Below are 42,448 nucleotides of genomic sequence, written 5' to 3'. Positions count from 1 at the left end.
GAGGGGGACAGGGGGTGAGGTAAAGAAATACAAGAAAATAATGTACAATTGACTTTATTGCCGTATCATCCTACATGGTACCCTGATAGATATGAAGAATATAAGCTCCGGTTGTGCCTGTCTCGGTGCCCTCCACATCGCCCTTGGCGTTGTAGTAGGTCACGTTGTAATCCCATTCCAGCCGGACATCAGCCCGATAATAATAGCCGGACTTGTCCGCCGGAGCGATCCTGATATTAAGATTCGGGGTGCTCTGTGTGGATGATACCAGAGTTTCTCCTCCACGCTGGGAAGATATTTTGAACCGGACACCGGAAAGCTTGGTCACCGATTCTGAGGCGCTTTTATAATCACCCTGATAGAGACCGGTTGTCCAGGTTTCGCCCCGAAACAGGGAATAGGTCGCGGTGAGAGTGAGCGTCACCTCTTCGTTCAAATTCACGGATGACTGGATATCGATCTTCGCATTTCCCCCGGAATAATCCGTAATTATTGTCGGCACTGCGATCATGCCGTCGGGGCCGGTCAGGGTGCCGGTCGCGGACACCGTGAGAGGATTCTGCGCCCGGATACCCGGAGTGAGCACATAATTCGCCTTCGGAAGTTTGAGATCGACAGTCTTCTTTTTGGCCTCGATAACATACTCTTTGAGATCAATTTGAACATTAGTAGGTTTCGTCCATTCCACAGAGAGAGGAAAATCAACAGAATCTTTGTCGGCGTTGTAAAATAACCTTATAATATTTTCACCCGGGAAAATACGGGGCAGATAAAACTTACCGTCCGCTCCTGTGCGAGTGCTCATGAATGTGCGGTATTCGGTCCCGGCGGACTGGGAGATGCATTGAAGGTGCGCCCCAGCCACTGGCTTGTTCTGGCTATCGACCACCACCCCCGTCCCGTTGTAGGACCATCCCATCGGTTCGAAGAGCGCGGGGAGTTTGAACCGGTCATCGCCTCCCCTCCCGTCGAGATAATCCTGGATGAACGAGCGCAACTCGTTTACATCACGCGGGCCTCTTGCAAGGATGCCGAGAATATCGCTGACGGATGCTCCGACCAGCGGCGCCTTTACCTTTGGAGTAGTCTTATCAAAGGATATTATTTCACCTTCGGTTTTCATGAGAGCGCCGAGAAGTGCTGCGCCATAACCTTCCTGGCTCGGATAGTCGTAACTGTCAGGAGCCCGGCTTTGGAAAAACGTTCGAAAATTCACTCTTTTCAGATCGGTGCCGTTCAGCTCTCCGGTTATCATATAGGTTGAGAAATAGGCATATTCCTCGAGGAGAACCTTACGGCCCTCACTATATTCTGCAAGACCGTGATTAGCGTAAGCATTCCAGTCCGTTATTCTGTTAAGGATTTCGGCGAAACGGGGATATCCGGTAAGCACATGGGTCATATAGTGCCCCACTTCATGCGCGATTGTCGCCAGGTCGGCTTTTTTCTCTCCGGGATAAGGGTTGAACTCAAACACAGCATTTGACCATATCATGCTGTTGTTGCCCGTATAGGCGTTTCCATCATCTTTAAATGCAAAGGTGTACTGAAGAGACCCGTTAACCCGATTCCGGGCGCTTGTATAGAGCGATGAAGGGAGATTATCCAGCCATTGATCCACAACCTGTTTTGTCGTTGTTCGAATCGCTTCAATATTCGCAGCTACATCCGTTCCCCCGGAAATTGTCGAGATAGCATAATACTCTTTCTGTTGTGTTTGAGAAAGACCAGCGATTTTTAATGCAGACAGTTTAACAGGTGAAAGAACGTTAAAAACCACATATCCGCTTGAATCTGCTATAGCCGGAATACCCCACCAGCCTATAAGGCCGCAACCGTCGATGGCAGCCTTGCCGATTGAGCCGTATGAGAAAAGAACCACCTGTTCTCCGGTTTTATGGGGCACGGCGAGTTGAATGGATTCCGAACCGGTGTAATCCACAGAAAATTTCTTTGCCTGAATCGAAAGGGAAGGACCGGAGGTTACCGAAGCGATAGAAAGAGTTCCGCTCGCCCCTTCGGGAAATTGGAATGTCGCGCCGGTAATGGAGTCTTTCAGTGCGGTTCCCGCCGGTCCGGAAACGGTGTAAACAGCGGGATTACCGGTTGTAAATTCCTTCTGGTTCGTATCTGGTGAAAGAGGGTTTTTACTGCTCTTCGAGCATCCGGCCATCACCAGAAACGAGAGAACCAGGAGCAGCACAGGATAGGTAATCCGTGAAAGATTCATGGCAGACCTCCGTGAGTAAGAGTTCAAGATACGTATACAACTAATAATTGAGCAATTTTTACCGTCAGAGAACAATGCGAGAAGGGATTTTTTCTTGAATATTCAATCGGTCGGACGTCCTCCCTGTCAACCCTCACAAAGTATATATAGAAAATCCCAAAAAAGAAAATACAAAAATTCTTATTATCTTTTTCAATATTGATTATTATCGGATGTAATACCCGAATCCCCTTGACATCAATTCCAGAATTTTGATTAATTCTCTTAGGCCGGTTCACGATCAACCCTTCAGGTGTAGTATAATACATTCGAGAGGCCGGAATCGAATCGGGGAAAAAACTCAGTTAAGATAGAGGAGAGAAACGAATGGCGTGTCTCATGGTGGTTCAGGGAAGCGGCAGGAAAAAAGGATTTACCTCCTCGCTCATGGAGAATGTGGTCCAGAACCTGGAAGGGGTGAAAGGACTCGATGTCGAGGTCTACCACCTGCACGACTATACCTACGGCCCCTGCAAAAGCTGTTTCCACTGCATCCGGAATGTGGGTTCGGGCTGCGTCCTCGATGACGACTGGGGCAGGAAGCGAAAGGGCGAGCTTTTCCAGGGGTTTATCCGCGCGAACGGCCTCCTGGTGGTCGATCCCGTCCACGGCTGGGGGATGTCCGCACAGGCGCGGCTGTTCCTCGAGCGCATCTACCCTACCTTCTGGGAGGGAATTCCCTACGGCCTCCCGTTCGCCTCCATTTCCTGCGCCTCAAACCAGGGCTTCCAGACCCGCGCAACCGCAGAGCTCTGCAAACTCGCCGCCGGGAGCGGATTCCGCTACATCGGAGGTCTGCCGGTGCATGTGGCCTATATCCGTGAGGCCCGCCCAAAAGCGGTCGAGCTGGGCTTCCGCATCGCCGAGGCCGCCCTCGAGGACGAGCGCAACGGCCGTCACAAGCTGACCGACGAAGAGATTTTCCTCATGTATATGGGAACCCCCTGGGACATCGTGGACGGCTACCTGGAAAATATCACCGACGGCACGTTTGCCTACGAAACGTCCGTTCCCGCCCGGGCGCTCCGTAGCGGCGACTTCACCGACCCGGAAGCGCGCGGCCTTCTCGAAAAGACCTGCACTCACCTGAAAGCCGCGCTCGATCATTACGCCGCACACGACCGCCGCACCTCAGCAATAGAGCTATCGCTGGTGGCCAAATTCTGGACTAACGCCACATACAAGCAATTCCTTGAAAAAGATGTAGTCAAGGCGCATATCCCGAAGGCGTACCGGCCGCTGGAGGAATCCTGTCAAAAGATAGATGCCGAAACAAGTTCGGCATGACCAGAAACCGTGTCACCCTGAACTTGTTGCCGCTTCGCGGGAACGATAAAACCGTTTCAGGGTCTGAGGAGTGTGTAAACCGACTTTTTCACCTGACTGCCATCGTTCAATACTTAAAAATTTCACAAAGGACGCTCCCATGAAACGTATTTTTCTCCCGCTCACAATGCTCATTCTATGGATGTTCTGGCCCTCCCCCTCCCTCGCCGAGCAGAAAGGCAAGCCCATTTACTGGAGCCTGGTTCCCTCGACATACAAGGACACACCCAAGTGTCACAGCGGCGCGGGAACGGTGAAGCTGTCGCCCATTTACGGCACCCCTGATTTCGCAACCAACCTACGTGCGATCTCACGCGGCGAGATTCCCCCGCAGTGCAGCATCGGCGAGCATGTCCACCGCGGCATTGAGGAGATATTCATCATTCTGAACGCCAACGCACAGTTCACTGTGAACGGCCACACCGCCGAGCTTCCGCCAAGGGCTATGGTGGTCTGCCAGAAAGGCTCTTCACATGGCATCTACAATCCCAACAGCGATGTATCGCTTGACTGGCTCTATTTTGCGGTGAGCATGGTGAAGAACAAGTGGGATTCCATCGATTTCGTGGATGATCTCTCGCAGAAGACACTAGAGTCACCGCCGCCGTTCCAGTGGACGCTTCTCGACCGCCGCTTGCTCAAATCTGCCACGAACGCCCACGGCGGCAAGGGAACCATTCTCTTCCGGCGCTGTTTCGACAAAAATTCCTTCGCGACCAACTGGGAGTTCATTGACCACTGCATCCTGCCTCCGGGAACCTCTATCGGCTACCACCAGCACAACATGATCGAAGAGGTCTACTACCTGGTTTCGGGAAGCGGGAAGGTTACAGTGAACAATGTCACCTGGGAGGTGAAAGCGGGGGACGCCATTCCCTGCACCATCTATGACTCGCATGGCCTCTATAACAACTCGAACGGGGAGATCGAGCTTGTCGTAGTCTCGGCCGCACTTGAAAAGGGCAAGCGGAACGAAAAAGACCTTGGCGATGATCTGAGCACCAGATAACCCGAATTCTTCCGTTTTCCCTTGCCTTCCACTCAATTATTATAGATATTCGAAAGAATAAGAGGATAACTTTAATTCGGTTATGGCGTTAAGTCGGCAATATAAGTAAATAAGAGAAATTGAGTGCTCCTGTGTCTTTAAAATCCCCCCTGCCTACGGCATCCCCCCTTATTAAGGGGGGAATTTAGGGAGAGGGTTCTGTCAAATCCTAATAAATCTTTACATATTACTAGGAACAATTTTCTTTTTCCCCCCTTAATAAGGGGGGTAGGGGGGATTAACCTTTCGGATGATCACTTTAGCTTACTTAACGACATAACCGTAAACTTTAATGCAAGGAGATGCAATGGAGGGTTCATCAAACACAATGGGTAAAAAAATATATACGGTTTTCCTTGTTGCGACTGTTGCCTGCCTTGTCGGGATCATCGCCATGATCGCCATGGGAAGGCTGGCTGAGGCAGGTCCTCTCTTTGTCGGGTTGTTCGCTTTTTTTGCCATGTATTCACGGGGAAATGACGCGCTGAAAGGGTTTGCTTTCACCATCTGGATTTTCGCCGCAGTTTCGGTTTCCATGTTCTACCCCTACCTTTTCCAGCAATGGGGCAGTTACAAGCTTACCAGGCTGATTGAACCATTGATGATGATCATCATGTTTGGCATGGGAACCGCAATGAGCGTGAGGGATTTCACCCAGGTGCTCCTCATGCCCAAGGGGGTTCTGGTTGGCATGACCCTGCAGTTCACCGTGATGCCGCTTGTTGGATTCACCCTTGCCAAAACCTTCGGATTCCCGCCGGAAATAGCGGCAGGAGTGATCCTCATCGGATGCGTCCCCTCCGGACTCGCTTCCAATGTGATGAACTATATCGCCGGATCGAACCTTGCGCTTTCGGTCACCATCACCGCATGCGCAACCCTGGCCGCCCCCATCATGACCCCGTTGTGGATGAAATTTCTGGCCGGGCAGTTTGTGCCGATCGACTTCCTCCTGATGATGTGGGGTGTTTTCAAGATAACCATCATCCCTGTCTCTGCCGGTCTGATTTTCAACAAATTTATGCACGGCAAGGTAAACTGGCTCGACCGCTCCCTTCCGATCCTTTCCATGGGCGGCATTGTTTTCATTATCGTTGTTATCACTTCCGCCGGAAGGGACAATCTGCTCGCAGTGGGGCTGATGCTCCTCGGCGCCGAGATGATCCATAATACGATGGGATATCTGGGCGGTTACTGGGGAAGCCGTCTCTGCGGGCTGGATGAAAAATCCTGCCGGACAGTAGCTATAGAAGTCGGCCTGCAGAACGGCGGCATGGCCTCCGCCTTAGCCATCAACGTGCTGAAAAGCCCTGCGGCGGCCCTGGCGCCTGCTATTTTCGGCCCCTGGATGAACATCTCCGGCTCCATCCTGGCCAACTGGTGGCATGCCCATCCAGCAAAGGACAGGGTAATTCCTTCCGCAGAAGCGGAAAAAGAAGCGATGGTTGAAGAGAAAATCATACCCAAAGATACGTGATAACTCACTCGCACACATAACTTTAAAAATGCCGGCCTGCCATAGACCGGCATTTATTTCCTATTTCTGCATAGTCCGGCAAATATTTCCCGATATCAGGTAAAGACGGCACCGAAAAGCTTTGCTCCCAGTGTCTGGTGGTTCACTATCCCGCGCTCAGGGAATTGACCAGAGTGATATAGAAGACTTGTGAATATGTTGGTTTTGTTATCATGTAGACCCTGAAACGAGTTCAGGGTGACCGCGTCATGCCGAACTTGTTTCGGCATCTATCATATAGACTAGACAGGATTTTTCACAAGTCTTATAGAATCAGTCATTGAAAGAGAAGTTTTATTTTTCCCCAGGTGTTGATTTTGACAGGCGGCTGCAGCTTGAGAAGATCGTACCTGCTTCCCACAATGGTGGAAGGATGGGAGATACCCGCAGATATTCCCGAAGTAGTATTGCTCATGGTGATACCTTCGTTCGAAAATCGTGTTCCGAGATCAAAAGCCAGCACAAGATCCTCTCCCCTTTTCAAATCGCCGTCACATAACCTGAGCAGAGCATCGACTCCGGAGGATGGTATGGTCATGACCAGTGGAGAATTGGAGAGAAACCGGAAACTGCTATCCTTACGGCCATCCACATAGACATCTATTGTGATGTTGATGAATACCGGAACATCCGGCCTGGCCTTTTCAAAAGCGTCTCCCTGATTATTAAGGATGATGTGAATTTCTATAGGCCGTGATCCAGGTGTCTGCTGAATAAGGAATCGTGTTCTTTCCAAAGCATAGATCAGTTTTTGTGCGCCCGATGCATACGAAGGAAGAGAAATCGACGGTATGGAGAACTCTTCTCCCTCCCGTGTCGCCTTTGGGGGATTCAGGGGCTCGGTCTGGTACTGTTCGAGATATATTTTCCAGGTGATATCGGCGGCAAAAGCCTCCGATACAGAAACAAGGATGAGAAAAAGGGAGAAAAACAGCGGCAAATTAGTATACATGTCTCTTCTTGGCCATCTCTTCCTTGATTGCTGTAGCTACTCTCTTAACCCCTTCGGTAATGGTATCTTCATCCGGCCGTGAGAAACACAGGCGGAAATGCCCGTGATTCTGGTGATCGAGGTAAAAGAACTTGCCGGTGAAATAGATGACCTTGTTTTTAACCGCGGTCAGGAGAAGCTGGTCGTTATCGATAGAGTCCGGCGTGGTGACCCAGACATAGAATCCACCGTGGGCAGGAGTCCAGGTGCATCCTTCGGGCATATACGTTTCCAGGGCGCGAAGCATGGCGTCACGGCGGCTCCGGTATCCCTTCCTGATTTTCTCGATATGGCCGTCCAGCCAGTTGTCAACGTGCAGTTCGGCGATGATTTCCTGATTAAGGGCGGGGGCGCCGACCTCGAGCATGGGACGGCAGGTATTCCATGTTGCAGTCATCTCTTCTGGCACCACCGCCCAGCCGACCCGGAATCCCGGAGAAACCAGCTTTGAGAAGCTTCCCAGGTAAATCACCGAATCGGTCGTATCATACGCTTTTACCGCTGTCTGGTCCAGGTCGTCGTAGAGGAGCTCGCTGTATGCATCATCCTCAGCGATAAAGCAGTTGTATTCTTCCGCTATCAGGGGGAGTTCTTTTCTTCGCTCCTGGGAGAGCATGATACCTGCCGGATTGTGGTAATTGGACATGAGATAGATCATCTTAGGATAGATACCCTGCTTCGAGAGACGGGCGAGTGTGTCCCGCAGAATATCCGTCCTGATACCGTCCGCATCGATGGGTATCTCGACCAGATCGAATCCGGCGTTCTTGATCGAATCCAAAGTGCCCATAAAAGTCGGCGCCTCGATGATCATGGTATCTCCAGGGTCCATGATTATCCGGGTGGCCATGTCCATCGCCGCCTGGGATCCGGCGGTCATCACTACCCGCTCCGGGCTGAGTCCCTTCACACCGCGTTTGGCCATGCGGTACACTACCGCCTCACGGCTGCGGAGAGTCCCTTGCAGGAACGGATAGGGAAAGATGGTTTCCGGCTCACGGGTTATCAGCGATTCGATGATTTCCGCTACTTTTTCAGTAGGATAGGAGCCGGGGTAAGGAACTCCCGGCGCCAGGGTCAGCATCCCGGGCTGTCTGGCCATCCAGAGTATCTCTGAAATATCGGATGAACGAAGCCCGGCAGCCCAAGAAGAATAGCGAAAATGCGGCACTTTTTATCCTTTCGTAATCTATAATGCGTTCAAATTCCTTTTATCTATCACTCACTTCTCCATCTCTGCTTATAGAAAAAAGAAGCTTTTCTCCTGCTCCTGCAATCCTTATGGGAAATCGAATAGTTGAATCAAATCAATTTATTCAATATTGCTCCATGAGTCAACCAAAAATACATTATGTCCGCGATCTCCCCAATTACGATGGAAATAGGGGAGAAACGCGGGAACAGTGGAGACATTAAAACCTGAACATAACTCGTGTCTACAATTATTTCTTATTCCTGGGGCACTACCTTTTGAGAACACCAAAAAATCGCGTCTAATATTTACAATAACTTACAACAATTATCAAACAATTATTTCAAATAACTGTTAAGATGATCCGGTAAAAAATATTAAAAAGCTCTCTAAACTGACGAAAACCTCACCCGGCCTTCGGCCACTCTCTCCTAATTAGGAGAGGGCAAAAACATAGCCAGCAATGAGTTACCCCCTCTCCTGACTAGGAGAGGGGGACTGGGGGTGAGGTTTAAAACACCAGAAAATAATGTAAAAATTACTTTTTGCCGGATCATCTGTTAAATAAAACTATAAGTTATTTATTTTAATTGCGGGAATATTCAGGGTTTATGTATAATTCAGATTAGAAAAAAAAACATATAATCCTGTCAAAAAAAAATAACAGCAGGAAAGGTCTCCTGTGAACACAGTCGAATTACAGAATGTAACCAAAACATTCGGCAAAACAATCGCGGTTGACGATATTTCTCTTTCGGTTCCTCAGGGCAGCATTTATGGTTTTATCGGACCAAATGGGTCAGGCAAAACAACGACACTGCGAATGATCATGAACATCTTTTATCCTGACAGCGGAAAGATACTCCTGTTCGGTGAGAAGTCCAGGGGCGCCTGCACTGATCGAATAGGCTACCTCCCCGAAGAGCGGGGCCTCTACAAGAACATGAAGGTGCGCGAGATACTCCAGTTTTACGGGAAACTCAAGTGCGGTAAAGATGTAACCGGAGAAGTCGACCGGTGGCTTACGAAACTCGATCTGTCCGATTGCGCCGCTAAAAAAGTGGGGGCGCTCAGCAAGGGAATGAGCCAGAAAGTACAGTTCCTGGCGACAGTGGTCACCGAACCGGAATTGATCATACTCGATGAACCGTTCAGCGGTCTCGATCCGGTCAACACGGAGAGTCTTAAGAATGCTCTGCTTGAACTTCGGGAAAAGGGCGCAACGGTGATATTCAGCACCCATGATATGAACATGGCCGAAAATATGTGCGATTTCATTTTCATGATTTTCCGGGGGGGAAAAGTGCTTGACGGCACCCTGTCATCCATTCAGGATACCTATGGCACCGATACGATCCGTATCAAGACCGGCAGCGGTCTCCCGGCATTGCAGGAACTGGACGGCGTTGAAAGCATAAACGATTTCGGAAGAATGCAGGAGCTTCGTATGTCGCCGAACTGCGATCCCCGGAACGTTCTGAAGACTATCCTTGCTAGGACATCCATATTGAGCTTTGAAATAGCAAAACCATCGCTCCATGACATTTTTATAAGGATTGCCGGGCCCGAGGCGAGGGAGGTGAAACATGCGTAAGATAATGACTCTAGCCTGGCGGGAATACAAGGCCGCAGTCAGGACAAAAGGGTTCATAATCGGCCTCGTTCTGATGCCGATCTTTATGAGCGGCGGTTTTATAGCCATGAAGCTGTCAGAAAGTCATATCGACACTTCCGATAAAAAAATTGCAGTCATCGACTGGTCGGGGAAGATTGCCGATTCCATTGTGCTGGCTGCAAAAACAAGAAACGAAACCGAATTGTACGATACTAAAAAAGGCAAAAAAGTCAGGCCGGCATACCTTTTCGAGGTCATTGACCCGAACAGGGAAAACCCTGCGAAGCAGCGGTTGGAGCTTTCGAACCTTATTCGCGCGAAAAAGCTGTACGCTTTCGTGGAAATCGGCGCCGATGTCGTTCATCCTGCAGGCAATCCCGAGAGATCGCGCATTGCCTATCACTCCAAGAACGCGGTATTGGACGATCTCCGGAGATGGCTGTCGTGGCCGGTCAACAACCAGCTTCGAAGCCTGCGGCTTGCCGATGCGGGTATTGATGAATCAAAAATCAGGGACCTGTTTTTATGGGTAAATATCGATGGCCTGGGTCTGGCCTCGCTGAACGAGGGAACCGGCAAGTTCAAAGACGCCGAACGCAGCAATGAAGGAGTTGCGATAGGCATTCCCATGATCATGATCATGCTGATGTTCTTTATGATCATGCTTGGGGCAAATCCGCTCCTGACCTCAGTAATGGAGGAAAAAACCCAGCGCATCGCCGAGGTGCTTCTCGGCTCGATACAGCCTTTCGAATTCATGATGGGAAAAATCATCGGCGGTGTGGGTGTGTCGCTGACCGCTTCTATGGTATATGTCATCGGTGGAATCACGGCCGGAAAGTATATGGGGCTTAGCGCTTATATTCCCTATCATTTGCTCCCGTGGTTTTTTGCTTTCATGATCCTGGCCGTATTCTTGTTCGGATCGATGCTTGCCGCTCTGGGGTCGGCCTGCAACGATTTAAAAGACGTGCAATCCCTGGCTCTGCCGGCAATGCTGCCGATGATGATACCCATGTTTATCATGACGCCGGTGCTCAGGGAGCCGTTGAGCGCCTTTTCGACCTGGCTTTCACTGTTTCCTCCTTTTACACCGATGCTGATGATGCTCAGATTGAGCACCCCGGCCGGCGTCCCTGTCTGGCAGCCGATTGTCGGAATTGCGGGAGTTCTGCTCTTTACTCTATTCTCAGTATGGGCCGGAGGCAGAATCTTCCGGATCGGCATCCTGATGCAGGGCAAGCCTCCCAAACTCTTGGACATCCTCCGCTGGGCAATACGAGGGTAAGAGGTGCAAAAAAGGTAAAGAACCATTTACTCGGGGATGAATATTATGTATATTATATGTGGCAATGACAATTATCAATCTCCCATTAATGATGATCCGGCAAAAAGTATTAAAAAGCTCTCTGAATTGACGAAAACCTCACCCGGCCTTCAGCCACCCTCTCCTAATTAGGAGAGGGTAAGGACATAGCTAGCAATGAGTTACCCCCTCTCCTGACTAGGAGAGGGGGGCAGGGGGTGAGGTTTAAAAACACCAGAAAATAATGTAAAAAATACTTTTTGCCGGATCATCATAAATATCCCGGAAAAAAATAATGAATAGAGTACTTGCGGTAATTCTCGGCGGCGGAAGGGGAATCCGCCTTCAACCTCTTACCAAGCTCAGGGCAAAACCTGCGGTTCCCATTGCAGGGAAATTCCGGCTCATAGATATTCCTATCTCGAACTGCATCAATTCAGGTATAAAACATATCTATGTCCTGACCCAGTTCAACCATGTTTCCCTGCACCGGCATATCTATCAGACTTACAAATTCGATTCCTTTTCCACAGGTTTCGTCGAAGTTCTCGCCGCCCAGCAGACTCTTTCAAGCGACCAGTGGTACCAGGGAACCGCCGACGCTGTCCGTCAGCAGCTTCCCCATCTCCGCGCCCAGAATATGGACCATGTCTTAATTCTTGCCGGAGACCACCTGTACCAGATGGACTACTCACAATTCGTCGACTTCCACCGTGAAACGGGCGCGGATCTCACTGTAGCGGTTAAACCGGTTTTGCGGGAACAGACCGGTGAATTCGGAATCCTGAAAACCGATTACAACAACCGCATTATCGATTTTCAAGAAAAGCCAAATGAAAACGAGGTGGAAAGCCTCATTTCGGATACCGGCGAACCAGAAAAACCTTTCCTGGCTTCCATGGGAATTTATGTCTTCAACCGCGGTCTTCTCGTCCGCCTCCTTACAGGAGAAAAGAAAGATGATTTCGGAAGGCACATCATTCCCTACGCCATCAAGCACCTCAACGTAAAAGCTTACAAGTTTCACGGTTACTGGGAAGACATAGGAACCATCAAAACCTTTTTCCGCGCCAATCTTGCCCTTACCGATCCGTTTCCCGCTTTCGACCTCTACCGGCGTGAGAAGCCCATCTATACACGGCCCCGCTATCTTCCGGCGAGCAAGGTGGACGGCTGTACTATACAACAATCGATCATCTGCGAGGGCTGTATTCTCGATAAATGTGAGATCGAACGATCCATCATCGGGATACGTTCCAAGCTCTCGCCCGGTTCCAGGCTGAAAAACGTGGTGATGATGGGAGCAGATGCCTTTGAAACCCTCGAGGAAATCGACCTTGACCGTATGGCGGGCTCTCCCATGGTGGGAACCGGAAACGATACGGTCATAGAAAACGCAATCATCGACAAGAATGCCCGCATCGGCGACCGGGTCAGGCTGGTCAATGAAAACCATGTCATGGAAGGGGTCTATGATACTTTCGAGGTGCATGACGGAATCATCGTAGTTTACAAGAATGCCATTATACCCTCCGGAACGATGTTCTAAACTACCCTGCCTACTCTTCAAATCGGTGAATAATTAACTATATAATGATGGTATTGTTATAGTTACTTCAAATCAAATTATGCTTGACTTGGAGTACCTGCCTTAAGTATATTTTAAAACTTTATACTCCCATTATTACAGTGGTTTATGTGGAATTATACCGGTGTGCATGTATGCCTTCATGGAGAAATCTTCCGAAAATGCGGTTATGATTTTTAGAATCGAGGATATTGATAAGGCGGTGAAAGCCCTCAAAGCAGGCAATGTGACCATCCTTGACCATGGAAGGATAACAAGGATCTGAAATGTTTCTTTTCACCCTATTACGGAGGGATTTACAGGGAGTAAAAAAAACCAGGTGGACACGATGTATCGAAAGGTTGGTTCCGGAATAAATTTCTTTACATGAATGAAGAACTCAATGGGGAGATGCCAGTGTTAAAGAAACTCGTAACTGCCGTTGCTTTTACAGCCGTAGTATTCAGTTCCGCGCCAATCACGGCTTCAGCCGATCCGGTGCAGGTTCACGGTTTTTTGCAGGCCCGCACTATTGTTGCAAACACCAATTATTCTGAACGTATTCACCGGTTCGGATTTCAGTTTTCCCAAAAACTTGATGATGAGTTTGACTGGCTGGTTGAAACATATTTTCATCCCTCTGAAACAGATGCCCCTTCGCGGCTCTATATGGAGAGCGCCTTTTTAAACTGGCATATGTCCAGCAAAATGCCCTGGGACTTCACTCTTAGAATCGGTAAGGGCCGGAATTATACCTACGGCATTACTCCTTCTTACAGCAGCAGGAGAACATCGGATTATGCCCTTTACAGCGAGGCTTTTACTAAGCTCAGAGTATTGGGGTTCCAGACCTTCTCGAATTTCGTCGACAATAAAGTTCAACTGGCTGTTGCACTGATCAATCCATACAGAACAAGCGACGGAACCGCGGCTAATCCTCTTTCCAGGCCAGTTCCGGATTTCCCTCTCGGTCTTTCCATTCCCATTCCCATTTGCGACCGTGACAATGATATCGGGGCTATCGTACAGCGTGTTGCATTGTCAGGAAGGCTTGGATACAAGGATAAAGTACCGGTATTGGGTATGTTAAATGTTGGGGCTTCTCTTTATGCATCTCAAAATGGACATGACAAGACTCCCGCTGGTGTAAAAATGAAGAATGCGGTTAATCGCTATGGTCTGGATGCCGAATTCAAAACGGACGCTGGTTTTATGGGTCAGGCACAGTTCACTCTGGCACAGACTCCTGTAGATTTGGATTCATTAGGAGTAGAGGGTAAAACCGATAAAATAAACGAGACCGCACTCAACCATAATGGAGGTGAAGTTCTCGTTGGTTATGAACAACCGAAATACGGCCTTTATGCCCGCTACAGCATGTTGACTTATGATAACAAGTTCCTGGATCTCAATCAGATCATGCTTTCGGCGGTTTACAAGATTCGCCCAACTATCCATCTCCGCCTTGAAGGTCTCATTAACGGCGAGAAAGAGGATGCAGCCAAGAAATGGAATAAAGTTAAAAATGACGTCTTCTTTTTTGAAACACTGTTTGCCTTGTAAGCCTTTATGATGTAAATTATAAGGGATGCGGTTATTACCGCATCCCTTATGGCAAGTCAGGAAACACCTTTACGGTTTTTGATTTGAAGATGGACCACCTGAATGGTATCTCCAAAGAACGGTAATACTGGCGCACAGGCTTTGTCCGAGACCGTGACTCCTCCCTCCGAAGGGTCTCTCTGGCGTCCCGGATGGTTTGTGACGATGCGGTTTATCGCGACGACCGGCGCGGCGATGGTGCTCCTTTTCACCCGGTTCGTTTTGGATATCAAAACCATCAATTATTCCTGGCTGTGGTTTATCACCGTCATCCTCTTCCTGACCAATGTATTCTACTTTCTCTACTACCGCTCGGGCAGCCTTAATCTGACCCTGGACATTTCTTTACTGAAACGACGATTCCTGCGGTTCACCCTGATACAGATCAATGCCGATCTGGTGATATTAACCCTTCTCATCCATTTCAGCGGGGGGGCGGCCAACCCCTTTTTCATTTTTTATTTCTTCCACATTATCATCGGTTCCATCCTGCTTTCAAAAAAGTACACCTATTTTGAAGCGTTCTTTGCCGCGGTGCTATTTATCGGAATAGCTGTTCTTGAAGCAGCAGGTGTGATCCATCATTACAAACTCTTTCCCTTCTCATTTTACTCCGATCCCCTGTTTCTGGCCGGGCTGCTTTCTGTTTTTACATTTTCGCTGTTCATGAGCGTATATCTCACAGCCACTGCCATGGATCGGTTGCGCATCCACCAGGTATGGCTGGAAAACTCACTTCGGGAACGCGACCGCCTGGTGATGGAGAAATCCCATTTCCTCGAAGTGGTAGCTCACGATATCCGGAGCCCGCTGGCGGCCATCGAATCCACAGCTATCTCGGCGCTGGATGCCTATGGCCATGAAATGAATCAGGGCATGAAAGAAACCATCGAGCGCATACCAAAACGCACCCGGGAACTAAGCCGGTTTATTCAGAATCTCCTCAGTTTCTCCCAGCTTCGCAATTTGAATGAGATTAAAACCCATTTCAAACATATCAATTTCCTTCCCATCGTGACCTCAACAGTGGAAATGTATATGGACGAGGCGCTGGAAAAGAAGATCAGGATGACAGTGCAGGCGGAACCGAAAATCCCTCTTATAATCGGCAGCGGCGAATACCTCGAACGCATGGTAGGCAACCTTATCTCCAATGCCATACGCTACACACCGGAGAACGGTTCGGTAACGGTCAAGGTGAACCATGACGAAAAGGATGTGATTCTCACGGTCGCCGATACCGGCATCGGAGTACCGGAAAAGGAAATCCCCAGACTATTCACCGAATTCTTCCGCGCCAGCAACGCCCGCAAGTTCACCGCCTCCGGCACCGGCCTCGGCCTTCCCATCACCCGCTTCATTGTCGAAAATCATGGCGGCACCATCAGTGCGAACAGCATCGAAGGTGAAGGCAGTGTGTTTACCGTCCGCATCCCCGCAGCACCGGCGAAACATGAATCATAAAAAGAATTTCTCTTGCTTTTTCGAAACTATTTGTTTATTCTATTAATGTTAGGGCTTTATAACATTGTTGTGCATGACTAACCGGATTTATTGCTGCGGTGAATAAAAATATGGATTCAAAAAATAGATGCCGAAACGAGTTCGGCATGACACGTGTCATCCTGAACTCGTTGCCGCATCTATATCTCATATAAAAACAGGTAAAATATGGCTCTCTCTTCAAGCATGGAAGATTATCTCGAAGCCATTTTCGAGATCGAGAAAACAACTGCAGCGGTACGGGTCCGTGATGTGGCCAAAAGACTCGGGGTGACCATGCCCAGCGTCAACGGCGCGCTCAAGAACCTTGAATCATTGGGTCTTATTCGCCATGCCAGATACGAATACATCGAGCTTACCCCGGAGGGAAGCCTTCAGGCCGCCAGAATCGCCTCCCGTCACCGGGTTATCCAGCTCTTTTTACGAGAAATCATCGGCGTTGACGAGAAAACCGCCGAAGAGGAAGCCTGCCGTATCGAGCATGTCCTCAGTCTTGGCACCACAGCAAAATTAACGGAATATATGGAGCAGAGTTTGAAACGTCCGCTCCCGCATTCCACTCACAAAAAAACAGTGAATGACCTTACCCCGGGAGCACACGGTATTATTTCTGAAATAAAGGCTTCCGACTCCATGCGTCAGCGTCTCATGGACCTGGGTTTGATCGAGGGTACCCGGGTGGAAATGATTCGTTCCGCCCCTTTAGGCGATCCCATACAGATCAATGTGCGGGGCGCCTCCCTGGCGATCAGGAGGAGTGAAGCCAGAACCCTGATAATCGAGGAAGATATTAATGCCTGCGGCGCCACCCATCATTATCGCCATGGCCGGAAATCCGAACAGCGGTAAAACGAGCCTTTTCAATTTCATGACCGGCTCACGGCAGCATGTCGGCAATTATCCGGGTGTTACCGTGGAGAAAAAAGAAGGCTTTGCGCAGGTTGATGATGTTCCGGTCACTTTCATCGACCTTCCGGGAACATACAGCCTGACTCCCCATTCCCCGGACGAACTGGTGGCCAGAAATGAGATAATCTCCGGCGAAGTGTCGGCCATTATCATTGTCGTGAACACCACCAATCTGGAGAGAAATCTCTATCTGGCCGCGCAGATTATAGAGACGGGCAAACCCTGCGTAATTGCCCTGAACATGTTCGATGAGTTTGAGCGTACGGGGAGCGTTCTGAATATTGAGCAGCTCTCCCGCCTTCTCGGCGTTCCCTGCGTTAAAACGGTGGGCAAACATGGAAAGGGAGTATTCGATCTCATGTCCGCCGCGCTCAAGGCTGCCCGCGCTGAAATTCCCGCAATCGGCAAACCGCCGCTCTACAGCCATGAAATGGAGCATGCCATCGAGAGAGTGGCCAGGCTGGTGTGGGGAAAAACTACCCTGAATGAGCGATGGGTAGCGATCAACCTTCTCATGTTCGGACCGCCGACGGCTGCAGATTCTTTTTCAATCGATCTCACTGAAGATGATTACAGCACGATCGAGATAGTCCGCCGCCGCCTGGAAGAACTTGAGGGAATCGGAATCGGGAGCCTGGTAACCGCCGGACGGTACGGGTATGCCTCCGGGGCAGTGGCGGAGTGCCTCAAAACCCGTGAGCACAGATATCAATCCCGCTCGGAAAGAATTGATTCGTTGATGACCAACCGGCTGCTCGGATTTCCTTTGTTCCTCATAATCCTGTGGTGCATGTTTCAGGTGACATTCCGCCTGGGGAGCTATCCTACCTTGTGGATCGGACAGGCCTTCGCTTCACTAGGAGCGTTGTTGAATGTCATACTCCCGGAAGGTTTCCTGCGTTCGCTCGCGGTGGACGGAATCATCGCCGGTGTGGGAGGGGTGCTCATATTCATCCCCAACATCATGATTCTTTTCTTCTTCATTTCAATCCTGGAAGACTCCGGTTACATGGCCCGCGCGGCATTCATCATGGACCGTGTCATGCATATTTTCGGCCTGCACGGTAAATCTTTCATCCCCATGATCGTTGGCTTCGGCTGCACTGTCCCGGCCATCATGGCCACCAGAATCCTGGAGAACAAAAGAGACCGAACCATTACCATGCTCATCCTGCCGTTTATGAGCTGCGGAGCGCGTCTCCCGGTGTATATTCTCCTGGCCGGGGCTTTTTTCAGTCCGAAAAATGCAGGAAATGTTATTTTTTCACTTTATATTGTAGGAATTATTCTCTCCCTGAGCATCGCCCGTATCGCCACCCTGCGTGGATCGTCCACCCCGTTTGTCATGGAGCTTCCCCCCTACCGTGTCCCCACCCTGCGGAGCGTTGTGATCCATATCTGGGAGCGGGCTTACCTCTACCTGCGCAAGGCGGGAACCCTCATCATGTTACTCTCCGTACTGGTCTGGCTCTTGATGTCTTATCCCCGTCAAGATTCCACTCTGCCCGGCAATGCGCCCGGCCCGGCAAACACGGCTCTGGAAAACACGTATGCGGGCAAGCTGGGGCAGTTCATCGAGCCTGCACTCCGGCCACTGGGACTCGACTGGCGCATCGGCGTCGCGCTTACTGCCGGGTTTGCCGCCAAAGAGGTGATCGTATCCACCCTCGGCACCGTGTATTCCATCGGCGGGAAAAATAAGGGCAATGCCGAGGTGACTATTCAAAACGCCCTCCGGAGCGATCCGATGTTCACCCCGGTCAAGGCGTACGGGCTGATGCTGTTCATTCTCATTTACGTACCCTGTATTGCGACACTGAGCATCCTGAAACGTGAGACCGGCGGCTGGCAATGGCCTGCCTTCATGGCTTTTTACACTACTGCCCTGGCATGGCTGATCAGTTTCATGTTTATTCGGGGTGCGGAGCTTTTTCTCTAAGGCTGCCTATGCGTTTTTCGCTCTTCATCCTCGGTGCGCTGGGAATGACCATCCAGGCGGCGTTTCTCCGTGAAGTCCTCGCCACATTCCGGGGAGGCGAGCTGACCATCGGGGCGGCTCTCCTTTTCTGGCTTATCTGGACGGCATTCGGGAGCGGCATCCTGGGACGCCTTGCCGCACGGCTTTCCCGTCCGGAGTGGTGGTTCCATTCTCTCCTGCCCCTGTACGGTGTACTCGGATACCTGGGAGTGGCTCTCACCGGGAATGTGCCGTTCCTTTTCAAGCTGACGCCGGGCGAGCTGGTGCCCTATGACCTTCAATGCTTCGCTGTAGCGGCTATGCTGGCCCCGTTTAACATCCTGGGCGGAATCCTGTTTGTTTTCGGCGCAAAATCGCTCGAACGGGGAAAATCTCCGACAGCCGGGACTGCGTTTACCTGGGAGGCGTTCGGGGCTGCATTCGCGGGATTCATCTTCAGCATTTTTCTGGTCAGCATTTTCACCAACCATGCAATTACTCTGGCCTGCCCCATTCTTGCAGCTTTATTTTCCCTTTCCCGTGGTTCGCGATTCCTAAAAGGTAATGCCCTCATCCTGCCGGTAGTATCCCTTATTCTTCTCATACCGGCGATCTGGCTCTCCTCTATAGCTTCAGGCTACAATTACAAGGGCCAGCGGCTCATCGCTCAGAAAGAAACAAGGTATAGTCGCATCCGGGTGACCAAAAGCCGGGAGCAGACCACTTTTTATTCCGACGCTGCAACGCTGTTCAGCGCACCCGACCCGGAAACCAGCGAGTACATCGCCCATGTACCCATGCTCGCCGCACCTGAACGTCGCCGTGTCCTGATCCTGGGAGGCGGCCTCGGCGGAGTGATCGATGAGGTTCTGAAGTATCGAACGGTGGAAAAGGCAACCTGCATCGAGCTGGACCCCGGCCTCTTCGTACTGGCGGCTGCGCACCTCCGTGAGCGCTGGGTAGGCGATCCCCGGGTGGAAACGATGTCCGCTGACGGTAGAGCGTTCCTGGCGCGGACGAAAGAAATGTATGATGTCATTATCATGTCGATGCCGGCGCCGCTGTCCGGAACTGCAAACCGTTACTACACCGAGGAATTTTTCCGTCTCGCGGCGTCCCATCTTTCCTCGAAGGGGATTTTCGGATTTTCTCTCACCGGCGCAGAGGATTTTATTCCGGCGGACCTGGCCCGTTTTCTCGCTTCCATTCGCGCCACCCTGGCCCAGGCATTTCCTTCCGTGACCGTGCTACCGGGATTGGAATGCCGCTTTCTCGCTTCCAACACTCCGGGGCTGGTCGATACTCTCACCTGGGAACAGTTGGACGCTAACCGGGCAAGTCTCGGAATCCAAACCGACTATGTTCGAGATTATTTCCTGCGTTACACCATGTCGCCGGAGCGGGTACGATTCCTCCGGGACGCGCTCGACCTGGCTCTGTCGCTGTCGATAAACTCCGACACCAGGCCATCCTGTTATTTCAACCGGACTATCCTGCAGGGGAACCTTGACGCTTCACGCGTAACCCACTTTTTGGCCCGAATCGCCAAACCTTTCTATCTCTCCTTGTTTCTGGTTGTGATCGCCCTGCTTATCGGCGCCAGTTATATCATTCCCGGCCGGACAGCAACCCGGCGGAGCATCGCTGTCGCTGTGCTTGCTTCCGGTTTCACCGGAATATCTCTCCAGGTGCTGGCCATTCTGGCTTACCAGTCGAAATTCGGCTTTCTTTACGGGAGAATTGCCCTGCTCACCGGCTCGTACATGGCGGGAATGGCTCTCGGCGGACTGAGAGGGACCTCGACAGCGCTCAGCGGGAGGGCTTCGGTGTACCATCTGGCGGTGCTGCAGCTTGGGAATGCCGCTCTATCTCTCTTATGGGCTATTCTTTTATCTCTGGATACCCGCGAGACAATGTTCCTTGAAACAGGCTTCTATGGGTTTACCGCTCTTGCCGGATTTCTTGGGGGATTGCTTTTCCCACTTGCCGATGCATTGTACAGAATGACGGGAATTTCACGGGATTCCGGTCCGGGAATCGTGTATGGACTGGACCTGACCGGAGCAGCGGTGGGAGCGCTGGTCACTATTTCTCTCATAATCCCCGTTCTGGGAATGTATCCGATGCTGGTTTACCTGACCGCATTGAACGCCCTGACCGGAGCGGCGATGTTGATTAAAAGAAAGTGACAAAGTGACAAAGTGACAAAGTAAAAAATAGATACTGAAACAAGTTCAGGATGACACGTGTCATGCCGAACTTGTTTCGGCATCTATTTTGAAAAAGAAACCCAATAAATTTATCGTCATTTGTAATTACTCTGTCACTTTGTCACTTTGTCACTCTCTTAATGAAAAACCTCCGCGCTGAATACCTCGATCAGGGTATTCTTATCCTTCCAGGCGTCTGTGGGAAGAGAGGCTTTCCGGCAGGTCTGCTCGAGAAACGTGGTGCGATCCCAGCCGTAATCGGTGGCTACCTGGGGAAGGAGAAGCCCCCGGCTGTTGCCGCGGGTGATGATAAGGCCGTCACGGCCGATTACGATGTCGTTAATATTCAAAAGCTTGTGAATCGGGGTGAGAACGCTGATCTCGAATGTAATATCGGAAAGCTCCGAGGGCTGAACCCGGTTGAAACGTGAGTCTTCCAGCGCGGCGGCTCTGGTCATATCGGCAACTGTCAGGATCAGCGCCTGAGTACTCACAATGTTTCCGATGCAGCCGCGCAGATTGCCCTGTTTGTTCAGGGTGACAAAAGCGCCCCATTTTTCACCGAGCTTGCCGCTGAAATCGGTAAAGGTCGGCACCCTGCCTCCGTTTACCACCGTCTGGAGCGTCTTCTTCACAACATTGCGCAATGTGTCCTTCTCTTTCTCGGTGAGGCCGAGATCGACTCCCACTTTCGTTTCGGCAGCAGTGGACACTTTCACCTCCCCGGTTTTTGCCGGAACCGTTAAAGCCGCTGCGAGATAACCCACCACGCTGTGCATATCGCCGGCCTCATCTCCTGAGTTGGCCATACGAAGGACAGTGGCTTTGGTCGCCCCGAGCTGACGGGAAGCCATCATGACCGCAGTTATGGGGGCCCTTCCGCACACCCCGCTCTGATTTATCTCACGGCTGTCTATAAGCCCTTCAGGATCATAGGCTTCCACATATTTTTTTACCCGGCTGTCCAACTGACGGGCGGTAGCGGATTCGAAAAAGTGGGACATATCGGAAGAAGCGACAAGGAGAATTTTCTTTCCCCTGTCAGCTTTGACCGCCGAGGAAATGGCTTTGCCGAGAATCTCGCAGGACACCCGGCTGTCATCCCCCATGACAATTGGCACAAGGGAGAATTTTCCCACCGCCGCCTGAAGAAAGGGGAGCTGAATTTCCACCGCATGCTCCGGCTGGCCGCCATAAGAACCCAGGTGCCCCAGATCGGAGGCTTTGATTGCGCCTTTCGAATCGAATCCGGCAATGGCAGCGGCCAGGTCCCTGTCAACCGGAATTCTTCCCAGCGGCGTCTCATAAGAACCGTGGGTGAGAACCGAGCTGAAACCGAGACCGGGAGTGGCATGATTGGGAGCAACCACTATGATGGTATCAAAGGTTTTGCCCATTATTTGTTTGTAGGCGTAAGCGGCGACAGGGCCTGAATACTGGTATCCGGCGTGGGGGGATATGAGACCGACAATTTCACCCGAAGCCTGTGTCGTTTTGGCTTGTTTCAGATACTGAGCGATTGTGGTTCTAAGCCCGCCCGGGTCCGCCGGGTACCAGGTACCGGCAAACGCCGAACGGCGTGCATCCGACTGATAGGTATCCATCTTTTTCGGCTCCTGTTTTATTTGGGTATACCCGATACTCCCATACAACATGGCGAGCGGGAACAGCAACCCCATGAATGAAAAGAATCGAACCATAGTCGCCCCTTTCTATGCCCATACTCCGGGTATCGATGTTCCGCACCAGCCGCAGGCGCCTTTTTTCATCTTTATCTGCCGTATGCTGTACCCGGTTCGCTCGATAATTACCTTTCCGCAATTCGGACAGTTCGTGGATTCAGCCGGATGACCGGGTACATTCCCGATATAAACAAAGTGCATGCCCCTCCCCCGGAGGATATCGCGTGCTTTTTCCAGGATCGAAACCGGTGTGACCGGAAGATTGGTCAGTTTATACATCGGATGAAACCGGGTGAAATGCACGGGAACATCGGGACCTACTTCGCCCATGAGCCAGTCCCCCATGGCCTTGAAATCGCTTTCGCTGTCGTTCAGCGTAGGAATGGTGAGATGGACGAGCTCCATCCATACCCCAAGTTTTTTGAGCAGCTTGATGGTGTTCAGTACCGGCTCACGGTTACCCCCGGTCACTTCGCGGTAAAATGATTGCGAGAATGCCTTGAAATCGACTTTATATGCGGAGATCACCTCGCTGAGACGCTCCACCGGCGCCGGGTTGATGAAGCCGTTTGAAATCACCACGCTGCGTATGCCGCTTTTACGTGCCGCGGCGGAGCAGTCATAGACATATTCGGTGAAAACGGTCGGCTCGTTATAGGTAAAAGCAATGGATTGAGCACCGGCGGCCATGGTGTTGGATGCCGCTCGCTCCGGAGGCATGAATTCCGTGGGTAATTCCCCGGATTTGGCCTGGGATATCTCAAAGTTCTGGCAGAATTTGCAGGTCATGTTGCATCCCACGGTCGCAATGGAATAGGCCATCGATCCGGGCAGGAAGTGGAAGAACGGCTTTTTCTCGATTGGGTCAGTCTGCCGGGCTGCCACATTGCCGTAAACAAGGGAATAGAGCTTCCCGCCGTGGTTCTCACGGGTGCTGCAGAAGCCGCGCCCCCCTTCTTTTATGACACACTGCCGTGGGCAAACACGGCACTGCACCGTTCCATTCTTGAGCTTGTCATAAAAACGGGCTTCCTTCGGACCGGAAGGATAATCCGCCAGTATACCTTCACGGCCATACGCGGCGTCCCTGCCCAGACAGAGCGCAGCACAGGCGCACACACCGCCTGTCATGAACTGACGGCGCGAAACCCCGCTCCTATTTTCCTTAACAACCTTGATACGAGAATCCATTATAACTCCAATACATGCAGGAATTGCGAAAAAAATTTATGCCGTCAATAATCTCCCATCATCGTATACACAGTGAATTACAAGTAAAGTTCCCGGTTTTCTAAACATGGCGGCACATTGTTTTGCGCTTTTTTTTATAGATGCCGAAACAAGTTCGGCATGACGCGGTGTAATCTTCATCCTGAACTCGTTTGAGGATCTAATTACTTTTCCTTGCACAATTATCTATGACGTCGTTTATATAATAAAGCGCCTGGAGAATCATCTGTCAAGGAGAGTTCACCGCTTCATCTGGTCGGCGCCGCGGATGGCGGCTTTGCCAGGAATTGGAGTTCGGGGGGCAGCATATGCAGACGATTGTTCTTTCGCAGAAGCATGAACAGGGCCTTTATAGCTTTGAGATCCTGATGATTGGCGTTATACGCCGCCAGATAGAGCTGCTGCGCACTATCGATGTTATTCATGCTTTCCAGGTTCGATCCTTCATACATCAATTTCCTGCTCTCATGAAATTTACGGGCCAGGTCCCAATTTACGTTCCCGGTCAAAAGCGGTTCCACCGGCTCCATCAGATTCAGGAACTGACGGCGCATTTCAATAGGCCCGGTGACATCCTCGTTCCAGTGGGAAATGGGAGCATTGAACTCCAGGGTGGGTTTGTCATCTGTGATGAGGGGATAGTTTTTGCTGACTTGGAGCAGTTTTTCCCGTGAGCAGATATAATTCCCGGCCAGCGCATAGACAGATAAATCCTCGATTCTGTCCAGGTCCTTTTGCGCTCCTTCAGGAAATGGGCGGGAAGGATCGAGATGCATTTCGCTATCGGAGCCAAGCAGAATCCCGTCGCTTGTATTGAGGAAAAAAAGGACATGGGTAAATGATTCGGCAAAAGTCCTTATCATGCTCCAGGTATCCATGACCCCGCTGTTATAGATTGGCAGCCATTGGGCAACCACGCCTCCGGGGAGCAGGGTTCGCCTGCATGCGTCATAGAACTCGCGGGAATAGAGATTCACAGTGCCGCGTGTATAAGGCTGAAGCGGCTCTACGGTAATAATGTCATATTTTTCACGGGTCCCGGCCAGATAGAACCGCCCGTCATCGATGATCACTCTGGTGCGTGAGTCTTCCAGCACCCCATAGTTTTCAGCGTTAAATCTCCCCTTGCAGGCCCTGATGATCTCGGGATCGATCTCCACGCAGTCAATCTTTTCGATGGGATAGAGAAGACAGGCGCCGAATGTCTGGCCGGTTCCGAAAGCGATCCCGGCCACCTTTTTAGGGTAGAGACGCGGCTCGCTCGGTTTGTTCCAGAAGAGAATGGGATAATGGCCGAGAAGATTATGAGTACCTTCCCGTGAAGTGCTCGAAACCCAGAGATTATCGATCCAGATTTTCCGCAGGTAATTATCCTTGTCGGATATCCAGACGGTAGAGGAGGAACCCTGTTTCAGGTATTCCATGGTTTCGCCCGGGAGCAGAATACGTTCCAGAATGGACCTCGGTATATCGATCGATGCCGCAATGATAAACAAAAGGAGGTACAAAATCCCGGCGGAGAGATGCAGCGCGCTTGTTCTGTACTCTTTTCCGAGCCGGCGGCGGTCTTTTTTATCTTTTCCGAGAAAATAGAATGCCGGAACCATTACCGTGAGAGAAGAAAGAATCAAGGCCCATTTCATGCCGATGAGCGGAATGAGAATAAAAACCGCTGCAAGAGAACCGGCCAGAGAGCCAGCCGTGTTGAAGGCATAGATCACCCCGACCCGTCGTGAAAGACCCTGCACTTCACGGGCATACAGACCCACCCCGATGGGCAGAGAGAGTCCCATGAGAAAAACCGGCGCAAAACCCAGGAAAAAGACCAGGATGGCGGTGAGAACGGAGAGCCTTATCCAGGTGGCATAGAATGCATGGGCGCCAAACCCGATGGAAGTGGTCAGGGGAAAGAGAATAAAACCGAGGAGAATGGTCAGTCCCATTGCGGCCAGAATCAGGCCGAATGTTCTTTCATTACGGGCTCTCGGGGGAATCAGGGAAGGGAGCAGAAGCCCTCCCAGGCCCAGACCGAATAGTATCGAGACAATGACAATGGTATAGAGATAAATAGTGTTGTTGATGGTCAGGAGAAGCATCCGCATCCATATCATCTCCAGCGCCAGGCTCACGAAACCGGTGACGGTCAGGGCGATAATGAACCGTGTGCCCTTTTCGACCGCCGCAGGTTGTTTAGTGGGCTGCTTCCGGGCAGGCAGAGGCTCCGGCGAAGTATCCGGTGTGGATTCAAACTGACGGCTGACCGCCAGGGCGATTATTCCCAGGCTCAGGTTCACAAGAACTGCAAGCAGATTCGACCAGGTCATGCCAAGGAACCGGATCAGAACAAACCCGACCAGAAATGCACCGGTCATGGCTCCCAGGGTATTGAAAGCATAGAGAAAACTGGTGTTGCCGATAATGTTCTTCTTATCGCTGGTAACCGCCCGAACGAGTACCGGCAAAGTTCCGCCCATGATCATGGTGGGAACGATCAGGATCATACCGGACAGAACGAGCCGAACAAGGACGCCGCCCGCCGAATTGGCGTTGGTGCCGAAAGGCAGGGCATAAATCAGCCGTGACAAGTACGGGATACAGAAAAACACAATCAGGCTGAGAATACCGAGGGTTATCTCCAAAAAGCCATAGAGGCGCACCCGGTTTCCGACCCTTTCGGCATACCGCCCGATAAACCTGCTCCCCAGGGCAAGGCCGCCCATGAAAGCCGCCACCACCACGGACATGGAAACCACCGTGCCTCCGAAAACCAGGCCGAAAAGACGAATCCAGATGATCTGATAGGCGAGAGCGGATGCGCCCGAAAGGAAAAAAACGGCAAGAAGTATCGGCATGAAAATCCTTTCTGAATATCTGCACGATAAAAAACGAATTGCCTCCAAAGGTAATACGTCACGCCGGTTTTATCAACACGAAAAATAACAGTGTTGGCTGATCGTTAGATCCTGAAACGAGTTCAGGATGACACGTGTCATGCCGAACTTGTTTCGGCATCTATATATACGATCACGAACCTTATCTAAATGGCAGTCCCGGATTCGACTTTTTCAACTGACTTTTTGGTTGTATTTCCGGGAGAGTGTTGCTACATTGGAACTTCATCATCAGGCAGGAATACCACCAGGCCAAAGGAGTAGTGAATGAAATTCAGGAGTCATGTTAAAAAGCTTTTAAATTCCTTATTGAAACCTTTTGGTCATGAAATAGGTTCCCTATTGTACAGTTGGAAGAAATCTTTCCGCAAACTGCAAACCTTCACGCAATCGAAGCTGCCCGAAGAGGCGGAACAGTATCTAAATCCTGCTAATCCAAGATTGAAAGAGCTGCAGGAGAGATATGCTCTATGCAGCAAAAATATAACTGCTCCCTCAATATGGACCGATGTGCATGTCAGTCCCCATGATATTACCTATTTCCGGGGTGATAATGCCTATGTCTGGCAGTTGAGAGGACAAAACATGACCATTGCAGGTTACGTTTTGACGGCCTACTATGTTAAATCAATCGATACTCTTTCTCTTTTAGATACATTGCCGGAAGATGACTATTTTGGAAATATCACTTTTCGTATTGACAATACGATAATGTCCCGTGATTTATTGGATTCCATTATCGAGATATATTTTCTGGAAAAGCACCTGAATATATCATCCCTGCAAAGCCTCAGAATTCTCGATATCGGCGCGGGGTACGGCAGGCTGGCGCATCGCATGATACAGGCACTGTCGAACATCGATACCTACCTTTGTACGGATGCCGTTGCTCCTTCCACATTTATTTCCGAATATTATCTTCGCTTCCGTGATTTGGGGGAAAAAGCAAAAGTTATTCCTCTCGATGAGATCGAGAGCACTTTGGAAACTCAGCACATTGATATCGCCGTTAATATTCATAGTTTTTCTGAATGCAGAATTGCAGCCATAGAATGGTGGTTGTCGCTTTTGCAGAAGAACAGGATTAGATACCTGATGATTGCGCCGAACTCTTACAATGAAGGCGGCGCTCTTTTGCAGAACGAAGATGGTTTTGATTTTCAAAAGATTATTGAAAAACATGGCTATACATTGGCAGCCAAAGAGCCGAAATATCGAGATCCGCTCGTACAGAAATATGCGATAAATCCCACGTATCATTATCTTTTCGTGTTAAATTAAAAGACGATCCGGCAAAAAGTAATTTTTACATTGTTTTCTGGTGTTTTTAAACCTCACCCCCTATCCCCCTCTCCTAGTCAGGAGAGGGGGTAACTCATTACTGGCTATGTTGTTACCCTCTCCTGGATAGGAGAGGGTGGCCGAAGGCCGGGTGAGGTTTTCGTCAATTCAGAGAGCTTTTTAATACTTTTTACCGGATCATCTTTTAAGTCCGGGGGGATAGGACGATATAGGAAGAGTAAATACGCCCGCCATGTTTCCGGGTATAGAGCCGCTTCAGAAAAGGCAGGGCCAGCGGAGTATTGGCGATGGCTTGTTTGAGAATATTCCGCGCGGCGCTGCGACCGGGGGATTTCCAGGTTTCGGGCGAAAACAGCTCCTCTGCAATGGAGATACGGTCGTGCCTGAGTTTGGTGAAGCCATAAGCGCGGCATAGAAAATCCATAGTGCCCAAGCCGAGAAAATGCACATGCACGGGGATCGACCAGTCGAACATGTCACTCTTCACGGTTTCCTTGGCCAATTCTCCCGTTTTTATGATAATTTTGCCGTTTTCCGATACCAGCGAACGGATAGAGTGAAACAGACGGTCGAACCAGGGAATATGCGAAAAAACGTTAATAAGCGTGATCACGTCAAATTTTTTTTCACTGGAGAAGTTTTCTATCGGATTCTGATGTATTTCACAACCGGATTTTTTTCTTGCTACAGCCGCACGGTCGGCATTCAATTCGATTCCGGTACGGTAGAGATCCGGATATTTGCCAAGAAGTTCCAAAAGCCGGCCGGTTCCGCAGCCGATATCGAGGAGAGACCGTGCATCCCTTATGTCCTGCTCGATAATCGGGAAATATCGGTTGTAGAAATTGATTTCGGTGCGATAATGCCTCCGTGAATCGGGGGTTTCGATTTCATCGAAAGAATTGTCGATGACTGAGCCACGAAATTGTTCGCTTTCGGAGGGATAGGGATGGATAAAAAAAAGGCCGCAGACCCGGCAGGAAAACACCCGATACCCTCTTTCCGAAAAGCGGGCATCAGAATCTATTGATTTGCAAAGCGGACAAGACGGGGATGGCAAGGTATTATTCCAATTCAGTGTATTGATTTCGCTCCGCAAAGGTTACGGAGCGAGTAGATAAAGAAGCGACGAGGATCCACCGAAGATTTCGAATTCATATCTTCGAATTGAAGCGATAACAGAACTAATTGAGATAAAACTGACCGGGTTATTTCCCCCGAATGATGTTCCACGCCTTTTTCAGAGCATTCACAATCCCGACTTCCTTTACTTTCCTCAGTGAATTCCAGGAGAAGGTCAATTTTATCCAATTCAGATAATTATATCGGTCTATGTTTTTCGCCATATTGCGGATCAGAATACTGTAAGTCTCTTTCGGTGTAATATCGCTGAAATTATTAACCAGAGACTGGTGGTTATGAAGTGACACATCATAGTTCTTATCAATTAATCCCTTTCCCCTACAGAGTTCGTAGACCTCGGTATTCAAGTAAGGCATAAAGATGCTGAAGATAATGAAATCTGGTCTCATCCTTTTCAAGGCATTCAGAGTATCATTCAGCGTTTCTTTCGTTTCTCCCACATAACCGGCCATGATGAACGTACTGAATTGGATATGGTGACTGCGGATGATATCAGCAGCCGAAATGGCCTGTTCAATGGTGATACCTTTTTTCATGGCCTTCAAAATTTGATTGTTACCCGACTCGACTCCAAGGAATATCTCATTGCAGCCAGCCTTTTTCATGAGAGAAATATTTTCATTATTAACGAGGTTTACATGTATTTCACACCTCCAATTAATACCAGGACAGTGTTCGCCGAGTGCAGTGCAAAGGCTGCGAATATACTGAGAAGTTACGCCGAAAGTATCATCTTCGAAAACAACACGCCGCAGCCCCATTTTCATGAGACTTTGCACCTGCCGGACAACGTTTCCCGGGGAGCGGAATCTCGGTTTTCGTGTCCATATCCATCGTGAGCCGCAGAATGAGCAGTTGTGGGGACAGCCTCGCACTGCGAAAATGTTCTGGAAGCACCCCAAAGGGTAATCCCTGAAATCCTTCAGAATTTCCGGTGCGTATTCGTGTGGAAAGCAGAGTGAATCAATGTCTTCAATGAGCTCGCGGGGGTGATTCTCCACTGCTTGTCCGTCTTTTCGGTAGACTATGCCTTTTATTGCGCCGATATCTCGATCGTTATCGAAGGCGTCAAGCAGTTCGATAATAGTACGCTCTCCTTCCCCTTTGACCGCAATATCTATATCGGGGCAGTTCAATGTATCCTTTCCGACAATACTTGGATGGGGACCACCCACGATGATAATCGTGCGCCGATCAACCTCCTTGGCGATTTTCGCTATCATCGTCACTGATCTGAAATTCTGCGATTTAGAGGTGATACCCACCACCGAAGGGCGATGCTTTTCCAGATATGTTTGAATATCACTCCAGATTTCCACCGTTGCATCCGTGAGACTTTCCAGGTAGTGCTTATGGCCAATCCCACCGAAATAGCTGAGATGCACACGCTCGCTCTTTTTACTGAAATCGGTGTTCCATGCTGTCACATCCCATGAAGTGTCCCTCTTGATTGTTCCTCCGATATACCCAAGAGAGAGTGGGTATCGATCCAGCGAATAGGTGCTCTTGAACAGTCGGTAAAACGGAGGCTGTATCAGTAGAATTTTTTTCTTCATTTGGACTACGCCATGCCGAATGTGTTTCGGGATTTATTTACAACGATGAGTTCGTATATTTTATTACCGGAGCAATAATTCAACAAGCATTATGTTTTTTTTCATCCGGGAGTTGTTTGGGGCGATTCAAAAGAAACTTGTCGTAATGAAATTTTATTGTCAAGCAGAGGTATGGTATATATCATTCCAATAACCATCCAGAAGATATTATTGAGCAGATCTGTGGCAAAGGTAAAATTGATTATATACCCTATAAAGAGAGCCAAAAATCCTATTTGCAGGCAGCGGAGGGTCTGGTTTTTGAGGCTCCTCATCGTACGAAGGCCATGGAACAGCACGGTCATCATAAGCCAGGTGGAGATGGTCAATCCGATAATACCGGTTTCCGCCAGAATCTCGAATTGAATGGTATGCGCCTCATTGATCTCCCTGAGAATACGAGGCATGCCGGGATCGATGTAAGTGGAAAATTCAACAGGGAATCCTCGCAAACCTACCCCTAAGATGGGGTGATCGAGCCACATGGCGATACTGGATTTTATCAGCGATATTCTGGCAGAGGATGAGGCATCTTCCCCGGCGTTTACAATTGTTCCGATGCGGTCGAAAACCACTGCATACATTTGAGGCGTTTTTATGGATATAATAAAAAGACAAAATATCAAAAAAATGGCAAAATATCCGAAATAGGACCATTTTTTATGAAACACCACTACCAGGCATATCGCACCCATGGTAGAAACCCACCCCCCCCGTGAAAATGAAGAAATCAGTCCCAGAATTATTGTTATAAACGTGGCGAGGAGCGCCACCCGGAAGATAGAGGGTATTCCTTTAGCGAAAAGCAAGCCGAATGCAAGAGTGGCTCCCGCCATGAGAAAACAGGCCAAAGTGTTCGGGTTGGAAAAGGTTCCGGTGGAACGGTAAACGGGAAGCCCGAGTGCATTCGCCATCTTCATCACGATCGGTGCGAAAATACTACCTTCAGAAAAGAACTGATAGAGGGTAATGATCGCTACAACCAGCGGCACCGCGATGAGTATCCCCACAAAAAAACTAAATTTCCATATCCGGTCAATATTCATCAAGATCATGAGGACGGTCAGGCTGAGGACGATAATCCGTAAAATAAAGATAGAAGCTTCCTTGATATCGGGTGTCCAGATCAGAGAGATCGAATAAAGAAACAGAAAAGCAAGAAGAGGAGGCCAGATATTGGCTGAAGGAATATGCATTTTTTGACGCTTCAGGACACTGGATATTGTGCTCAAAAAGGTAAGCGTCAAGGCAAAGTGGAAATAGGTAATGTTTAAATATTTAAATCCCTCGGTTCCACTGGTGATATAGCCGATAATATCAAGGCTTGTGGTAATAACCATGAGCGCCAGGCCAATGGTCGGATCCAGGAATATTAAAATGGGGGCGCAGAGAATGCCCGCATACAGTGCAAACTTCTGGTAATCGCCGAAAAGGATTATACCGAGTAAAACAAGCTCCAGAAAAAGCAGGAGAAAAAATATTTTTCTGGTGTTGAACACCCCAACTTCCATACCCGTTAAGGAGGAAAGCATATATTCCCTGTCGCTCAAAAAGTAAAAAAAGCCTTCAGAACACAGAATCCATCACTTTTTGACTACGCGGATCGATCTGAATCCGATCTCACTGGTCAAATAGTATGGCCAAACATTCGCTTTATCGCCGGTCCTTCCGGCGCGGAAACAGCCGTACGCCGATCCGCCGCGGCAGGTTTTGAGCTCTGTGCTCTTCAGTGGCCCTATCGGATCGACCAGTGTGGAATCGGCCCAGGACTCGTGATAGTATTCCATCCAGTCCGTTGTCCATTCATAGACATTGCCGCTCATATCGCTGAGACCGTCATGCGAATCTCCCTGCGGAGAAAACCATCCCACCGGGGAGAGACAGTCTTCGAATCCATCCGCATTAAGCTGGGTATTCATGGGACGGTATTCGCCGGGATCGGGACCGAACGCATACTCGCGACGGTCGGTCCAGGCGGCGGCGAGTTCCCATTCGGCGTCAGTAGGAAGCCGGTACCCGGCGGATTTGAAATCGCAGGTCCAGGTATCGAGGTCGATAGCCTGCGGAAAACCCTCGATCAGACTGCGTTCAAAACAGAAAAACATCGCGCCATACCAGCTTACATTGGTAATGGGATATTTCTCCAGACCTTTCTTTGGAACAATTGCGCCGTCCTTATATTCAATGCAAATATTGGTCGGTTGTTCAGGTGAACCGAAACGAACGAGGGACTGCTTCTTGCCGATGGTGTTTTTTACCGTAAGGGTATCCACCATGATCACCCCCCTCTGGAGAGCATGGTTCATTACACGGCTGAACAGGCCGGCGGTTACCTCGTATCTATCCATCATGTAATCGTGAGTGATAACCACCTTGTGAATCGGCTTGGCATAATGATACCATTCCGAGCCGCGCATGTAAGTGTTATGGGAAATAAGCTGCATTTTGTCCATGATGCGATTGATGGTGAGCACATTACCCTGGGAATTCGATACGGTAATAGGCCCGACAACCAGGGTTTCAGCATCCGGATTGGTCACTGTGACCAAGTATAAGGTATCCTCGTTTCCCTTGTATGATGCGAGAGGAACGGCGCTGTTTTTTATCCAGGACCCGGTAGCAGAATCAACCATGAGCATTTTGGACGAAATAGAACGGTTTCCGGCAGCGATCCGATAGAGGTATACCCCTGCCGAGCACCCTGCACCCCCATCATTCCTGCCGTCCCAGGCCACCGTGTAAAATCCGGGGGCGCGCTGGCCTTCTTTCAGAGTACGGACGAGCTGCCCCAGCACATTATATATCGTGACAGCCACCTCGGAAGACTGGTCGATGCTGTAGGATATACGGGTCTGAGGATTGAACGGATTGGGATAATTCCCATACAGGTTGAACGGAATCGGCTGCCTCGGTTTAGTTGCTTCGCTCACGACGAAAGAGAATGTTCCTGTAGTGTCGGTTACTACACTTACCGCTTTTCCCGGCTCGGAAACCTTTTCAAGAGAAATCCTGGCGTTGGCGGCCGGCCTTCCGATATCATTAATAATCCTGCCGGAATATTCAAGAGCTGAAGACGGGGCGCCGGAGACGATCAGCCCCGCTGCTGCAATACCTATACATACAGTAAATCTCTTCATGCTTCCACCTTTAGGTTATCGGGGTTATGTTGTTCACAACGACAGATTTTAATGTGCAAAATTATGGAATAGATGCCGATGCCCTACTTTTTTTATACAAAAGCAGGGAACCCATTCGGCATGACGTCATGAATTGTAATAGATGCCGAAACGGTTTTATCGTTCCCGCGAAGCGGCAACAAGTTCGGCATGACGTCATCCTGAACTCGTTTCAGGATCTATTTTACTACTTCCTTGCTCAGTAGGTACTTCGTATAAAATTGCCTATAAATCCTTTTGTAACTGTTTATAATACATTATTCCTCTGCAAAAAACAATTGGTATTCACACCCGCCTACTCAGGGTACTGTTGAAACAACCGGCCCCAGGGATTTTCCCGGAGCCAGTTTTCCACAATGGCTTTTCCCCGGAGCGGATACCAGAAATGGTCATGATAGTACTCGCTCGCAAAAATGAAGATATTCACAAGGGGGGTGTGGAACAGCAGTTTCTGAAATACCCTGAGAGGCGACCGCCATAAAAGCATTCCGGTTCCGGTGCCGAGATTGACCCCCACTTTGAAATTCCAGCGCTCGTCCGCCGCCTCCGGCATGCCTACTATCTCGATATTCCGTGGATCACCCTGCCCCAGGCCACGCTCTGACGCCCGTGCAATATAGCGGATTTTCAGGGGATTGAATCCCATCATCTGCGCGGATACAGCATCGATGGCCACCTGGTCGGACGAAGCAAGGATCACATTTTTACCGTACGGAGTCAGGGTACGGGGGCCCGGTCCGCTGCCTGCGGTGGTGCCGTCCATGGTGCAAAAAATGCCTGTGTGGATTTCTTTTTGGATGGCTAAAAGATCAACAAGGGTGTCATGAATCCAGGTATGCGTATAGTGACGGTGAACATTGAGGAGTCCGCCGAATGCGTTTTTCATGGCGCCGGTGGTCACCGTGTAGGAGTGAGTTTTTACTGTCGGCAGATGGACAATATTCTTGCCCATAAAGAAATCCGGGATATGGATTCCCTCGGGAAATATCTTGTCGAGAACCAGCATTTTCGCTTTGGGATTGTACCGCACCCATTTCATATCTTCAGATTTGAAATTGTATTTAACCGGGATACCGTATTTTTTAAGGATCGGACCGAACCGGTTGTATCGGTCCCCCAGGTCTGCGATGGTAACCACTGTTTTATTGTGAACATTTACCAGATCGGAGAATCCCATCCTTTTGAGAGCAAGGATGGTTCCCTCAAGCTGCCAGGGCGTTGTGTTGGATGAGGGAAAGAGCAGGTGCCAGCTGATGTTGTCTTTGATAATGGTCGACGCCGACCGGTCCAAAGCCTCCTCGAGGCCTGCCAGCTTGCAGAGACGGAAGTAATCCTCCAACACCGTTTCCGGCGTGGTTTTCAGAACCGCCACTTTTGACTGTTTCATTCCCATACCAACTCCATACTGCTCCTTATACCTTTTTCAAACACCTGTCTTATGTGGTATAACTCTTAAAAACCTTCCGGGATTCCAAAATTCTTTTCAAGTTCTGAGTTCTGTCCCAAAAGGATATAATATTATCAAAATACTTTTTCTCCTAAAAATAAAATTCAATTAGACGTTCATTTCCCCCGAAAAAAGAGATTATATTATATAGATTATTTCTTAACATCACGAATTTTTTAAGTGACGACATAACCAATTGCGCATGGAAGAGTTATTAGATCCTGAAACAAGTTCAGGATGACGAGTACCCCTGTCATGCCGAACTAGTTTCGGCATCTATTACAGGAATCAATTCCCCATGAAACGTTTTTTCAGAATTGTTATCGGCATTTTTTGTCTGATCTTAGGTGTGATCGGTCTTTTCTTTCCGATCCTTCAGGGAATACTTTTCATCATAATCGGCCTCCTCGTTCTGGCGCCGGAGAGTAAAAGAATTCGGCAGCTTCTTGCCCGGTTCCGCCTGAAATATCCGGGCGTATTTGAAAAAGCCGAACAGATGAAGCATAAATATACTCGAAAATCGAACAAACCGGAACCGCCTGAATCACCGACCGGTGAACCTACGGCCTGAATGCCTCATCATCAGTTGAGACAGAAACAGTATCAATACAAGGGAGTCGAATATCATGCTCGCCCGAAATACATCCATGCTCATCGTAACCGATATCCAGGGGAGGCTGGCCAGCCTGATGTTTGAACGTGATGAACTCTACCGCTCGGTCGGGATATTGATCGAGGGAGCGAAAGTTCTGGGCCTGCCCATTCTCTGGGTAGAACAGTATCCGCAGGGACTTGGCCCTACTGTCCAGGAGGTTGCAGCACACCTCGAGGGCCTTGTACCCATCCCTAAAAAAACCTTTTCCTCGCTCCGCGACCCTTTCATTCTCAAAGCTTTCGAGGACTTCAATCGATCCCAGGTCATCCTGGCAGGGATCGAGACCCATGTCTGCATTTACCAGACCGCAATGGACCTTCTGACCATGGGGATAGAGACCCATATTCCGGAAGACGCCGTCTCTTCACGCACCTTGCAGAATAAGCGCATCGGCCTGAAAAAAATTATCCGCGCCGGGGGCCACAGGACAAGTGTGGAAACAGCCTTGTTCGAACTGCTGGGAATTGGAGAGGGTGAAGAATTCAGGAAGATAATCAGGCTGGTCAAATGAATTGAATGGATGCCGAAACGGTTTTATCGTTCCCGCAAAGCGGCAACGGTTTTATCGTTCCCGCAAAGCGGCAACGGTTTCATCGTTCCCGTGAAACGGCAACGGTTTTATCGTTCCCGCAAAGCGGCAACAAGTTCGGCATGACGTCATCCTGAACTCGTTTCAGGATCTACCCGTAAATTCATCCTTCAGATTTTCTAATCCACTATCACTCCCACGAGCGAATTTCTGTAAGGTTTTTATAGAGTTCTTCATCATTCTTCGAGTTCAGCAGCCGCAATCTCGCCTCCTCGTCGGAAACAGCGTGAGAAATTGTGGAAAGCGCTGCAATATGGCCCTGGACATCATGAAGCGGCGAGATGATGAGAAAGATGAGCCTGACCGGCTGACCATCCACCGAATTGTATTCAATACCTTCCTTGAGGAGCATTACCGCAATAGCGATTTGCTGCACCTTGTCGCTGCGGCAATGCGGCACTGCGATACCCAGACCGATACCGGTGGAGAGTTTGCTCTCACGGTCTATTATGGCGGAAAGGATGGAATCGCACTCGTTTATAGAAAAAGCCTTACAGGCGGTCATGATGATTCGGTTCAGCACTTCTTCTTTATCCATGCGTTCATTGGTGATGATTATCGCTTCTTTTTTCAGATTATTGAACATACCCACACCTTTTTCTTTTATCATGACGCGGCCACCCTGAACTCATTCCAGGGTCTAAATGATAAGAAAACCACTTTTTCGCTCACTTTTTTCAGTGACCTTTCAATAGTTCGTAAATTTCTTCTGCGCTCTCGGCTTTCAAAATATTGTTCCGAATGGTGGAATTCTTTAACAGCAGCGCTATCCGGGCAAGGACACTCAGGTATTCACGGTGTGAGCCTTCCGGCGCAGCGATCATGATGATGATATGCACCGGCATATCATCGAACGCTTCATAATCGATGCCCTCTTTGATCACCCCCACCGCCATGGTCATCTCGGTGACGCTCTTCAACCGTACATGCGGTATGGCTATTCCCAACCCGATGCTGGTGCTCATGATCTTTTCACGCTCGAAGACAGCCATTCCCAGTTCCCCAGGGTCTTTGATCGCATCGGAGGTTGAAATCACCCTGCAAAGCTCATGAAGAGTTTCACTTTTCGGCCCGGTCTTAAGAATTTTGATACGATCCAAAGATAAAAGTTTAAATATCTTGATCATAAGAACCCCTGTCAATTATAAAGTTTGCATAGAGAAATGCGGAATCTCTTACCGCTTCCAGCATCGCCGTGATATTCTCCAGCGGAGTTCCCGGCTGAATGTTATGGATCGCATTGAAAACATACCCGCCGCCCCGGTTGAAAACTTGAATATTCCGCCTGACTTCGCCGTATACCTCTTCCGGAGTTCCGAAGGGAAGTGTTTTCTGGGTGTCCACACCTCCTCCCCAGAATACGATCCGGTCTCCGAAATCGTGTTTCAACTGCCCTGCCTCCATCCCTTCCGCCGATGTTTGAACGGGATTCAGGATATCGAAGCCGGCATCGAGGATATCGGGAAGAAGCGGTCGAATTCCCCCGCAGGTATGTATGAACACTTTCCAGGGAGTATGGCGGTGAACCCAGTGGCATATCCTGGCATGGAAAGGTTTAAAGAGGTCGCGGTAGAGATCGGGGGAATACAGCGGCCCTCTCTGGGAACCGAAATCAGCCCCGCTCACTTTGATCACCTCGATACGGTCTCCCAGTGCGTCTCTGACCCGGGCAAGATTCTCCAGGCCGATCTCGCACTGAAGATTCAGCGCATCGTACACATAATCACGCCGGGTAATGGTAGAGACATACCATTCTTCCTCACCGCGAATGCCTTTGGGGTGTTTCAAACCGGGACCGGGAATATCGCTGATATCTCCCAATGATGTCCCCGGTAAACTGTATACCAGCGCATAATCTGTCCGGGTATAGAGCCGTTCGGACTCCCTTCCCAGACTCTCGATCTCCTCCTGGGAAATCAGACCGTATTCCTGGACATTGTCGAGGGGATCGAGAGAACTGTCATCCAGGCGCTCCTGGCGCAGGATTGAATCAAAATACATCCCGTCCCGTGGCATGCGGGCGCTGGGAGGTGCAGTACGGTCGCCTTCCGGGTACAGGAGAATATCGCCGTTTTCATCCGTATCAGTATTGAAAAGCCCCGGAACAAGAACCCTGGCGCCGTCGAAAAGCTCCCATTCCTTCCAATCCTTGTTCTCGAAACCGAACACTGTTTTCCGGTGAAAGAGCGGCGCAAAGTCAACGCGCAGTTTTTCCCGAAGCGCATCGTCTATTTCACCGAGCATCTGAAAAGGCTCGATAACCTTGACCCGATCCTCGGCGCCTCCCAATCCGAAAGCTTTTCGCAGGCGGGAAACCATGCTGACATGCATTCCGGTCACGATAGTGGAACCGAAATCCACCGGGACACGGTCAGGCTGCCGATGATTCAGAGCGGCTTTTACTCGTTCGCGTGAAGTCATCCGTCTTCTTAAAGAAGTGATGAGAAGCTATTCAGAAAACCTTACTGAGCGGAAATTGCGCTTACCGGGCAATCATCCACACAGGTTCCGCAGTCGCTACAGACATCGGCGTTAATGGCAAATTTCCCGTCACCCTCGGAAATCGCCTCGTTAGGGCAGGTGCCGGAGCAGGTGCCGCACGCGATGCACTCATCGGATATAACGTGAGGCATGATTACTCCTTGATTAATGGTACAGGTTTGAATGGTGAAAAGGTTTGAAAATTTACATGGGATGACGGCAAAAAGCAAGGGGAAAAAGAAGGTTTTTTCAGACGGCTATTATTTCAATCCTCCTGCTTTCCTCGATAATATGCTCGAATATCCGCTCCACCGCGGAATTCTCCAGGGGCCCTTTGTTCTGTTCCTTGATATGCTCGAGCACCGCCTTCTCACGTTCGGGGCTGTAGAGTTTCAGGCCCTTTGCCATCTTTATTTTTCCTATGGCCATAGCGCATTTGGCGCGTTCATTCAGCAGTTCCATGAGCTGGGTATCGATCTCATCTATTCGTTTACGCCAGCCTTCGATTTCATCCATTATAAAACTCCTCTATAAAAAAATATGCGCAGCATTTGTATTCGAATTTTTAAAATAATTCTGAGGCCTTTATTTTGACAGGATTTACAAGATTAACAGGATAATACTTTAACGGGTATGCCGTTAAGTAAGCTAAGGTGATCATCCGAAAGGTTAATCCCCCCTACCCCCCTTATTAAGGGGGGAAAAAGAAAATTGTTCCTGGTACTATGTAAACATTTATTATGTTTTGACAGAACCCTCTCCCTAAATTCCCCCCTTAATAAGGGGGGCAGGGGGGATCTTAAAAGACACAGGAGCACTCATTTTCTCTCATTTACTCCATAGAGAAAATCCTTATACTTTTTCTTTCAAAGGTCTCGCCAGAGTGCCGACAAAACACCCTATCTCTTTTTCGAATCCGGGTTTTTCTCCATTCTCCCCTATGCGCCGTACGATGGAGCTGCCCACAATGACCCCGTCGGCATACCGGGCAATCTCCGCTACATGTTCCGGCCGTGATATTCCGAATCCAACCGCCACAGGCGTAGAGGTCAGTTTACGAATTCTTTCTACCATGGCAGGGATGCTTTCACCGATCCGGTCCCGCTCCCCGGTCACTCCCATCTGGGAAACATAGTAAATGAATCCGGTGGCATAAGCGGTGATCAGTTTCAGACGGTCATCCGGCGTTACCGGAGAAACGAGAAATATGGTCGAGAGACCTTTTGTATCCATGAGACGCTTGTATTCACCGGCTTCTTCGGGAGGCAGATCAAGCAGGAGCGCCCCGTCCAGACCGCTCTCGCAAGCATCCCGGACAAACCGTTCCAGGCCGTAAGAGAGGATGGAATTGTAATAGGCAAAGAATATGATCGGTATTTCCGAATCCCGGCGAATTTCTCTCACTGCATCGAGAATCTGCCTTACCCCTATGGGATTTCGGAGCGCGCGCATGGCGGCTTCCTGGTTGACCGGGCCATCGGCGATCGGATCGGAAAACGGAACTCCCAACTCGACACAATCCACTCCCTGCTTCTCGAATTCCCTCACCAGCCTCACGGTGGAATCGAGGGATGGGTCGCCGGCGGTAATGTAGGCAATAAAAGCTTTGTGTTCAAGCCTTTTTAACTCTGCAAATTTTTTTTCCAGCCTGTTCATGGAAGAAACCTTTATATCAGAACCTGATGTTTTCTATGGCGGTATTGACATCCTTGTCGCCGCGGCCGCTGAGATTAATAATGATCACCTGCTCCGAACTCATTCCCGGCGCTTCTTTGAGGGCATGAGCAACTGCATGGGCGCTTTCCAGGGCAGGGATTATTCCTTCCGTCTCGGAGAGTAATCGGAATGCTCCAAGACACTCTTCATCGGTGGCATAGGTGTATTCCGCCCGGTTGAGAGCGCGGAGCATGGAGTGCTCCGGCCCCACCGACGGATAATCCAGCCCCGCCGATACCGAATGTGTCGGACTGATCTGGCCGTTTTCATCCTGGAGAACCCAGGAATAAGTGCCGTGCAGCACGCCGGGCCTTCCGGTCAGAAACCGCGCCGCATGTTCGCCGTATCCCTTGCCGCGGCCGCCGGCTTCCACCCCGATCATCCGCACCTGAGGGTCATCGAGAAACTCATTGAAAAGCCCCATGGCGTTGGAGCCGCCGCCCACACAGGCGATGAGCAGGTCGGGGAGCTTCCCCTCCTTTTCCAGGATCTGCGCCCGCGCCTCACGGCCGATCACGCTCTGGAAATCACGGACCATCATGGGAAACGGATGCGGCCCCAGCACGGTTCCGAATACGTAGAAAGTATCGCGGCAGGTGAGCGCCCAGTTCCGCATTGCCTCGTTGATGGCATCTTTCAGCGTCCGTGAGCCGGCGTTAACTTCGGTGACCTTTGCGCCGAGAAGCTTCATGCGGAACACGTTCAGTGATTGACGGCGCATATCCTCGGATCCCATGAAAATCTCGCAGGCGAGGCCGAACAGGGCCGCAGAAGTGGCAGTGGCGACTCCATGCTGGCCGGCGCCGGTTTCCGCAATTATCCGTGTTTTCCCCATATTCCGCGCCAGCAGAGCCTGACCGATGGCGTTGTTGATCTTATGCGCCCCGGTATGGGTAAGGTCCTCTCGTTTAAGGTATATTTTCGCTCCACCCAGGCGCCCGGTCAGGCGTTTCGCAAAGGTGAGAGGGGTCGGTCTTCCCACATAATCGCGAAGCAGGGCGCTCAGTTCCGCCTTGAAAGCGGCGTCGTTTTTCGCGGCGAGGTAGGCCTGTTCCATCTCTACAAGAACCGGCATGAGCGTCTCCGGTACAAAACGGCCACCGTAGAGCTCGAAATACCCGGCCGGATCGGGATAGTTTTTGTACGTTTTCACTTCGATACTGCTCCCTTTAAAATGACAGAATTCAGAAGACAGAATAAAGGTACAAAGATAAAAGATAAAGGGAGAAGAAGAAAAGGATAATCTTTTGAAAAGTTCGTAAAATATAGAAGTCTTTTGTTAAAGTCGTTTTTTTATACGTAAAAAAAAGGTAAGTTGTACACTACAGCCCCCTATCCCTCGGTCCCTTTCCCCAGAAGGGGGCAAGGGAAGGCGTTGTTCCACAGTCGTTGCTGCTTCGCAGGCACGATGAAGCCGTGTCCTGCCCCCTCCGGGGGAAGGATGTCCAAAGGACACGGGGTCCCCGCTCGTACGAAGTACGTGCGGGGTGGATTGAAGGGGGCTGCTTCCAACAATCTCGACTTTTGCAA

General features: G+C 50.0%; 33 protein-coding genes. 15 read left to right on the top strand and 18 right to left on the bottom strand.

All coding sequences use genetic code 11. The features are described from left to right. Positions 1 to 70 precede the first annotated feature (70 nt). A complete protein-coding gene (locus Q8O92_04125; protein MDP2982500.1) occupies positions 71 to 2,230 on the bottom strand; it encodes a carboxypeptidase-like regulatory domain-containing protein in 2,160 nt (719 codons plus the stop codon). Positions 2,231 to 2,596: 366 nt separating this feature from the next. Here Q8O92_04125 and Q8O92_04120 point away from each other — a divergent pair, with 366 nt between their 5' ends. The 3 genes from Q8O92_04120 to Q8O92_04110 all read left to right on the top strand — a co-directional run bounded on the left by Q8O92_04120 (position 2,597) and on the right by Q8O92_04110 (position 6,120). Next, positions 2,597 to 3,556, top strand: a complete 960-nt coding sequence (locus tag Q8O92_04120; GenBank protein MDP2982499.1) for a flavodoxin family protein — start codon at positions 2,597 to 2,599, stop codon at positions 3,554 to 3,556. 139 nt (positions 3,557 to 3,695) lie between these two features. Continuing rightward, a complete protein-coding gene (locus Q8O92_04115) occupies positions 3,696 to 4,604 on the top strand; it encodes a cupin domain-containing protein (protein ID MDP2982498.1) in 909 nt (302 codons plus the stop codon). Between the two features lie 346 nt (positions 4,605 to 4,950). Continuing rightward, entirely contained in the window at positions 4,951 to 6,120 is a 1,170-nt protein-coding gene (locus Q8O92_04110; protein ID MDP2982497.1) for a bile acid:sodium symporter family protein, read from the top strand. Between the two features lie 316 nt (positions 6,121 to 6,436). Here Q8O92_04110 and Q8O92_04105 read toward each other — a convergent pair whose 3' ends face one another. Then, entirely contained in the window at positions 6,437 to 7,111 is a 675-nt protein-coding gene (locus Q8O92_04105) for a hypothetical protein (GenBank protein ID MDP2982496.1), read from the bottom strand. Then, positions 7,101 to 8,321, bottom strand: a complete 1,221-nt coding sequence (locus tag Q8O92_04100) for a PLP-dependent aminotransferase family protein (GenBank protein MDP2982495.1) — start codon at positions 8,319 to 8,321, stop codon at positions 7,101 to 7,103. Before Q8O92_04100 ends, Q8O92_04105 begins: the two co-directional genes overlap by 11 nt. Before the next feature lie 703 nt (positions 8,322 to 9,024). Between Q8O92_04100 and Q8O92_04095 the strand changes: the two genes are divergently transcribed. The 9 genes from Q8O92_04095 (at position 9,025) to Q8O92_04055 (ending at position 20,990) form a co-directional block, all read left to right on the top strand. After that, complete coding sequence (locus tag Q8O92_04095; protein ID MDP2982494.1) at positions 9,025 to 9,936, top strand: ATP-binding cassette domain-containing protein; 912 nt, start codon at positions 9,025 to 9,027, stop codon at positions 9,934 to 9,936. Then, complete coding sequence (locus Q8O92_04090) at positions 9,929 to 11,245, top strand: ABC transporter permease (protein MDP2982493.1); 1,317 nt, start codon at positions 9,929 to 9,931, stop codon at positions 11,243 to 11,245. The genes Q8O92_04095 and Q8O92_04090 overlap by 8 nt, the downstream gene beginning before the upstream one ends. Before the next feature lie 313 nt (positions 11,246 to 11,558). Then, positions 11,559 to 12,812, top strand: coding sequence for a glucose-1-phosphate adenylyltransferase (locus tag Q8O92_04085; GenBank protein MDP2982492.1), 1,254 nt, complete (start codon positions 11,559 to 11,561; stop codon positions 12,810 to 12,812). A 163-nt stretch (positions 12,813 to 12,975) separates the two neighbouring features. Further along, positions 12,976 to 13,116: a hypothetical protein gene (locus Q8O92_04080; protein ID MDP2982491.1), complete on the top strand. Its 141-nt coding sequence runs from the start codon at positions 12,976 to 12,978 to the stop codon at positions 13,114 to 13,116. Positions 13,117 to 13,217: 101 nt separating this feature from the next. Further along, positions 13,218 to 14,393 (top strand): hypothetical protein, encoded by a 1,176-nt coding sequence (locus Q8O92_04075; GenBank protein MDP2982490.1) that lies wholly within the window; start codon positions 13,218 to 13,220, stop codon positions 14,391 to 14,393. 102 nt (positions 14,394 to 14,495) lie between these two features. Next, complete coding sequence (locus Q8O92_04070; GenBank protein MDP2982489.1) at positions 14,496 to 15,896, top strand: HAMP domain-containing sensor histidine kinase; 1,401 nt, start codon at positions 14,496 to 14,498, stop codon at positions 15,894 to 15,896. Positions 15,897 to 16,103: 207 nt separating this feature from the next. After that, complete coding sequence (locus tag Q8O92_04065) at positions 16,104 to 16,784, top strand: DtxR family transcriptional regulator (protein MDP2982488.1); 681 nt, start codon at positions 16,104 to 16,106, stop codon at positions 16,782 to 16,784. Beyond that, positions 16,729 to 18,783: a ferrous iron transport protein B gene (gene feoB / locus Q8O92_04060; protein MDP2982487.1), complete on the top strand. Its 2,055-nt coding sequence runs from the start codon at positions 16,729 to 16,731 to the stop codon at positions 18,781 to 18,783. Before Q8O92_04065 ends, feoB begins: the two co-directional genes overlap by 56 nt. A gap of 8 nt (positions 18,784 to 18,791) precedes the next feature. Then, complete coding sequence (locus Q8O92_04055; protein ID MDP2982486.1) at positions 18,792 to 20,990, top strand: fused MFS/spermidine synthase; 2,199 nt, start codon at positions 18,792 to 18,794, stop codon at positions 20,988 to 20,990. Between the two features lie 158 nt (positions 20,991 to 21,148). On the opposite strand, the gene amrB is transcribed toward Q8O92_04055, so the two are convergent. From amrB to Q8O92_04040, 3 genes are all read right to left on the bottom strand, one after another. Continuing rightward, positions 21,149 to 22,711: an AmmeMemoRadiSam system protein B gene (amrB, locus tag Q8O92_04050; protein ID MDP2982485.1), complete on the bottom strand. Its 1,563-nt coding sequence runs from the start codon at positions 22,709 to 22,711 to the stop codon at positions 21,149 to 21,151. 12 nt (positions 22,712 to 22,723) lie between these two features. Continuing rightward, positions 22,724 to 23,884 carry an AmmeMemoRadiSam system radical SAM enzyme gene (amrS, locus tag Q8O92_04045; protein MDP2982484.1) on the bottom strand — a complete coding sequence of 387 codons (1,161 nt, stop codon included), beginning with the start codon at positions 23,882 to 23,884 and terminating at the stop codon, positions 22,724 to 22,726. Between the two features lie 287 nt (positions 23,885 to 24,171). Then, a complete protein-coding gene (locus Q8O92_04040; protein MDP2982483.1) occupies positions 24,172 to 26,775 on the bottom strand; it encodes a fused MFS/spermidine synthase in 2,604 nt (867 codons plus the stop codon). 306 nt (positions 26,776 to 27,081) lie between these two features. Between Q8O92_04040 and Q8O92_04035 the strand changes: the two genes are divergently transcribed. Next, on the top strand, positions 27,082 to 28,095 hold the full coding sequence (locus tag Q8O92_04035; GenBank protein MDP2982482.1) for a putative sugar O-methyltransferase: 1,014 nt from the start codon (positions 27,082 to 27,084) through the stop codon (positions 28,093 to 28,095). Positions 28,096 to 28,300: 205 nt separating this feature from the next. Here Q8O92_04035 and Q8O92_04030 read toward each other — a convergent pair whose 3' ends face one another. From Q8O92_04030 to Q8O92_04010, 5 genes are all read right to left on the bottom strand, one after another. Next, entirely contained in the window at positions 28,301 to 29,104 is an 804-nt protein-coding gene (locus tag Q8O92_04030) for a class I SAM-dependent methyltransferase (GenBank protein MDP2982481.1), read from the bottom strand. A 220-nt stretch (positions 29,105 to 29,324) separates the two neighbouring features. Next, on the bottom strand, positions 29,325 to 30,815 hold the full coding sequence (locus tag Q8O92_04025) for a radical SAM protein (GenBank protein ID MDP2982480.1): 1,491 nt from the start codon (positions 30,813 to 30,815) through the stop codon (positions 29,325 to 29,327). 101 nt (positions 30,816 to 30,916) lie between these two features. Next, positions 30,917 to 32,386 carry an O-antigen ligase family protein gene (locus Q8O92_04020; GenBank protein MDP2982479.1) on the bottom strand — a complete coding sequence of 490 codons (1,470 nt, stop codon included), beginning with the start codon at positions 32,384 to 32,386 and terminating at the stop codon, positions 30,917 to 30,919. A gap of 51 nt (positions 32,387 to 32,437) precedes the next feature. Further along, positions 32,438 to 33,991: an SUMF1/EgtB/PvdO family nonheme iron enzyme gene (locus Q8O92_04015; GenBank protein MDP2982478.1), complete on the bottom strand. Its 1,554-nt coding sequence runs from the start codon at positions 33,989 to 33,991 to the stop codon at positions 32,438 to 32,440. 334 nt (positions 33,992 to 34,325) lie between these two features. Next, the gene (locus Q8O92_04010) at positions 34,326 to 35,417 is read right to left on the bottom strand and encodes a DUF362 domain-containing protein (GenBank protein ID MDP2982477.1); all 1,092 of its coding nucleotides are present in this window, start codon (positions 35,415 to 35,417) and stop codon (positions 34,326 to 34,328) included. A 358-nt stretch (positions 35,418 to 35,775) separates the two neighbouring features. Between Q8O92_04010 and Q8O92_04005 the strand changes: the two genes are divergently transcribed. After that, on the top strand, positions 35,776 to 36,048 hold the full coding sequence (locus Q8O92_04005) for a PGPGW domain-containing protein (protein ID MDP2982476.1): 273 nt from the start codon (positions 35,776 to 35,778) through the stop codon (positions 36,046 to 36,048). A 55-nt stretch (positions 36,049 to 36,103) separates the two neighbouring features. Continuing rightward, a complete protein-coding gene (locus Q8O92_04000) occupies positions 36,104 to 36,643 on the top strand; it encodes an isochorismatase family protein (protein MDP2982475.1) in 540 nt (179 codons plus the stop codon). A 208-nt stretch (positions 36,644 to 36,851) separates the two neighbouring features. Here Q8O92_04000 and Q8O92_03995 read toward each other — a convergent pair whose 3' ends face one another. The 7 genes from Q8O92_03995 to trpB form a co-directional block, all read right to left on the bottom strand. Further along, the gene (locus Q8O92_03995; GenBank protein MDP2982474.1) at positions 36,852 to 37,331 is read right to left on the bottom strand and encodes a PTS sugar transporter subunit IIA; all 480 of its coding nucleotides are present in this window, start codon (positions 37,329 to 37,331) and stop codon (positions 36,852 to 36,854) included. A gap of 67 nt (positions 37,332 to 37,398) precedes the next feature. Continuing rightward, positions 37,399 to 37,848 (bottom strand): PTS sugar transporter subunit IIA, encoded by a 450-nt coding sequence (locus tag Q8O92_03990; protein MDP2982473.1) that lies wholly within the window; start codon positions 37,846 to 37,848, stop codon positions 37,399 to 37,401. Then, the gene (locus Q8O92_03985) at positions 37,832 to 39,142 is read right to left on the bottom strand and encodes a uroporphyrinogen decarboxylase family protein (protein MDP2982472.1); all 1,311 of its coding nucleotides are present in this window, start codon (positions 39,140 to 39,142) and stop codon (positions 37,832 to 37,834) included. The genes Q8O92_03990 and Q8O92_03985 overlap by 17 nt, the downstream gene beginning before the upstream one ends. Before the next feature lie 41 nt (positions 39,143 to 39,183). Further along, positions 39,184 to 39,354, bottom strand: coding sequence for a 4Fe-4S binding protein (locus Q8O92_03980; protein ID MDP2982471.1), 171 nt, complete (start codon positions 39,352 to 39,354; stop codon positions 39,184 to 39,186). A gap of 97 nt (positions 39,355 to 39,451) precedes the next feature. Continuing rightward, positions 39,452 to 39,718: a chorismate mutase gene (pheA, locus tag Q8O92_03975; GenBank protein MDP2982470.1), complete on the bottom strand. Its 267-nt coding sequence runs from the start codon at positions 39,716 to 39,718 to the stop codon at positions 39,452 to 39,454. Between the two features lie 336 nt (positions 39,719 to 40,054). Next, positions 40,055 to 40,858 carry a tryptophan synthase subunit alpha gene (gene trpA, locus Q8O92_03970; protein ID MDP2982469.1) on the bottom strand — a complete coding sequence of 268 codons (804 nt, stop codon included), beginning with the start codon at positions 40,856 to 40,858 and terminating at the stop codon, positions 40,055 to 40,057. Between the two features lie 16 nt (positions 40,859 to 40,874). Next, positions 40,875 to 42,071, bottom strand: a complete 1,197-nt coding sequence (trpB, locus tag Q8O92_03965) for a tryptophan synthase subunit beta (protein MDP2982468.1) — start codon at positions 42,069 to 42,071, stop codon at positions 40,875 to 40,877. Positions 42,072 to 42,448 lie beyond the last annotated feature (377 nt).

Source organism: Candidatus Latescibacter sp. (assembly GCA_030692375.1).
Classification (GTDB): domain Bacteria; phylum Latescibacterota; class Latescibacteria; order Latescibacterales; family Latescibacteraceae; genus JAUYCD01.
This window is presented reverse-complemented; position numbering and strand designations above follow the sequence as displayed.

What these genes read in the sequence shown, in the direction of transcription:
- Q8O92_04115 (MDP2982498.1), top strand. Translation starts at nt 3,696, where the DNA reads ATGAAACGTATTTTTCTCCCGCTCACAATGCTCATTCTATGGATGTTC.
- Q8O92_04035 (MDP2982482.1), top strand. Translation starts at nt 27,082, where the DNA reads ATGAAATTCAGGAGTCATGTTAAAAAGCTTTTAAATTCCTTATTGAAA.
- Q8O92_03985 (MDP2982472.1), bottom strand. Translation starts at nt 39,142, where the DNA reads ATGACTTCACGCGAACGAGTAAAAGCCGCTCTGAATCATCGGCAGCCT.
- Q8O92_04005 (MDP2982476.1), top strand. Translation starts at nt 35,776, where the DNA reads ATGAAACGTTTTTTCAGAATTGTTATCGGCATTTTTTGTCTGATCTTA.
- Q8O92_04025 (MDP2982480.1), bottom strand. Translation starts at nt 30,815, where the DNA reads ATGAAGAAAAAAATTCTACTGATACAGCCTCCGTTTTACCGACTGTTC.
- Q8O92_04110 (MDP2982497.1), top strand. Translation starts at nt 4,951, where the DNA reads ATGGAGGGTTCATCAAACACAATGGGTAAAAAAATATATACGGTTTTC.
- Q8O92_04125 (MDP2982500.1), bottom strand. Translation starts at nt 2,230, where the DNA reads ATGAATCTTTCACGGATTACCTATCCTGTGCTGCTCCTGGTTCTCTCG.
- Q8O92_04105 (MDP2982496.1), bottom strand. Translation starts at nt 7,111, where the DNA reads ATGTATACTAATTTGCCGCTGTTTTTCTCCCTTTTTCTCATCCTTGTT.
- Q8O92_04090 (MDP2982493.1), top strand. Translation starts at nt 9,929, where the DNA reads ATGCGTAAGATAATGACTCTAGCCTGGCGGGAATACAAGGCCGCAGTC.
- Q8O92_04085 (MDP2982492.1), top strand. Translation starts at nt 11,559, where the DNA reads ATGAATAGAGTACTTGCGGTAATTCTCGGCGGCGGAAGGGGAATCCGC.
- Q8O92_04065 (MDP2982488.1), top strand. Translation starts at nt 16,104, where the DNA reads ATGGCTCTCTCTTCAAGCATGGAAGATTATCTCGAAGCCATTTTCGAG.
- feoB (MDP2982487.1), top strand. Translation starts at nt 16,729, where the DNA reads ATGCCTGCGGCGCCACCCATCATTATCGCCATGGCCGGAAATCCGAAC.
- Q8O92_04055 (MDP2982486.1), top strand. Translation starts at nt 18,792, where the DNA reads ATGCGTTTTTCGCTCTTCATCCTCGGTGCGCTGGGAATGACCATCCAG.
- Q8O92_04070 (MDP2982489.1), top strand. Translation starts at nt 14,496, where the DNA reads ATGGTATCTCCAAAGAACGGTAATACTGGCGCACAGGCTTTGTCCGAG.
- Q8O92_03990 (MDP2982473.1), bottom strand. Translation starts at nt 37,848, where the DNA reads ATGATCAAGATATTTAAACTTTTATCTTTGGATCGTATCAAAATTCTT.
- Q8O92_04010 (MDP2982477.1), bottom strand. Translation starts at nt 35,417, where the DNA reads ATGAAACAGTCAAAAGTGGCGGTTCTGAAAACCACGCCGGAAACGGTG.
- Q8O92_04120 (MDP2982499.1), top strand. Translation starts at nt 2,597, where the DNA reads ATGGCGTGTCTCATGGTGGTTCAGGGAAGCGGCAGGAAAAAAGGATTT.
- Q8O92_03980 (MDP2982471.1), bottom strand. Translation starts at nt 39,354, where the DNA reads ATGCCTCACGTTATATCCGATGAGTGCATCGCGTGCGGCACCTGCTCC.
- Q8O92_03995 (MDP2982474.1), bottom strand. Translation starts at nt 37,331, where the DNA reads ATGATAAAAGAAAAAGGTGTGGGTATGTTCAATAATCTGAAAAAAGAA.
- Q8O92_04075 (MDP2982490.1), top strand. Translation starts at nt 13,218, where the DNA reads ATGAATGAAGAACTCAATGGGGAGATGCCAGTGTTAAAGAAACTCGTA.
- Q8O92_04000 (MDP2982475.1), top strand. Translation starts at nt 36,104, where the DNA reads ATGCTCGCCCGAAATACATCCATGCTCATCGTAACCGATATCCAGGGG.
- amrS (MDP2982484.1), bottom strand. Translation starts at nt 23,884, where the DNA reads ATGGATTCTCGTATCAAGGTTGTTAAGGAAAATAGGAGCGGGGTTTCG.
- pheA (MDP2982470.1), bottom strand. Translation starts at nt 39,718, where the DNA reads ATGGATGAAATCGAAGGCTGGCGTAAACGAATAGATGAGATCGATACC.
- Q8O92_04020 (MDP2982479.1), bottom strand. Translation starts at nt 32,386, where the DNA reads ATGCTTTCCTCCTTAACGGGTATGGAAGTTGGGGTGTTCAACACCAGA.
- trpA (MDP2982469.1), bottom strand. Translation starts at nt 40,858, where the DNA reads ATGAACAGGCTGGAAAAAAAATTTGCAGAGTTAAAAAGGCTTGAACAC.
- Q8O92_04040 (MDP2982483.1), bottom strand. Translation starts at nt 26,775, where the DNA reads ATGCCGATACTTCTTGCCGTTTTTTTCCTTTCGGGCGCATCCGCTCTC.
- amrB (MDP2982485.1), bottom strand. Translation starts at nt 22,711, where the DNA reads ATGGTTCGATTCTTTTCATTCATGGGGTTGCTGTTCCCGCTCGCCATG.
- Q8O92_04015 (MDP2982478.1), bottom strand. Translation starts at nt 33,991, where the DNA reads ATGAAGAGATTTACTGTATGTATAGGTATTGCAGCAGCGGGGCTGATC.